The following is a 57,671-nucleotide window of genomic DNA, read 5'->3' as shown; positions in this document are numbered from 1 at the left end:
CCTTGTAGTAATGAAGCAACTGTTTTACTTCCTCATATGATAACTCCCGTTTAGGTTTATGTTGTTTATTTACAGTTGTACTTAGTATCTCAACATGTAGAGGGTCCTGAATATATTGGATTTCATATAGCCATTTCAAATAGGAACGAATAACACCAAGCTTCCTACTAATTGTAGATAGCTTGTATTTATTTTTAGATTGATAGGAGATTGCCTCCTGAGACAGCCATTTTTGATAATTACGGATATGTCGTTTTCTAAGGTTTCTCCAGACTTGATCAACTTTATAATCTTTTACATCTTTCTGTAGAAATTCCGCACTTTGTTTAATAAAGAAATAAAATTGACTTAGATCACGTGCATATAGGGTTCTTGATGCATCCTTGATTCGTTTTTCTTGGTCAAAATGTGTTTGTCGATTCAAGTAGTAATACAATATTTCTTCATCTGAAAACCCCTCATATGTATATGAATCTTCTCTTTCATTATTTTCCTTTTTTAATTCCGCTTCATTTATATAATCGTGGTTCCATAATGCAATTAGGTTTGTAAAATTTTGTTTTTGTTTCTCTACGTTATCTAAAGAAGTCTCACTATGAATAGTATCAAATTCAAATTTCAATGTTATTCAACACCTTATAAATTTCTTTTATATTACATATTATAACTTAATCAATTAAAAAATAAATTACATATTAAGATTAAATTTTATAAAACAATAATTAAATAATAACTATAGAAAATCTCCCATTTTCTATGTTTATTATCTAATTTGAAAAATACTATTTTGTACATATAGTTTAATCGTTAATAAAATTGAATTTTAAAAGAAAATTAAATTAAATATTATTATATTTTGTAATCTAATATACATATCGTGTTATGTTATAATTTATTTAAAATGTAAAAATTATAAATTTCAATTTACATAATATTATTATGTAAATTACGAGGTGTGAGGAGGAATTAGAATGATTAACGTATATGAAATGACTATGACTACAAATGAAGTAAAAGATTATTTAGATATAAGTCACTTTATTTTTAATAATTTAATGAAGCAAGGAAAGCTAACACCAATCAATAAGGATACGTGGCGTTTAGATGGTAGTTTTTTATTTAGTAGAGAAGAAGTAGAAAAAGTAAAAGAAGAACGTAAAATTGAGGGGATTACTTTATACCAAGCAAGTAAAGAGTATCATATTAGTATGAATCAGCTTGAAAAATGGATAGAAGAAGGAAAGTTAGTTTATTCTTTAATAGAACATCGTAATCGACAAACGAAATTTGTGAAGGAGGAGGAGGTTCGTGAACTTGTTCAGCAAGTAGAACAAGCTAATCATATATATACATTTTCGCAGAAATATAATGTAGTATTATTTCAAAAGTTTGTAAAAGGCAATACATTGGCACGTGTTATTTCTATTCCAAAACGTGGTGATATTATAGTTCTTGATGAATTTGGAACTAATATGACACTTAGTGAGGCATTAAAAGCAGGATATGAGTCTGCTTATAAACTGTCGGATAAACCTAGAAGTCATCATCAAAGGTTTGTTAAGTTTCGTTTTCCTAAATCTGCGCAATTACGAAACAATATTTTTGACATAATCGATAATATATTACAGTACGTATCTCCAAGAAATATAAAGATTTTAGAAGAAGAGACATTTTGGTATTTTGAGATTCGTCAATCTTTAATTACATTACCACCAGGAATTCAAATGGAATGGATTGAGGAGTTAATGCCTTATATAATAGAAGGGAAAATTGTTCCAAGAATGAATCATAGCGTATATTTGGATAGTAATACAGTAACGAAGTCTGTCATACTTACAAGTAAGGAATACAAATACTTGAAAGAAATTACAAATGAAACAAATAGCTCTATTGAAGAATTTATAGCTATTGCTATTAGAGACAAGATTAATCAGCACTTACTTAAGTGAAAATGAATTTTTTAATGAATTAAAGCTGAATCTAGGTATTTTCTGTTTTACTTTTATTAAAATGCTTTTGGTGAAACGGAATAAATGTTAACCGTTCTTATTACTAAAATAATAGTTGAGATATAAAACCTGAATGTCTAGTTTGTATATCTTAAATACTTCCTATAAAGTCTGTTATCAGACTTTCGGAAGTATAGAGAAAAAATACAAAAATAGTTGTATGAATAATGTAGCGACAAATTCTCTCTATATGTATTATGTAAAAATATCTATTGTGTATGTGAAATAAATTTATATGTATGTTTTAATCATTAATGTTAGAAAATTACCCTATATTTTTTTGATATTATTTATATTTTTGTTTTAGTCCAAACTGCATTACGGCCTTTTGATATTAGTTTAATTAATTTTTCTTCTTGTAAACAAGCAAATGCTTTATTGATTGTGCTTGGTGAAACATCTGAAAATACCATTCGTATTGCTTCTTTTGTAAAAGGTAGTTCTTGTTTTAATATATACTCTTTAATTTTATAGCTTTTGTTCCCTTTAAGTTGGTAACTAGTAATATGTACGTCTAGTTCTTTGTATGCTTCTAGAATAATATGTAATAGACATTTTAATATAAAGGATACATTGTGTTCTTGAAAATGCCAATTTGCTGAAGATTTATATAAGGCATCATAATAATCTCTCTCGTATTTTTTAATTATTTTATCCAGTGAAATATATTTCACTAGTGAATGTTTACTTTGTAATAGTAATAAAGACATAAGTAGACGTACCATTCTTCCATTTCCAGATTCAAAAGGAAAAATACATATAAAATTAAGTACAAAATTACAAATTAAAAGTAGTGGATCAATATCTTTTTGATTTAATAAATAATTGTATTCCTCACATAATTTTTTTATTGCTTCTGGGATTTCTTTAATCGTTAAAGGACGATAGCAATAAAATGAGAAATTTAGTTGCTCATGTTCTTCAAGTAAGATGTCCTGTTTTCTCCACATGCCACTATCCGAAGTAGCATATTTAAAAAGTTGAAAATGTATTTCTAAGATTGTGTTTGGATCAATAGTAAGCTTTTCATAATTATTATGAATGAGTGATAGCGCATCTACGTAACAAGATATTTCATCTTCAATTATTGTTTTTGGTGACAAATCATAAGTAATTAATTCTTTTAACCTTTTATTTGTTATTTTTAAGTTTTTATACATTGCAACAAAATCTTTGGTATGTTGAAGCTGAGTAGATTTTTGCAACTTTTCTAATGTACATGGAAACTCCTTCTCATAGACCTCCAATCTTCCTTGGTATTGTTTTATTTTTCCGATTAGGCTAGCCACATCTAAATTTATCAATAAATTTGTGAATTTTTCGCCAAAATACGACATATTTTATCCCTCCTATCATATAAAACTATACATTAATTTAATGGATTTAAAGTGTTTTTTGTATAATTTTCTTTAAAAAACTCAAAATATTATTTTTCGTGTGTGAAAATTACAATAATTAGGGTCTTTTTGCCTTATTTTGTGACAACATTTAACATCAGATTAAATAGTTACGTAGTAAAAACTAGGAGTTTTATATTGAAAAATTGTTTTTAACTAATAATTGAGTCATAGCATACAAGAAAGGGGTGAAATCCTTAATAATGAAGACTATTGCTTTTTACTTACCACAATTTCATGAAATACCTGAAAATAACTTGTGGTGGGGGAAAGGTTTTACAGAATGGACCAATATAAAAAAAGCAAAACCCCGTTTTCTAAATCACTATCAGCCTAGGAATCCATTAGGGTCATATTATTACAATTTGTTAGATTTAGATGTTCACAAATGGCAGGTGAACTTAGCAAAACAGTATGGTTTAGATGGTTTTTGCTATTATCACTATTGGTTCAAAGGGAAAAAATTACTAGAAAAACCAATAGAACTGAGAAATCAATGTAAGGAAATTGATTTCCCATATTGCTTATGTTGGGCAAATGAATCTTGGACAAGATCTTGGGATGGGAAAGACCAAGAAGTATTGATGCGACAAGAATATGGGGATGAGTCTGATTGGAAAGAACACTTTAATTATCTTTTGCCATTCTTTAAAAACAAAAACTATTTAAATATTAAAGGTAAACCGATATTTGTAATTTACCGACCAGCTTCTATACCAAACCTAAATAAAATGTTGAGTCTATGGAATGAATGGGCTCAATCTGAAGGGCTTCTAGGGATACACTTTGTAGAAATGTTAACAATTTTTGAAGATAAATCAGATTTTCCTTTTGATGCTGCTATAGAGTTTGAACCTATGTACACTTTAAAAAAACTAATAGGTAATACAAATTCACTACACCAAGAAAAAAAAGATTTTCACTTAAGTTATGATTTTGTATGGAAAAGAATATTAAATCGTCAAATTAAAGAACGTGAAAACATATATAAAGGGGCTTTTGTAGATTGGGATAACTCTCCAAGGAAAAAAGAAAACGCTTTAATTATGATAGGGGCTAATCCCGATAAGTTTAAGAAGTATCTTTTACAACATAGTAAGGACACTGACTTTTTATTTATTAATGCTTGGAATGAGTGGGCAGAAGGCACATATCTAGAACCAGATGAAAAGTATGGATATAAATACCTTGAAGCTTTAATGGAGATAAAGAAGAGTCACTTCTAATAAATTGTAACAGCAAGAAGAAGGGGGAAACATTATGACTGATATAAATACTATGATTTCCATTCGAAACATTAAGAAATCATATGGAGATTATACAGTTATTAAGAATTTGAGCATAGATATCCGTAAAGGTGAAATTATAGGATTACTAGGACCGAATGGAGCTGGGAAGACAACACTTATATCGATTTTATCTACTCTTAATCTGCCAGATGAAGGATATGGTACAGTATGTAACTACGACTTGTATACTGAACGGAATAAGATTAAAAAAAATGTGAGTGTAGTACCTCAAGATTTAGCGCTATACCCGACTTTAACTGCATATGATAACTTATCTTTTTATGCCGATTTGTATGGATTAAAGGGAAATAGGAAAAAAAGACGCATAAAAGAAGCTTTGCAATTCGCACAGCTTGAGGATTGGGCACATAAGAGAATTGATACATTTTCAGGTGGTATGAAAAGAAGAATTAATTTAGTGGTCGGTTTGTTAAATAAGCCAAAAGTTATTTTCTTAGACGAACCAACAGTGGGCATTGATCCACAATCAAGAAACCATATTTTTAATTGTATTCGCCATCTCGTAGAAGAAATAGGAATCACTGTCATATATACAACTCATCATATGGAAGAGGCAGAAATGTTATGCCATCGTGTAGCAATTTATGATAAGGGTGAAATATTAGATGTTGACACCCCAAAAAATTTAATAAAAAAATATGGGGAAAATTATTTAGAGATTGTAATATCAAATATTCCAGAAGAATTTATACATAAAACAAAAATGATTTCAGATGTGAAGTCCTGCACATTGGTAGATAAAAAAATCATCATTCAATGTGTAGATAGCTTTAATGTTACAAGGGAAGTTATGAAATTGATTCAAAAATATAATCTGAAGATCGATTTATTTAATGTTAAAAACTCTAATTTAGAAAATGTATTTTTACATTTAACGGGGAAAAACTTAAGGTCGTAAATGGAAAGGGGTTGGTAAACATGAAAGCTTGGTATATAGCAAAGAAAGATCTGCTTATTCTTTTAAAGGATATTCCTGGTTTAATCTATTTATTTATTACACCCATTATAGTAATAGCAGTTGCTAGTTTTGCATTATCCAATGTATTTGATAGTAAGACAGAAAAATTCAAGATTCCTATAGTAGTAAATGATAATGGAGAACTATCTAAAAGGGTTATTGAAGAGTTAAAAAAAATACCTGCTCTTGAGCTAGAAGAAACTTATGAATTAAATGGTAAAAAGAAAGCCTATACAGAAGAACAAGCGAAAAAGGAAGTTCAAACTAAAAAAGCGGCAATCGTTATCCCTAAGGATTTTACACAAAATGTATATTCAGGGACAGAGGCTAAAGTCATCATCATAGAAGATAAGGTTGATCGTATTATTCCAAGTGTTGTTTCAAATGCTGTAACTCAAATTGTTTCAGAAATACAAAAAGATATGACGAAAGAGATTGTAAAACAAGCCTCTGCCCAAATGGAAGTAAATGTGAAAGTAGAGTTTAAAGAATTAGCATCAGATAATGAACATAAACCAACTCCATTTGAATCTAATGTACCAGGATATGCCGTAATGTTTGTACTCTTAGGTACTGCTGCAGCTGCAGGTGCATTAGTAGAAGAGAGAGAGAATGGAACGTTAAGAAAAATCCTTACTTTACCTATTAATACATTATCAATTATTTTTGGAAAAATGCTCTCATGCTTTATAACAGCAATTGTTCAATGTGCAGTCCTTTTTAGCGTAGGACATTTTGTATTTGGAATGTGGCTTGGAAAAAGTGTATTAGGAATTATGTTATTAGTGATATGTACTGCATTTGCAGCTTCAAGCCTGGCAATTTTACTAGCTTCTATATGTCAAACAAGATCACAAGCAAATGGTATTTCTATTTTAATCGTGTTAACTATGTCTGCTTTAGGTGGGTCTTGGTGGCCACTCTATATAGAGCCGGAATGGATGCAAAACATAGCACATATTACGATTACAGCCTGGGCAATGGGAGGATTTAACGATTTATTAGTATATAACAAGGAGTTCTCCTCTGTGCTTATTCCATCAGCTGCATTAATTGGCATGGGAATTTTATTTTTAACAATCGCCATACAAAAATTTCGACGTTCTTATGAAAAGTAGGTGAAATAAGTGTACATAGTAAAAAATGAGGTGAATGTTCGTTTTGGGGAATGCGATCCCATGGGAATTGCTCACCATTCTCATTATTTTCACTGGTTTGAGCTGGGTAGGTTTAAAATACTGGATATGACTGGAATAAACCGATATTTAAAACAGGAAAAATTATATTTTCCAATAATCGATATAGGATGTACCTATAAAAAATCAGCTCGATTTCAAGATGACTTAATTGTAGAAACCTATCTTAAGAATGAAAGTAAAGTTTATATAGAATTTGTTTATAAATTATTCCGCAAGAGATGCCGAGTTTTGTTAGCGGAAGGATTTTCGAAACATGTTTTAACACGGCCGAATAATCAATTAATCAGTAGATTACCAGAAGAAATTTTAGAAAAGATTCAATTTGAAAATAGCGGGGGTGTCATATGATTACATTTATTTTTCCAGGACAAGGGTCTCAATCCGTAGGAATGTGTAAAGGGTATTTAGATAAATACCCAAACATATTTGTCCCATTATTTGAGGAAGCAAATGATACGCTAGGATTTGATTTAAAGCAACTATGTTTATATGGGCCAAGTGAAAAATTAATAGAAACCAGTGTTACACAACCAGCTATTCTTACGGTAAGCACAGGGATATCACGAATTTTACATTTGTACGGTATAAGGCCATCTAAAGTGGCGGGTCATAGCTTAGGACAATTCTCTGCACTGGTAGAAGCAGGATCTTTACGATTTTCGGATGCAGTATCCATTGTACGGAAGCGTGGTCAGCTGATGAGTAATGTAAAGCAAGAGGGGTGTATGTTAGGAATTGTGTCGAACACATATCAAATATTATTTGAAGTTGTAGAGGAATCTAAACAATATGAAATTGATATTGCTGCCTATAATTCCCCTACACAGGTTGTATTTTCTGGCGAGAGTAAGAGCATTCTTAAATTTCAAAAGGTACTAGATCAAAAAAATGGTATAAAAACTAAAATACTCTCAACTAGTCATGCATTTCACTCACGTTTAATGGGAGAAATGGTTCTTGAGTTTAAGGAGTATTTAAATTTATTTTCGTTAAAAAATGCTCAAATACCAATTGTTTTAAACTGTTCAGGAAAACCAACTACAGATAGAATCAATATTTTACAAGATATAGAAAGACAATGCGTAGATCCAGTTATGTGGCAAGACACTATCTACACTTTATTGAATAATGGTACGAAACACTTTATAGAAGTAGGTCCCGGAAATACTTTAACCAAGTTATGTCGCTCCTTTAAGCAGAACATATCTGTATCCTTTACAGAAACACCGATGTATTTAAAAAGAAGCCTTACTACAATAGAGAAAGAATTTAAGGGGGAACAGGTCTATGTTTAATGGAAACGAAGTGGCATTAGTTATCGGAGGATCACGAGGCATTGGTAAATCAATAACAATGGACCTAGCCAAACAGGGCTTAACTGTTTACTTTACGTTTCAAAGTAATCAAAAATCAGCAAATGAAATAGCAAACATTATAGGAGAAAAAGGTGGAAAAGCGTTTCCTATGTATGTAGATATTACAAATGAAGACTCTATTCATAAATTGTTTCAACACATACGCTCAAAGGAAAAAAGAATAGATATTTTAGTAAATAATGCAGGAGTTATAAATGATGGATTTGCTGCAATGATGAGCGAGGAAAAGTGGGATCATGTGGTTGATTTAAATTTAAAAGGAACATTTCTTTGTTGCCGACAAGCATTAAGAATAATGATGAGACAGAAAAGAGGTTCTATTGTAAATATCACGTCGACAAGTGGAATCACGGGTGCAAGAGGTCAATGTAATTACTCTGCCTCAAAGGGTGGGGTTATTTCCTTAACTAAGACTTTAGCATTAGAAGGTGGGGAATACGGGATTAGAGTTAATGCTGTTGCACCTGGTTTTATACAAACAGATATGACAAAAGGAATGGATCAACAGACATTAAAAAGGATGTTAGAGCTAGTGCCGCTTGGCAGAATTGGGGATCCTAAAGAGGTAGCACATTTAACAACATTTTTATCCTCTAACTATGCAAGTTATATCACCGGGAAAGTTTTTACAGTGGATGGTGGATTAGTTAATGGCTAAACATTAGATGATTTAATGGCGAATTTTGAGTTAAACAAGGAAAAGGGGAAAACAGATGTTTACGTATGTAGAAACAAGAATTATTGCTGAAAAAAGAAAACAATTAACTACTAGAATTAAAGAAATTATTACTGAGAGATTAGATTTAGAAATCGAACCGCATTTCATTACTGATGATCAGCCATTATTCGGAAGAGGCTTAGGAGTTGACTCCTTGGATGCATTAGAGCTATTTCTGGCAATTGAAGAGGAATTTGGCGTTGCAGTATATGACGAGAATATGGCAGTACTGGGTTCTATTAATAAAATTGCCGATTTTATTGAAGAAAATAGGGAGGATGATGTGCAGTGAGACCGGTATTAAATGCAGATCAAATCCGAAATATCTTACCGCATAAATGGCCATTCCTTTTCTTAGATAAAGTTATTCAACTTGAGCCAGGAAAGAGTGGAATTGGTATTAAAAATGTAACTGTAAGCGAACCTTTTTTTGAAGGGCACTTTCCAAATGAATCCATAATGCCTGGAGTGTTAATTATTGAAGCTTTGGCACAAATGACGGCTGTTGTTTATGTTACAGGAGAACTAGCAAAAATAGATGCACATGGTGCATGTTCACCTAAAATAGATCCAAGTTCATATGTGGGCTATTTAGTTTCTGTACGTAATATGAAATTTTTAAAACCTGTGGTACCAGGAGACCAACTAGAATTACATGTCCAAATTGGAAGATCACTGGGGGTAATCTCACAAGTGGAAATCACGGCTTATGTAGATAAAAAGAAAGTTGCTACTGGTAGTATTCAAGTTTCTAAAAGAGTTGAGGAAATATGATCCATGGTATAGATGTTCAAGTTCGTGAGTGTACAGAGGCAGACAGTGAGAAGTTAGCGCAGTTTTATAATAAATATCAATATGGCCCCATTAAATATGGGTATCCCTTAAATAAGCAAGACATCAAGCAATTATTTCGAGAGCGGAAGATACAGTTATATTTAATTGCTGAATATGAAAATGAAATTATAGCTAGCTTATTATTTTCTAGTTTATCAGGTCAAAGAGCAGCAATTCCAGATGGAACCTGGGCAGGATTCTTTTTAATCCATCCAGAATTTCGTTCGGGAAATATACCAGATAAATTATTTGCCTATGCAATCAAAAATCTTATTCAACAAGATATTAAGTATATTGATACAGAAGTGAATCCGGAAGATAAAGTAGCCATGGCACTCTATAAAAGAGTAGGGTTATATCAAACAAGTAGGTCGTATATAGACTATGATGGTTACTTAAATTTAAGAAGCTATTTACCTTATGTTATTAATTATCTGTTAGATGCATTTAAACCAATTATTTCAAAAAGTGACCAAGATATATGGCTAGCTAGAGGTTGGAAAACAGTTAGGGGATTGAAATCCCTACGTTCTATTCAGAGTAATGCCATAACAAGAAATGGAATTGAAGTTGTAAAGTATGCTATTAATCTTGGAGCAAAAGATGTGAATTGTTGGGTTGATATAAAAAGTGAAAAAATTACTGAGGTAGAAACAGAACAAGTACGATTCACTAGTTATATTTTAGAAGGAAACAATTTAATAGTTGGAGAGAAGATTCGTATTTGTTATGTATATGAACACCATTTTCCAAATCCTATTGAAACTAGTATTACATCAACGATAGGGGACGATTACTTAATTGATTTCAAGAAAACTTTTTATCCAAATAAAAAGTACGAGTGGGAAGAAGTTATAACAGTAAATAGGAAAATTGAGGGAGAGCTTGTTACTAAGTTAAAAGCAAAAGAACTAGAACTAATTGTTCATTTTGGAGTAACCATAGCAAATCCGTTAGAAGTAAATGTCGCTAATTATCCTAAGTTAATTAATGGAAAAGAATCTGCATGTATCGTTAATGTAAAAAATAATACTTTAGATAGATTAATTTACAAACTACTTATTCAACAAGGAAACTCTAAAATACTAGATTTCAAACCGCTAGTAAAGCACCAAATTTGCATCTTAGAGCCGGGTGAAATTAAGCAACATCCTATTTTATTGAATCCTAAAAAAATTGGTATTACTAATATGACAATTTCGGCTGTTAGTCATCAAAATAAAAGTATTGGGGATTTAAAGACAATAATTCCGATTCATGCGCATGGGAAAAATCATGTTTATGAAACAGAAGAACACTTGGTGCTAGAAAATATGTATATAACTGTACAAATAAGTAAAAGTACTGGTTGTTTATATATATATGACCTTAGAAGACAGCAATTATTAGTAAAAGAAGCATGGCCAGATTTAGATTACCCATTTTTAAATGCAGTAAAAGAACCGAAAGTAAATGAGCTGTCATGGGCAATAAAATCTGATTCATGTTTTGAGATCATTCATAAGGCCACAAGATTAAAGAGAAGCATTCGTTTTTTGTCAGATAAGATAGTTGAAATAAAAGATTTTGCACAAGAAGGAAAATATATAAAGATATACCCTTGGTGCATGTTATATGATGCGAAGATGACAGTACCATTAAAGAGTGGGTTAGTTTCTAAACCTATGGTATATGGTGAGTATCCATATGCACTACATGACTATGAATTTGTAAACCAATTCGATCTACCTAGTCATCCAAACATGTATGAGCGAAATTATACATTGCTTGAATCGCAAAATATTAATATTGGATTCATATGGAAAGGAAATATAGAGCGTATCCAATTTGGATTAAGATGGATGCCAGCGGTAATATTTACACGGAATGATAAAGAAAAATGTATAACAAAAACGCACTATTATACTTTATGTTCTCGTGATAGCAAAGATGAAGTAGAAGAAATCTATAACGATATTACTAGTCATACATCCAATCTTATATCTAATAAGATTCTGTACTCAATTGAGACTGACCAATTTCATATTATAAATGAAAACGGGGAATTTCATATTCACGGAAGCCTAAAAAACTTATTTCCTTCCATATTAAAGGGGAAATTAACATTGTTTTTCCCTCAGATACCTTACGTACAACATTTGTTTATACAAGACATTGATTCTATAAGCAATTTTGATTTTGAATTTAGTGGAAAGGTTAATTGCTCAAAAGCACATTATGCCATAATTACGTATCAAGATGAATTCAATAGAAGTGCGATAACTAAAAAAATATATCTTTTCCCCAAAGGAAGAAATAAATTAACATATAGTGAAAAAAAGCAAGAATACTTAGTTCAAAATAATGTACTAAATATAAAGATTAAAGCAAGCCAAGATAGTAAAATAATAGAATTTATGTATAAAAATAAAGAGATTTTAAAAGAAAGATCAGTATTAAATTCTTATAATTTTTTACCTGGTTTAATGATACCAACGGTTCAATCTTGTACTCCAGATTGTAGGGAAGATCTGAGTATTAATTCCATACATCTCAAGAACAGTGCCAATTCAGTAGTAGTAAAAGAAAATACATACAGGGAATTCATTCATCAGATCTTCTGTCAATCTAATGAATCGAAAGTTGGATATACAACTGTATTTGATTTACCAATTTTACAAGTACAAATGAAAAATCTACAAAAAGAGAAGATGAAAGCTAGTGTCTTTCATTTATTCTGGGAGAAAAAAGGGAAAACAAAAATTAAAAAGATTTATTATTGGCAAAACGGAGAGCAAAATACATTAATACCAAATGACAAACAAAGAAAAATTTACTTAGATAAGAAGGTAATTCTCGAATTATCTAATGGGTTATATGTATCTATTTTAGCACTATCTCATAATACAAAATGCTTTATATACGAGTGGCCAAAGAAAGGTATACAAATTGGTATATATGATAATCAGAACGAATATTATGATGCAGATATTCGCTTTAATATTGCAGTTGGAGAAACTTTACTTGATAGTGAATACTTTTCGCAAATTTTATTAGAGGGGAATATGACATGAAAGTATTGTTTATTGCACCTAGTCACTTTAGCATTGGTGAGTTGCACAATGCCTTATGTCTAGCGAAACAAATTGAAGAGGATGGGGAAGTATATTTTTTAACAAGTGAAAAATTCTTATGGTATGCCAGTAAATCTGTAGCAAATGTTACATCACTAACAAAGGGGCTAAGACAAAAAGAGGTTATTAAACAAATAATTGATTCTTTTCAGCCTGATGCTATTGTTCTAGCTGATTACCATAATTTATTTTTAGAGTCTCCAATTATTGATCTTGATTATTTATTAAACCTACACATACCTTGTTTCTCTATTGATTCTTTAGCTTGGGGTAGTGAGGATCGATTATTAGAAAATAAACTTTTTAAAAATGCAAATTACAATAGCTTAAAAAAAAGGTCATTGATAGAACTACCTAAAATCCCGTCTCAATTTAAACTAATTAGAACATGTCCAGTGAATAGTTATAAACAAGATAGTGAGAATATTATTTCTGTCAAATTATATAAAGAGGCTTTACAAATAGATGAAGAAATAAGAATGAAAATAAGAGCACAACTAGGTTGTAGAGAACAAGATAAATTAATTATGATTGCGAAATCATCATGGGCCAACCTATTAGTAAAAATGAGGCTCATGGAGAAGAAACAGTACAATGATGCAAGGTTTAGCTATGAATATATACTACAAGAACTATTAAGTCTATATCTTCAAGACTTTCCGAGCGATACATGTATTAAATTAATTGGGGTTTCAGATGAGACCAAATTTGTTTCTATGAAAAATGGAGGGAAAATAGAATTTGTTTCACTACCATTTCTTCACTTGGAAGAATATGAGCAACTAATATTATCGTGTGATTTATTTATCACCGATAATATAACATCCTGCTCAATGGGAAAAGCGGTATTTGGAAAAATACCTGTAATTAGTCTGGTAAACCATATGGAATATGAAGAATTAAAGACTCAAAGAGATAGCCATAATCCTACCTTAAGAAGCATTATAGAAAAATGGAATTATATAATACCTAATGGACTTTATCCATTTCTTGTATTTCCAAATGGATGGCATAAAGAATTAGCACCATTGATAGAGAAAAATGATTATTTTAAATGTGTGCATACTTGTGAAATATTTGATTTAAAAGAAACTAGTCAAACGATATTTAATACGCTGTATAGCAAAACTGAGATTGATAAATTAAAGAAAATACAACAACTGTATATAAATAATGTATGTAATTTACCGACAATAAAAGATGTGATAAAGAGAGAATTGGGGGCACTTAATCATGAATAATCAAATTAATATACAAAAAGAAAAAAATGAAGCATATGATGCGGTACGTAGCGGAATAGGTGTAATAGATTTATCAGAAACAGGAAGAATCGTTGTAAAAGGGGAGGACCATGTAGAGTTCCTAAATCGTTTAGTTACGAAAGATATTATGTTTATGGAAGAAGAAACTACACTCTTTACCTTATTGTTACAAGAAGATGGGACGGTAATCGATTTAATTAATCTATTTAAAAATGAGGATTCTATTACAGTTATTACTACACCGCATAAAAAGGACACTGTACTAGCTTGGTTAGAAAATCAAAAGACAAATGGCATTGAGATTATAGATATAAGTCAAACACATTCTCTCCTTGGATTTGAAGGCCCTTATGCATGGAGATTAGCTCAACAATTTTTAGATTTCGAAATATCATCACTACCATTTCAATCATTTGTGTTAAATCAATTATTTGGAAAAGAAATACTATTGGCAAGAACAGGTGTAACAGCAGAGTATGGTTATCAATTATTGTTTGAAAAATACTTGGAACCAATAGTGATTGAAACCATAAATTCTTTTAAAGATGACGATATTAACCTAAAAAAAGTGGATCGGGAAACATTAGAGACGTTAATGTTAGAAATTCGACATCCATATTTTGAATTTAAACATTTAGAAGAACTAAATATTTTCGAAGCTAGTTTAGAATGGTTTATTGATTTTTATAAAGATGAATTTTATGGAAGAGAAGCCTTAGAACAGCAATCGGAAGCTGGAGTTAATAAAAGAATTGTGGGATTCACGACAGGAATAGAGAGTCAAATTACAGTTAATGATGAGATTTTTATAGAAGAACAATTAATTGGTAAAGTTATTGAACTTAAAGAAAGTCCTGTATTAAACACGAGACTCGGGGTTGCTTTATTAGAGGAACCATTTGCTGTTTCAGGAATTGGATTTTATGTGAAAAATAAAGAAAATGCTTTATATGAGGCACATACTCAGTCCTCACCATATATTCTACCTAAATCATGGTCAATCAAAATACTGTAAAGGTGATGGCATATGAACATGAATAATCAACGAATCGTCGTAACTGGCATGGGAATTATTTGTTCAAACGGAAATAGTGTAAAAGAATTTTGGCACAATATTAAATCTGGGAAATCTGGTATTAAAGTAATCCAAAATATTGATATGGCTGAAATGGTAACAGATTATGGCGGAGAGATTGAAAACCTTCAGGTAGATGATTACTTCTTTAAGGACGAAATAAAGGATATGGATCGATGTGGAAAATTAGGTGTCATGGCGGCAAGAGAAGCGGTAGAAAACGCAAAATTAAAAATAGAAAACTTTAATCCATACCGAATTGGAATATCATTAGGCACATCTTTAGGAGGCATGTTGAGCGGGGAAGAATTTCATAATCAGTGGATTAAAGATGGAATTGAAAAAGCAGATGAAACGTTGCTTTTTAAGTATCCAATCCATACTCCCTGTGACAATATTACGCGAGACTTAAAAATAAAAGGGCCAAAAATGATTATTTCGAATGCATGTGCCGCTGGTACAAATTCAATTGGATTTGCACTGGATACAATTCGAAATAACAAAGCCGATATCATGATAACCGGTGGTGTAGATCCCTTATCTAAATTGTCAATGAGTGGTTTTAATAGTTTACAAGCACTAGCACCAACGCCACCATCACCCTATAGCAAGAGTAATGGCGTGGTAATTGGAGAAGGTGCAGCTATTCTTGTTTTGGAATCATTGGATCATGCGGTTGAAAGAGGGGCAAATATCCTAGCTGAAGTAGTGGATTACGATTTATCTTCAGATGCCTATCATCAGACGGCACCAGATCCGGGCGGGGAAGGTGCTTTGCGATCCATGCGAGGTGCTTTAAAAAAAGCCAAGATAGATGCTAAGGAAGTAAGCTATATCAATGGACATGGTACAGGTACACCAGCAAATGATGTATCAGAGCCAAAAGCAATTCGTACATTAATTACTGAAAATGAGACACCAGTTTCTTCAACTAAATCAATGATAGGACATATGTTAGGAGCCGCAGGGGCGGCAGAAGCAGTAACAAGTATTCTTGCTATTCAACATGGATATTTACCTCCAACTATAAACTTTGAAGTTGAAAGTCAAAAGTTTAATCTAGATTTTGTACCTAACATAGGTAGGGTAAGTGATTTGAGTTATGTACTATCAAATTCATTTGCTTTCGGTGGAAACAATGCAAGTATCTTATTCTGTAAGTACAATGAGAACCTTGAGTTATCAGCGGCAAAGGAAAAGCTAATTAAAGAAAAAAAAGTCGTAATTACTGGTGTAGGGGGCCTTGCTGGGAATTCTTCAAACCTTCAAGAAATTAAAGATTGTATGTTTAAGGGAAAGAGTGGTACCTCAAAGATTAAACAGTGGAACGACAATCCTAGGTGCATACAAGCCGGGAAAATACCAGAACAAAACTATCGAAGGCTAATACATCCTAATTTATTAAGGAAGATGGATTCAATTAGCAAACATGCAGTATTGTCAGTGAAAATGGCTATAGAAAACGGGAACTTAAAGATAGATAAAAATAATAGGGACAAGATAGGAATTATTTTTGCAACTGGTACAGGGCCAGTTGGAACGGTAGAATCATTTAACCGAATTATTATCCAAGAGGGTGTTAAGGCCGCCAATGCTAAATTATTTCCAAACACAGTTATGAACGCAGCAGCTGGACATATTTCATTAAACTTTAAAATAAAAGGGCCTACTTCAACTATTTCATGTGGCGGGGTTTCTGGTATTAGTGCACTATACTATGCCTATGCCATGATTCAATCTAGTGATTATGACACATTCATTGTGGTAACGGCAGATGAAGTAAATAATCCAATAATAGAGGGACACTCAAAAATAAAAAGATACTTAACAACTGAGAATATAAGTCCTTTTGATTGTAATAATAGCGGTACCATACTTGGTGAAGGGAGCATTGCCTTTATTGTAGAAAGTGAGGAGGCAGCGTTAAAAAGAAATGGTAATATTTTAGCTGAAATTAAAGGTTTTGGGTTAACATCTGATGATAGTAAAATAGGGGACTTAAATCATCTAGGAAAGGCATGGGAGGAATCTATGCGTTTAGCAATGAAAGAGGCGATGATTTCTCCAGGGGAGATAGAATATATTTGTGCAGCCGCCAATGGTCATACATATTTTGATCGTATTGAAGAGAGAGTTATAGAACGTACATTTGGTAATAAAACTCCTGTTAGTGCCACTAAATCTATCTTTGGGGAAACCCATGCAACTGCAGGCCTTCTTTCTCTCATTAGTGTAATATGTGCATTTGATGGTGAAATACCAGCTACGCAAAATGTAAAAAGTCATAGAGGAAGAATCAATCTTGTCACAGAAAATGCTCGTAAGGCTCCGGTGAGCAATGCCTTAATTAGTACATATTCCTATGGTGGTAATTATAATTCTGTTGTAATAGGAAAATATTTAAATTAATTATTTATGTAGGAGGCCACTTTTATCAAGTAAGTATCGGTCTCCTGCATAATAAGCTATATAGTTTTTAAAGCTTAAGCTTTTAATTGAGCATATCAGAAAAACTATGAAGGAGCACAATGCCATGAAAGGTATCATTCTTGCAGGTGGGAGCGGTACTAGATTGTACCCCCTTACCCAAATTGTATCAAAGCAATTATTACCTATCTATGATAAACCCATGATTTATTATCCTTTATCAGTACTAATGTTGGCGGGTATAAGAGAGATACTAATTATTTCAACGCCACAAGATATTAATAAATTTGAGCAAATGTTAGGTGATGGTTCAAAATATGGAATTACCCTTTCATATACTGTTCAGCCTTATCCAGAAGGTATAGCACAAGCATTTATTATAGCTGAGGAGTTTATTGGAAATGATAATGTAGCTTTAATTCTTGGCGATAATATCTTTTATGGTCATGGACTAACAGAATTACTAGAAAAAGCTGTTAAGAAGACTAGGGGAGCTACAGTTTTTGGTTATTATGTCAATGATCCAGAGCGCTTTGGGGTAGTAGAGTTTGATTCTAAAAAGCATGTAATTGATATCATAGAAAAGCCAAAGGAACCAAAATCAAACTATGCAGTAACTGGCCTGTATTTTTATGATAAACGTGTGATAGAAATGGCAAAAAATATTAAACCATCTAATCGTGGGGAATTAGAAATAACAGATATAAACAAAGAATATCTTGAAATGGGAGAATTAGAAGTTGAATTATTGGGAAGAGGCTACGCATGGCTGGATACAGGTACACACGAATCATTATTAGAAGCAGCACAATTTATAGAAACAATTGAAAAAAGACAGAGCTTAAAAGTAGCTTGTTTAGAAGAAATTGCATTTAAAAAGAAATATATAACCAAGCAACAACTATTAAAAATGGCAAATTCGGTAAAGGAAAATCAATACAGCCGATATTTATTAAGTGTTGCCCATCAATAGCATTTAAATGAATGGAGAGAGAAGAATGCGTAAAATTCATACAGCATTAGATGGTGTTTTTATTATAGAGCTTGATAAATGCAGTGACAAACGCGGTTACTTCATAGAAACATGTAATAAGAAAAAATTTGAACTTTTAGATTTACATGGAGACTTTGTACAAGATAATCAATCATTATCTGTTCACACAGGCACGATACGTGGGCTGCATTATCAGTTGAATCCTAAAGCACAAATGAAGGTAGTAAGCTGCATTTCTGGCTCTATTTATGATGTAGTGGTAGATATCCGAAAGGGCTCTCCAACGTATGGGCAATGGTTCGGAACAATTTTAAGTGAGTATAATAACCGTCTACTTACCGTTCCTAAAGGGTTTGCACATGGTTTTTGTACTACAGAACCTAATACTATTGTCCAGTATAAAGTAGATGAGTATTATTCACCTAACCATGAAGGCGGAATTCTATGGAATGATGAAACGATAGGGATTTTTTGGCCAACTAATCAACCAGTTTTATCAGAGAAAGATAGAAAACTACCTAGATTAAAAGATACTAATATCAACTTTGTTTATGGAGATGATTTTAATTGAAATTATTAATAACGGGTGGGGCAGGATTTATTGGTAGTAATTTTATTCGGTATATGTTAAAGAAATATCCTCAATACCAAATTGTAAATGTAGATTTATTAACATATGCAGGAAATTTATCTAATTTAAAGGAAATATCACTAAATCAAAATTATAAATTCATCAAAGGGGATATTTCAAATGAGATATTCATAGATAAGTTATTTAAAAAAGAGAAATTTGATTATGTATTAAATTTCGCAGCAGAATCTCACGTTGATAGAAGTATTAAAACTCCTCATATCTTTGCCCAAACTAACATATTAGGTACACAAGCCTTATTACACTCAGCATATAAAACAAAAGTGAAAAAGTTTGTACAAATTTCTACAGATGAAGTATATGGGACATTATCTCAAGCGGGTGCGTTTACAGAACATACAATATTAGCTCCTAATAGTCCTTATAGTGCAAGTAAAGCTAGTGCAGATTTAATGGTACGAGCGTATCATGAGACGTTCGGTTTACCTATGAATATAACTCGTTGTTCCAATAATTATGGTCCCTATCAGTTCACGGAAAAATTAATACCATTAACAATAACTCATGCGTTAAATAATAAAGATATTCCACTCTACGGTGATGGATTGCATATAAGAGATTGGCTTCATGTAGAGGATCACTGTGTAGCTATTGACTTAGTTCTTCATGGTGGAGCAGATGGGCACATTTATAATATCGGAGGAGATAATGAATATACAAATCTAGATATTGTACAAAAAATACTCAAATTCCTAAATAAAGATCAATCGCAAATTACATTTATCTCAGATCGCTTAGGACATGATAGACGTTACGCCATCGATGCTACTAAGTTGAAAGAAGAATTAGGTTGGACACCACACTATCTATTTGATGATGGACTCACTCAAACAATTAAGTGGTATATAGATAACCGTACGTGGTGGGAATGAATTTTATTAGCTAAAAATTACATAAGTTAAACGAGGAATTTTAAAATGAAGATACTGATAACGGGAGTAGATGGGCAACTAGGACAAACTTTAATACAAGTACTCAGCAGGACACATCATGAGCTATATGGTGTGAATCGAACCACGTTAGATATTACAAATAAAATAAGAGTTAGCTCTTATCTTGATAGGTTAAAGCCAGATGTAATTGTACACTGTGCAGCATTTACAAATGTAGATGGGGCAGAGAAAAATAAAGGGCTGGCATATGAAGTAAATGTATTAGGTACCAAGTATATTGCTCAGGCTGCAGGGAGAATAAAGTGTAAACTTGTATATATTAGTACGGATTATGTATTTGATGGCGAAAAGCATACACCATACAATCTTGAAGATCGTCCTAATCCATTAAATATATATGGAGAAACGAAATTGGCTGGAGAACATTTAGTAAAAAAATACACGAAGAATCATTTTATTATTAGAACGTCCTGGATATTTGGAAAGGGCGATGGTCACTTTATTGCTAAGATAGGAAAAATAGCAAGTCTATATGATGAAGTCCGCGTGGTATCTGACCAGTTTGGTTCACCTACCTATGCACTAGATTTAGCAAATTTTATTGCAGAGTTAATAGAGACGGATCAATACGGATTATATCATGTGACAAACGAGGGAATATGTTCATGGTATGAGTTTGCAGTGGAATTTTTTAAAGACTTCAATAGAGACATCAATATAATTCCCTTAACGACAGAAGAATTCCTGCAAATAGCCAATAGACCTAAATATTCAGTGTTAAGCAAAGATTGCATTATCCTGAATGGATTAAAACCATTAAGACATTGGAAAGAAGCATTAAAAGAGTATAAGGAACAATTTAATAGTAGATAATCATTTTAATTTATATAAAATTAACCAGTTAATATAGCTTTATTTTTTAGTAAGTTGCAGTGGAATTTTTTAGAAATTTGTCGTTTATAAAGTATTAACTGTAAAATAAAAAACCAATACTTTAAGTAGTGGTTTTTTATTTTACAACTATACATTAAATCGTAACAAAAGCCATTATACATTCGCTGAAAGATTAACGGTACATTTACTATTTTAGCATAGTTGCATTCAAATAAATGTTCCAATCTAGTGAACTTTCAAGTTTGAATAGATTTAGATAATACCTATTATGTAATCATCTTTGGATAATTAGCTCTTGATTTCCTTTCCCCTGACGTCCCATCACTTCTATTTCATACTTCTCTAACCAGAATTTAGAAGTTTTTAAAACTTTAAATCTGCACCAAAAGCTCAATACAATTCGTAAATAATTTTAAAATCTCAGATAATTAAATTTTAGCAGCCAGTATCTTGACTGCTAAAATTTGATTATAGAACTATTTTTCTGTGGCAAAATAAAGCAGGGCCATGGTAGGAAAAGCGATTCCTATCCATAATGTTAGACTCCATCCGCCTAAGGCGTATGCCCATCCACCAATAAAGGATCCAACAGCACCTCCTAAAAAGAAAATAGCCATAAATAGCCCATTTAATCGACTACGAATTTCTGGACTCAACGAGAAAATTAAACGTTGGCTAAGCACAAGGTTTGCAGATACTCCCATATCCAACAGAATTGCAGCAATTACTAAAACAGCTATTCCTATGGGCGAACTACTTTGAATAATAAGTGGTAGTAATAAAGAAATAATAACAACAGTGAGAGCTATCCCAGTGGCGGGTCGTGTCCAGCCAAGATCAGCTAGACGACCACCTATTGGAGCGGCTATTGCACCTGTAATTCCGACAAGTGCATATAATGCTATGACAGTCTGGGAAAAATGAAAAGCAGGACTAGACAATAATAATGGAACAGTGGTCCAGAATAAGCTGAAAGCCCCAAATACACAAGCATGATAAATTGCACGACGGCGTAAAATTGGAGTAGTTCGTAGTAGTTGCCACATTGAACTAAGTAAGGCGGTATAATTTGTTTTTTCCGTTGGTTTTCTAGTAGGGAGTACCTTCGATAATACAAACGACAAGACAATGATTACAGTAGCAGATAAAGCAAATATTGCATTCCATCCCCAGATATCAGCTACTAGACTAGATATCGGGCGAGCAAGCATAATACCTAATAACAGTCCACTCATGACATTACCAACTACACGCCCTCGTGCATCTTCCGATGAAAGGTATGACACAAAAGGTACGAGCACTTGCGCTGCGACCGATCCCAGTCCGATAAAGAATGAAGCTACTAATAACATGATTGCGCTCTTTACAAAAACTGTGGCAGTTAGAGCAACTGCACTTAGTAATAACAATATAATTATCAACTTTTTATTCTCAACAATATCCCCCAAGGGTACAAAAAATAGTAAGCCAACAACATATCCAATCTGGGTTAGCGTTACAATTAATCCAGCACCACTGTTAGAAAGACCAATTACATTACTAATTAACCCAATTAAAGGCTGTGCATAATAAAGATTAGCCACGATGATACCACATGCGGTTGCCAGAAGAATCATTAAACCCGATGAAATTTCCTTATCACTTGCTTTATTTTTAAAATTAGACATAACTATTTCCCCCCATACTTTTATTTCAGAATTACCTTGGTGTATTTTGAAACTTAGACAAAGCCATGACCATTACAAGATTCCTTAACAATTAATAAACTAAACGTTCAGTTTATTAATTAAATAAAATATATACTAAACGTTCAGTTTTGTAAATAGGCTATTTTATATTTTGTTCATATTAAGTATACTAAACGTATAGTTTATGTTCTTGAAAGGAATGATTAATGTGCAAGGTAAAAGAGGTAGACCGCGTAATATCGAAACCCAAAAAGCTATTCTTTCTGCATCTTATGAGTTATTACTGGAAAGTGGCTTTAAAGCAGTCACAGTCGATAAAATTGCAGAACATGCTAAAGTTAGTAAAGCTACGATTTATAAATGGTGGCCTAATAAGGCTGCTGTAGTAATGGATGGTTTTCTTTTTGCTGCCGCATCTAGATTGCCTATACCTGACACAGGCTCAGCATTGAATGATATTTTAATTCATGCTACAAGTTTAACCAAATTTTTGATAAGTCGGGAAGGGACTATTATTACTGAGTTAGTTGGGGAAGGACAATTTGACTCAAAGCTGGCAGAGGAATATCGTACTCGATATTTCCAGCCACGTCGCCTGCAAGCAAAGCAACTCCTGGAGAAGGGAATTAAAAGAGGCGAATTAAAAGAAAATCTCGATGTTGACTTAAGTATCGATCTCATTTACGGACCAATTTTTTATCGGTTGCTAGTAACCGGTGAAAAGTTGGATGATTCCTATGTGCATGACTTGGTAATAAATGCATTCGAAGGAATACGCTTGAATTAATTCATATTAAAATAAAGATTTAGAAATTCTACTGTCTCTTATTCGGAGGCAAATTATATTAACTTGGTAAATAAAGTATTTAATTTTTGAAAACTGATGTATATGGAGTGGTCTCCCAATACATCAGTTTAAGAAGTAAGGGGATGTTAAAAATAATCAAGATAATTACTCTAAATATAACGTCATGCAAATAATTTTCGTTATGGGGTAATTCTGAATTCTTAAGTTGATGGGCATGGGATAGAACCAACATTTCGTGGATTCTGTACGTTAAGACTACATGTTAACGAAAATATACGCTAAGGAATTAAATTTACGAATATCGTAGATGGGTATCAATTCGCCCTAGATTTATATGTAACGATTGGAAACGTGGAGAAAATACAGGAGAAAATACTTCGGAAACAAATCGAGAACGATCTTTATAAAGAAACACTCCCGAAGGAGTGTTCATCGTTTCAGTTCAAAAAGGTAAAATCCATAGTCTGTGGCAATACCTTCATAATCCATTTGTCTAAGCATTGCAGTAATGTTACCACGATGATATGTGCCGTGATTAACCACGTGCCTAATGAGATCGTTGTAATTAGCCCGCATCACACCGAATTTAAGCGGATACTCAGATATTGTCTCTAAATCAGATTGATGGTTCAAAATAAACTCTTCATATCGAGCCGCTATTTTATCATAGTAAGCCTCAAATGCATCGAGCGTGGCATCGGTTACCTCTTCACGCGAGCTCGTCATTGCAGCGTAAATGTCCTCAGGACTTTCATGGGACATTATGCTTATCCAAGTATTATCCACAGAATAGATATGTGCTAATGCGTCGCTGATGGTAGGAAATACACTTTTTAATGGTCTACGGTACAGATCTTCAGGAAGTTTCTTTAAATGATCAAAAACTCTTTTATTAGCCCAAACATGGTAACGAAATAGATCAAGCGTATCGTTCATTATATCCCTCCTAGATTCTGATGTTATTTCGAATAGTATAGTGTTCTATACATTGAAATGGATTCTTCAACTATTATACACGATTTTTTTTGGATGAAATCTCTTGACCATCTTTCTGTCGCTAAGGAGTATCTTTACCCTAATAAAAAATAATAAGCCTAAAATGTGCACGTTTATGTATATTTTAGGTTTTTTTAACTATCAAATACAAATAGAAAGCATAAGGAAGTCTCAAAAACGCGTAGGTATTTGAGACGAATGAACTTCAACCTAAAATATGCTGAAAATATCTTGAATAGTGTCTCAAAACTCATCTTTAAATCAAAATCTCAATTCAAATTGTGTTATTAAGTTTTGAGAATCCCTTAGAGTAAAAAAACGTTAAAATGTGCGTGCTACCCTATTAAGAAATGGCCAAGAAAAATCAATAAAGGTAGAGTCCTGGCGTTCATTTATAGAAGAAATGAATGTGTTAGGAATTCAGGATTCGGGTGTGTTTCAAATTCAGTTAGTGGAATATGGTAAAGAAAGAACGAAAAAGAGTCCTCCTAAAAATAATAGAAGAAAATAGTTTACTTACGTATAAATATCATAATTAAGCACATGTTATATACAAATATAGTGGAGGTGCAATTATGAATATTCAAAGACATGAAAGTAATACAAATGAAATTCTTATTTCTGCTGCAGCAAGTGCTATTGAGCAAATGAAGTATGAAATTGCCCGTGAATTAGGAGTCACACTTGGACCAGATACATCATCACGTGCAAACGGCTCTGTCGGTGGAGAAATTACAAAACGCTTAGTTCGAATGGCTGAAGAGCAATTATCAGGACAACACAGATTACATTAAGTTAAAATGATAAAAGAAAAAAGGGCCCATAAAACGGACCCTTTTTCTTTTTATTTACAAAGAATCTGAAAATTAGTTTTTATAACTTAAAAACGACCTTTCAGATTCTTTTATAAGAGGTTTTATTCAATAAGGTAATACGATAAGGGCTAAATAAAAAATAATCCATTACAAGTAGATTAAGAGCTATTTAACATATTCTTTTTATATTTTATTATTTTTATACTAATTTATTAAAAACCTATAAGTAGTGAGGTCATCGCTTTAATTAACCATTGATATTGATCGATAAATAGGGGGCACCATTTCCTACACAGTAGCCTTTAGAAAAAAGAAGCAACCTCTACTATGATTGATGTTGTATGAGCTTAGCTTGATAGTGATGTATGGTGACCCCTATAAGCAAATTTAATAGTTTTGCATATAAAATTTATAAGTATAAGTAGGGTAATATGTACTTCATTTACTATTTTGGGGTATTTAAAAATTTTGCAAAAAACCACTAATTTAATTTTTTATAGCTTTGCAAGACTTTTGTTATATTTACGTTAGCGTTTTGTAAGACTTAACGGATATGATGAGGTCAAGTTAAAAAATACCCTTTTAAAAATATTTTATTTCTAATTGGTATTTAAATTATATAAAGGCAATTTGGAGGAAAACAAAGATGAAGAAATTAAAACCCACGCTTAGTGTAGTAGGGAGTTTAACAATGGCTTTAACACTAGCTTCACCTACATTAGCAGAAACAAGTCTTCCAACGGAAGGAAGCAAAGTTGAAATATTTAAAGAAGATGCAAATGCAAAAGAAGGAAAAAATCCTGTTTATGATACTAATGATAAAATAGGAAAGTTGATGACAGAAAACATTGATGTTCAAAATAATGATTGGGATAACGATGGTATCTCAAACGATTTGGAGAAGAATGGTTATAAAATTGAGTTTAATCGAAAAACCGGAAAAAATGAAGCACTAGCATGGGATCCCGAGAAGGATAAAGGAAAGCTCAAATTTATTTCAAATCCTATGAGTGCAAATTCAGATGGAGATCCTTTTACAGACATGTATGAAGTTGAGAATTATAACAGTAATTCTGATACGGACTTTAACCCTATAGTTGCTAATATACCCAATCTACAAATTGGTTTGAAACGAATCGAAGTAATCCCTATTGCAACCATTACGGATAATAACGGTGGATCGATTAGCAGAGGATGGGAAAAAAGTGTAGCTACACAACATTCATTTAATGTAGGCCTAACTGGTACCGGTGGTGTAGAAGGCTCAGCAGCCGGTCCTGTTCCTTCCGGAAGTGTTTCAGTAAACGTGGGATACGGATATTCAAAAACAACTACTGAAACGGAGAGTTATACAAATAATTTTGATTGGTCTACCGCAACAACTGTGGATACAGCGAAAGCAGCAAAAGTACGCGTACACCTGGAATATAAAAATGTAGGTACCTCATCTGCTGAAAATGTATCACCGCATTTTAATATTCGTTTAGGAAATAAAATTATTAATACTGTAAAAGCAACACAAGATCGTTATAAGGCAAACTACCTAAGTACTGAAAAAGGTGGACGAAATAAAACAGAAGTAGTCATCGACAGTTTAGAGGGACAAGCAGATGTGAATATTTTCTTATCGTTAGATGAATTAAAAGCCGTTGAACAAGGGGAGCTTCTTGCGATTGAAGTGTTACCTACAAGTACAATGGATGTATCTATCGAGAAAGATGGAGAATTCATGAATTTAGGAGATTCAGGAAAATATGAATCTAGAGTAAATGCAACTACAGAGGAATTAGAAACAGACATTGGAAATAAGCCTAAGTTTAGAGTATATACTCCAAAGGGATCTCGCGGTGAGTATCCAGCTTTATCATATAACGAAGTGTTTAAACATGTAAATATAGATACAAGTAAAGTAAATAATATTGTGAGCAAGTCTACAAGAAATAATTCTATAGAAGTTGTTTCATCTTCCAACGCAGCTAGTTATGGTACTACATTGGAAAATTATAAAAATAATGAGAATGTGGGTTTATATACTAACGCTAAACACGGGGCTTTCGAAAACTTACAGCCACCAAAATTAGAAGAAAGTAGTTATGATCCTATTACAAAAAAGATTCGTGCAACAATCTCACCTGGTTTATTTGGAGCAAAAAATGAAATCTCCGCTTCCTATGAAACTAGACAAGGTTCTACGAAAAAAGTAACATTAGTTAGAAGTGGGAATGGACACATATATGAGTCTAGAGAAAATGTACCATTTGGTGAATTTTTACCGTCAAATAAAGTTACATTTGAAGTCCAGGATTCACAAAATAAATTACCTACAAACAAGATTTCTACCGTTGTTAAATATAATGCCGAATTTGATAATTATGTAGTAGATAATTCAGGTGAATTTGTTGTAGAGGGGGCTTCTTATACTATAGCAGATAATAATCCAGACACATATAAAAGATATTGGGGAAGTCATCATGCCAGCAATAAATGGGAATACCTTCAGAGTGAACTTTCTAGCTCTGAAAAAGTGAATCTAGTTATCGAAAGAGTAGGTCAACCTAAACCTGGACAACCGATCAAAAAAGATGAAGAGGTATTAATTAAATTCGCAAATCCTATTTATTCAGATTATGCCTATTTAAAACTTCAGGATGGTTATATTCATTTAGACCAAAAACGAAATGCAAGTACTTTTAAATTTAATTCTGTATCCGATAGTCCAACATTCTATAAACTGTTCAAAATACAATCTAATGGTAACTATATACAGCGGGAATATGACAATAATTATATGAAATACGGTACTGGTAATGGGAATAATATATGGAATCTAACTAGAGCTCAGTAAAAGAGAGCAATTCTTTTGCAGATAAAGGACTAGCTCCAATTGTTGCAAATAAAGAAAAGCTTTGGATAAGAACAGACAACGCCATCTAATATCAACTATACATGGCTGTTAGAACGTATGAAACAAAGGGTAATAGGGGATAAGGTAATCTCGCCATTAAACTAAAAAAACGTGATGCCCCAAGACTAAAAAAGGGGGATCACGTTTTTTTATATGGGCAAACAATCGTAAGAACTTGTATAATGTTTTATGCTGATTTCAAGGGAGATATGATTCAGATTGAATACATTTGTTAGTTATCATCATTGTATATAACTTTTAAAAATTTATGAGAGGTAATTTTATCAGAGAATTATCTTTTTCATTAGTAGTGAAAAGCAAAGGAGTTGTACGGGTGAAAAACAGAATTTTAATTATAGAGGATGAAGCAAATATCCTGGAAGTATGTAAGAGGTACTTAGATAGGGAAGGGTATGAAGTCTATACAGCTATAAATGGAGAAGAGGGATGGAATAGATTCAATCAATATCAACCTGACTTAATTATTTTAGATTTGATGATACCAAAAATGGATGGTTGGGAATTATGTGAGAAAATTCGTCAACAATCCAATGTCCCTATTATAATGTTGACTGCTAGGGGAGAAGAAAGGGATAGAATTTTAGGCTTAACAATGGGGGCAGATGATTACGTGACAAAACCTTTTTCACCCCGTGAATTAGTATTAAGGGTTCAAATTATATTGAGAAGAGGTAATCAGATAGCACTCCCAGAGAAAGAGCCTGTATCACAAGTGATAGAATTTCTAGGTTTAGAAATTTATCTAAATACACGATGCGTATTTGTTTACGGAAATAAAGTGGAGTTAACAGTTAAAGAGTTTGAAGTGCTATGTATCATGGCTAAGCACCCAAAGCAGGTTTTTTCTCGATCACAACTTTTGGATCTCATTTGGGATTTTGAATATGAAGGAAATACGAATACAGTTACTGTATTAATAGGGCGTTTACGAGAAAAATTGGAGAAGCATGCAAAACAAACACGTTGGATTCATACGGTTTGGGGCATTGGTTATCGTTTTGAGCCAAATGGAGGAAATGAAACATGAAATTACGATATCAATTATTACTCATGAATCTATTTAGCACCAGTATCATGTTGATTGCTATTTGGTATAGTGATAAGAGAATGTTACTTGCACCTGAACAAACAAAATTATTAACAGGAATTGCTATTTTAGCAACGATTGGTTCAACAATTATTTTTTGGCTAATGACACGCCCAATTATGAGGTCTATCCAAAACTTAATGGAATTAACAAAACAATTTGGTGATAGGCAGTTCAAGACAACTTACATAATTGGAAAAGAACCACGAGAGTTTAAAGAATTGGCAACTGCTTTTCAGCAGATGGCTCAAAATTTAGAAGAGGGATTTACCAAATTAGAAGAAGCAGAAAAAGCACGTAATGAGCTAGTTACGAATATTTCACATGATTTACGAACACCTATGTCTAGCATGCAATTAATGATTGAGGCTTTGCAAGATAATCTAATTGAAGATCCTGCAATGAAAAAGAAGTACTTAGCCACAATTCTAAAAGAAATTCAACGATTAAGTGGGCTAATTAACAACCTATTCGATCTTTCCAAGTTAGAGAGTGGACAAGATGATTTTCACCCAAGTTTATCTCATGTGGACAACGTTCTATTAGAGGTACTGGAGTCTCATTCGGTTTTATTGTCAGAAAAACAGATTGAATTAAAAATACACGTCTCTGATACACTACCTCAACTTTGGATTATGCCATGTAAAATCGTACGTGTTATGAGTAATCTATTACATAATGCTATTCGATATTCCCCAGTGTCGGGAGAAATCGTATTAATTGTAGAAGAAGATAAGCAAACTCAACAAGTAGAATTTATTATACGTGATGAGGGGAAAGGTATTTCTTCAAGTGACCAATTACGTATATTTGAACGTTTCTATAGAACAGATCAATCGAGAAGTTCACAGTCAGGAGGTTCGGGCCTCGGGCTAGCTATTGCAAAATCATTGATTGAACTACATAATGGAAAAATCGGCATGCGAAATCGTTTAGATGGTAAACAAGGAAGTGAATTTTGGTTTACTCTTCCCATAACATTAGAAAAAAATAAGACTATTGAAAGATATTTATAATATTTAGGGTGTTTTATCAAATATGAAATTCTTGAAAATAAAGAGAGAAGAAGGATATAACTTCTTCTCTCTTTATAGGAGGTGGGAATATCAATTGATATTCCCAAAAGTAAAGTTTTGGATTGGTAATTTACTTTTTTAATATTATAACGAGGAATTTATGTTTATCCTATATTTTTAAGTGGAGAAAACTTCTGCAACAGAATACTATATTTCCTATTAATATAGTTAATCCAATCGAGCAAGCCGAAAAAAACTTTTGAAATATGCATACTCCTTTTCTAATTAGATTAATATAAAAGGAATAGATATAATATTTTTTAGTTTGGAAGAGCGTAGAATTTCACTTTAAATGTACCGTTAGAAGTATATCCACTAGGAGGGCCTGCGATATACAAATTCTTTCTATCATCTCCTGAAGGAATCGTTAGAATAGAACCATCTCTAACATTTGACCAAATCCCACGGTCTGAACCATTACGTATATCTTTTGCAACACTAAATGACAAAGAGGTAGCACCTTCTCCTTCCAAAACAACTCGTACTTTGGTACCTGCCGCAAGATGATCAAGTGAAAAATTATCACTTGATCTGCTGCTTTGACCAGGCTGCGCACGATAAAGTGAATCTATCTCTCTTGTTAAATTTCCTGTTACATTAGACAATTTGAATTTTTGATTATTACCACCATGGAAATTATATACTGTAACATTTGTTCCATTTGCAGTACCAGAACCACTTACATCTAACACTTTGCTTGGATCCTTCTTATTCCTTACATAATAATATCCATTTCCTGCTTCTGTTGGTATCCAATATTGCTCTTCCTTATTTTGATTAGATGTAGCAACTACATTATTGGAACCATTAGAATCATTCCAGGTTAATATAAAATTTTCATTTGTGACACTTTTAAATTGATATGCATTTTTATTTGAATCATATACTAGCTTCCACTTTTGATTATTAGCGTTGCCATTTTGCCACAACAGAACATTTCCATCTGCTTGATTTAAGTCAACGACACTACTATTATTTAAAGTAGAAACTATTTGGTAAGTACCACCATCTTCCAGTTCCGGTGCGTAAGGGTCAAAGCTAATAGGTGGCTTTGCTTCCTCAAGGGATTTTTCAAAATTTCCATCTTTGATTTCAATTGTTGCAGATCCAAAGTTCGTAGTCATTAATTTTTCTCGGATAGCTAGGCTTGGATAGCCATTCCAACCAACCATTGGTAGATGGAGCCACTGGTGATAATGGTTTTCTGGCGGCTCGTCATTGCTATTAGCCAGGCGAAAAGCATGTGTCCCCCAGCCGTCCTTATGGTATACAATTTTCGGGTGTTTTCCATCGAATCTGACGCTTGAGCGAGGATTAGTGTACCAGTTACCATGTGCTGAATAAGTTACATATTGAACCTGACCATCTTTAACCCAAACTATTGTGTGTTCCCAGTCATGTCGATGTCCACCCACAGCAGCGTTGGGAGTCATTTGATCTTTCTCAAAGTAACTCGCATACATAATTGCAGTCCAACCATTATTTGATTTGGCCCGAGAATAAGTGTTTGAATTTTCCAGTTGGCGAAGATCTCTACAGTTACCGCTCAGCGAACCGCCCAAACTTAGACCAGGGTTAGTCGTGCCATCTGGAGAAATTGCTGCAGTCGCATAACACCCGTCTGTGTCGTAGTCATACACAGGAGCATACTCTAACTCTATATTTGACGCATTTTGTGGGAGTGCCTTGATTACATCCGCATATGCTTTTGAGCTAGAAAGATAATCCTTATCAAATTGTCCACCTAAGTTGAATGCAAATGTACTTAATACAATTAACGCAATCATTACTATCTTTGATATTAATTTCATATTACCCCTCCTAAATGAAATGAATTTAATAGATAGTTACAACAGAACTTAGCTGAGTTTATCCAGAATTAATATTACTTATATATAAATCTCTCCTTTCTATATAACTCCTCTTTAAAAAATCATCATGATAAATTTTTCCGAATATACGATACATAGACAATTGCATCATTTCCAACATCTTCTTTTCCAATAAAAGCGCTAACATCATTTACTAGTAATAAAGTAAAAACAATCAATCTACTCTAATCACTGAATTTAATTAGAAGCCACTGTCTAAAATCCTTCTGAATCATTCGAAACAGTTGATGTAATGCATATTCATAATAGTTAATCATTCTTATACCTTTTTACATTTCCTTCTCTCTAGTTGAATATAGAGCTACTTCACAAACAGCATCAAGATTAGATAAATTTCAAACAAATATTATAGTTAATACCAAATTAGTTTGAAGATTCTAACCATTTGATGCTTGGGTAAAATATAGCATATATTGTCGAAATTTGTCTACAATATATCAGAATTATTAAAAAACAAAAGATGACATCGATGATTTCCGAAGGTTAACAGGTTCTGCTAAAAAGTTTTAATAACGAAAACCCTATCTTTTTACAGTTATTAATGAGAATTTGACTTATATTTTTTATTTTTGGGACAATTAATTTCTTAAGCTACTAGATGTGTAATGATATCTACAATGTAACGAAGATAGAACGATGGTTAAAGATTGGAAAATATCAATGGAAAATGGTACTACTCTTATGAAAAAGGTCCCAAGGCTACAAAATTTAATACTATGAATGGAAAAATGTATTAATTTGATAATAACGGCGCTATGTCTACTGTATGGTTGAAAGAAAATAAAAATTGGTACTACTTAAATGCAAATGGATCAATGAAAACAAATTGGTTACAAAAAATAGAAGTTGGTACTATTTACAATCTAACGGTGCAATGGCAATAGGGAAGGATGGCGTTTTTGTATGTCTATTTCTGTATCTGATGAATTACAACTATTTGCTCAAGAGATTCAAAGTCTTTTATCTCCAGCATTAGAACCCAAAAGATAAATAACTTGAAAATTTTATTTCTTTTTACAGATAACTCACAAAAATAACATATTTCAATCTTATTGTTATATGTAATGATTATTTTATATAGCTAGTCTTTTTCAAAATAATTATTACATATACAGGAGGTTTTGAAATGGATATGGATTCCTATTACTGGGAAATGGTAAAAAAGAATATTGGTGTTTATTCAAAAGCGGAACAAGAATGTCTTAGGAATAAAAGAGTAATTATCTTTGGGTTAGGGGGAGTAGGAGGTTACGAAGCAATCCTCTTTTCTAGGATGGGGATTGGGCATATTACAGGGGTCGATCCAGATGAATTTGAAATATCTAATATAAACAGACAAATGTTAGCCCTTTCTAGTGTGGTGGGAACACCAAAAGCAAAAGTTGCAGAACAGGTAGTAAAAGATATACATCCCTATATTTCAACAAACTTCTTACAAGCAAAAGTAGATGAAGACAATGTAATGGAACTGATAAAAGGACACGATATTGTGGTAGAAGCTGTCGATGATATGCCTTCCAGGGTAATTATACATAGAACAGCTAGGGAATTAGGTATACCGAGTGTAGGGATGTCAGGTAGTCCACCTACAAGAGGATTTGTTTCTACATTCTATCCAACTGGAATTCCTTATGAGGAGGCATTGAATGTGTCGATTGTAGGTTCAAAATTAACAGATCCTAAACTAAGGCAACAAATTGCTGATGTCAAGAAAAAAAGAGCATGGTATTCAGTCGAAAAAGGAGCACCAGAAGATTGGGCACAAGATTTTTGCGATGGAAAAGTAGGGTGGATTATTACCCCTATGCGTGCTCATCTTTTATCACTTTTTAGTTTTCATGAAGCAATTCAAGTGCTAACAGGTCGTGAACCTTTAGCTAGAGCACCAAAGGGCATAGTTATAGATGTAGATAGTCTTACTCCTGTCCAGGTAAAAGAAGCACCAGAAAACGGTTGGGATTATGCAACATTATAAGGGGGAAGCAAATTTGTTCACTGAAAATTTAAATACACAAAATATATATGAAGAGAGCTTTACACGAAATATTGGTGTAATTTCTATAGAAGAACAGAAGAAATTAAAGAATGCTCGTGTTACTGTAGTGGGTGCTGGAGGAGTAGGGGGGATTACACTTATCCAGTTGGCACGAATGGGGATAGGAAATCTTCATGTGATTGATCAGGATGTTTTTGAAGCGAGTAATATTAATCGACAAATGCTTAGCTCTATAAGTAATTTAGGGAAGTCAAAGGCACTTGTGGCTCTAGAAACCTTAAAAGACATTAATCCTTTACTACAAGTAAAGATCACACAAGAGTTTGTTACAGAAAATAACGCAAAAGATCTGCTAGCAAATACAGATATCATTATAGATGCTACTGATAATTTGGTCGCAAGAGTTATTATTCACCGTACGGCTCAAGCTTTAGGAATTCCTTCTATCTGGATTGCTGTTACTCCTCCTTTTAGAGGTGGGGTAATGTCATTAACTCCTGAATCTGTCCCTTATGAAATTGCATTAGGATATCCGTCTTATCAACAAGAACTGACGCCTGAAATGCAAAATAGAATTCATAGTTTAAAAGATGGACGTGCTCTGTATTCTATCAAACATGGTGCAGATGAACAGTGGGCGAATAGCTATGTGAAAAAAGATCGCCCATGGGCTGTACTATCTCCTGTTGCAAATATTGTTGGGATTCTAGCAAGCTTTGAAGCATTCAAGTTTATTGTAAATCGAGAAGATTTACAACCTATAACCAGTCCAAATATTATACAAATTAACCTTTCAGATCCAAATATGATACAGGTATGTGAACCTGAAAACGGCAGTTGGAATTATACAACTTTATAGAAGAGGGAAAATATATGGTTTCTTTTATACTGCTAGGAATTATTTTTATACTCGCTTTGGTTGTTAAAGATTATGCATTAGCTAGTGCCGCAAGTTTACTAGGTGTGTTGCTTGCTATTGGGCAAAAAGCGATATTGCATTATATTCAACAATATGCCTTTCCGATTGGAATTTTCTTTCTCATGTTATTTCTTTTAGTGCCCATCACATCTGGGAAGATTACCATTGAAAACATAATAAAATGTATTACCTCTCCTATTGGTTTGGGATCAATTTTAGCGGGTTTTATGGTGTCGTTTATAGGAGGAAAAGGGGTAGGGGTTCTACCTATGAATCCTACCATATTATTAGGCGTTTTAATTGGTACTCTGATTGCCGTATTGTTTACAAAGGGGTTACCAGCTGGATTAATTATTGCAGCTGGAATTATAGCCATCATTTCTATGAAATGAAAGGGAATTTAAAAATGAAGAAAAATTGGAGATATATAAGTTTAATAGGAGTATTCTTTATTCTTTTACTGTCTAGCTGTTCTAATCACCAAGAGGTTCCAAAGAAGAGCAAAGAATCTAAAATAGCAAAAGAAGAATATAAAATTTCACAAGAAGACGAAACATTATTTTTACTTCATAAAAGTATAAATACCAAAAAACAGTATACATCTGACGAAATCATTTTGTTTTTAGAACCGTTTAGCGTTCCTACTGCAGAAGCTTTTGATGTATCAAAATACTCATGGATGGATGCGTATGCTAAAAAAGGATATGACACGTGGGCAATGGATTTTAGAGGATTTGGGCAATCTTCAAGACCGAAAGAAATGTCAGAACCGCCTAACCAAAATAAACCAATCATTCATTTGGACGATGCAACAAAAGATTTAGAAACGGTTGTGAATTGGATTAAAAGTAAAAGGAATGTAAAAAAAATTCATCTTGTTGGCTGGTCATATGGGGGAGTGGTAGCTGGAAATTATGCAATATCACATTCTAATGATGTTAATACACTTGTTTTATATGGATACATGCATGGATTTACGCTTCCAATGATGACAGAGCCCTTTGACAATCCGTTACAGCGAGGGGAATTTAATCCTCATGCACCCTCTTATCAAGCTGTAGACTTTGATAAAGGAATGCATCACTGGCATATGATGATGGGCGAGAAAAAAATTGTAACAAATGAAGCTATGGATTCTGTAAAAGAAGTATTTCTTCGCTCAGATCCAATTAGCGAGAAAAATAATGGCATAATTCGTCGACCGATGGGGCCTCTTCAAGATTTATATTCTATTTGGAATAACCGTCCTTTATATGATGCATCTCAGATTACTTCTCCTGTGCTGGTTATTTATGGAGAAGATGATTTATTTGCCGATAGAGATATGTTGTCAAAATTAACAGGTGCCAAACACAAAAAGGAAGTTGTGATTCCTGATGCTACGCACTGGGCTGTTTATGAAAAAAATCACCCTATACTATTTGAACAAGTATTGAACTTTATAGAAATGAAAGAAGGAAAAGAGTAATGAGCCAGAATATAACAATATTAGATGCCACTTTACGCGAAGGCGAACAACAATGTGGCGTCCGTTTTTCAAAAGAAGATAAAATTAACCTGCTTCATACGCTGGAGGATTTTGGAATCACCTTAATTGAGGTTGGACATCCTGGGGTTTCTCGTGAAGAAGAGGAGATCTGCCAAGAGGTTGCTGCCTCTGCAGAACATGCTGATATTTTAATGCATGCTCGAGCAAAAAAAGAAGAAGTTCATGCTGCTTATCGAGCAGGTGCCGATTGGGTAGGAATTTGGGCGTCTATTAATCCAATTTCTTTGCAAACAAAGTATACCAATCGATCAAAAGATTATGTGGTAAGCCAAGTGAAGGAAGCAATTGAAGAAGCTAACACTTTAGGAATGAAAACCAGATTTACAATTGAAGATGCTTCCAGAACTACCTGGGAAGATATCGCTTACCTTGGACACATTGCATCTGAAGCTGGAGCAAATCGAATTAGCTTAGCTGATACGGTGGGAATTTGGGAACCTAATGAGTGTGCAACCATAGTCAAGAAAGCGGTTGAAACATTCCCCTGTGAAATTGAAGTACACCTACATAATGATTTAGGACTAGCACTAGCGAATGCTCTTGCGGCTATTGATGCTGGGGCTTCTGTCATTGATGCAACTTTATGCGGGATAGGTGAACGGGCTGGGATTGTTGATTTACTAAATTTATCTGTTCTGTTATCACAAAAATATAATCAATACTTTCAATTAAAAATGATTCCAGAATTAACACAATCTCTTCAATTGGCTACAGGTTGTAAAGTTGATCATTGGAGACCTATCATTGGAAAAAATGTTTTTACACATATAGCACCTTATCACATAAAAGCTGTGAATCATAATGTTTTAGCATATGAAGGAATTCAACCTGAAATGATAGGAAGAGTGAGGAAGATACAACAAAAACGGGTAGAAAGAAAAGGCCCTCGCCTTTCAAAGAATTTACGCGTTAGCAAACCATTTGTAAAAGGGGCGTCTGAACTTTTGTATCATAGGGATGGACCAGGGGAACGATGGGTACAAATGGATCATAGAACAGATGAGCGTGCATCATTTTATGTAATACAACGTATATTCTGTAATCAACATATGGACGAAAACTTGGAAGGGCATGTGGATTATCATGCACATCATTGTGATAGTGCTTTTATTTTTTGGGGTAATAACATAGATGGGACAGGGCTTATATGTGAAGTGGAAATCGAAGGAGACGTGGAAATCATTGAAAGCCCTGCATCTGTTTTTATTCCATCCGGTTTTAAACATAAATACAAGTACCTTTCAGGTGTAGGAACATACACAAACATTGTACTAGCCCCTAATTATAATTCCAGTTTGTTAGAAGAAGATCTTTCGAAATTATATATATATTAACAAAGATTAGAAACAGATGGGATCCAATTGATTTTTTGAATCCTATCTGTTTCTTTGAATGGCCCCAAAAAGAAGGAATTTTTGCTGCGTCCCTATAGCGCCCTATCTCAAAATATATGGGTATAGGATTAATTAATCCTCTTTTTTCATAAATACTTGTATTTACAAAATGGCTGTGAAAATATTAATGAAATTGGAGGGTTTATGCTCTTAATATTGAGTTTATATTATATAAACAAACTTAAATATATTAGGGAGTTAATAGTAATATGAAAGAAATTGAAATTATAAAATCAAAAGAAACAATGACTATTATATGGCAAAGTGCAATGATAAGTATTCCCTTAGAGGACATACTTAAAGTTTATAAAAATAATAATAATATTACAGACACTACTAAAGTGGTTAATATCGGAAAATGCTTTCAGCATTCAGAACATATCTTTATTAGAACAAAGAAATTAGATTACTTATTATTTACAACTAATAAGTTAGCACTTCTAAATAAAATTAACCTTTAATTATTTTAAAAGATACTTAAAAAGACCCTGGTACAAAATTGATCTTTATATGAGTAGTAAATAAGCTGTGAAAACTCCCAAGCTTTTTCTAAAAAATTCGTGGTTTCTTAGGTTCTGTTGCGAAGTTGTGTAATTGAATTTACATTCTTGAAAAAAGGAGTAAAGAGAATCACAAATGCAATACTTTAAAGAGAAACAGTTCAAAAAGAATATTATCTTGGAAGCTAGATGCAACTTATATAAAAAGGAAGACTTTCAAAATGAGAAAGTCTTCCTTAGCTTTTTCCTAATCCCAATTAATATCCCCAGTAGTTATAGCTCCTTTAGCTTTGCAATAACCTTGACCTATACTTTCTAGTTTTAGACTATATTTACCTCGACCTAGTTGTTCGTTTCTTTCAAACATATCACCTGGTTGCAATGTCTTTTCATACTTGACTTCATGATTTTTATATAATGTTACCTTTATGGGTACCTTACTTTCTGAATAATTTGATACATGAAAGAAAGGACTGTATTTTTTCGTGGTTAATTCTCTTGTTTGTTGGGATTTTATATCTACTAAGTTTGCCATGCTGATTCGTAAATCTTTTTGCTCTTCATATTGTTGTAGTTGGTTCCAAATCGCTTCATGCCCCTCTGGTATATGTGTAGTAAATAAAAACGTATCAATTTCTTCAAAATGGATTGGATTTTTATCAGTTTGTTTATAAACCTTATCTTGGAAAATTGAAATAAACCCCTTATTGATGAGGAAAAGTCCTAGTCCCCCTAATACTAAAAAAATAACTATACCTAAAATGGAAAGTTTAATGGACTTTCGTTTGAATGCATGCATTTTATATATCCTCCTCGTGCCGACGGGTCAAGTCTATAAATAATATAATAATTATCAAATAGGGGTACGGAAACGATTCGGGAGATGAGGGGTCACTCTGGGATTTAATTACAAATATAAAAAAGAACTTTATTCAAGTTCTTTTAATCTACGATATAGAGCGGCCTGACTCACTCCTGTAATCTGACATATTTCTTTTACTGTTTTATTGGTATGTTTTCGTAATTCAATTGCATGGTTCATGCCAGGATGTTTATCTGTGTATTTCTTCATTCTTCCTCTATATACTCCTTTTTGTTTTGCTAGCTTTATTCCCGCATGTTGTTTTTCTTTAATCATTTCACGATCTAATTCACTAAAGGCAGCCATGACAGTTAAAAAGAATTTTCCTGTTGGAGTTCTAGTATCTATTCCTAAATTTAAAATTGCAAAGTGAACATCCTTTTCCCGAAGTTGTTCTACTAACTGTAGTAGCTGAATGGTATTTCTATCTAAACGATCCATTCTAGTTACGACCAAAGTATCCCCAGGAGTTAGTTTTGACAGTATAATGTCTAACTCTGGCTTTTGATTTGTTACTCCACTTATTTTCTCTTTAACAATTTCATCTACTCCATATTTCATGAGCTTTTCAATTTGTGTATCTAGATTTTGATCTTGTGCACTTACACGAGCGTATCCATAGACCATTTTTATCCCTCTTTTTGCATATGTTTTTGATAAGTGTTATTGAGAGTCTCTGAGGTTAATAATATCAAGGAAAAGATATATTCTCAATAGGGTACACTCTATTGAGAATATAAATATGCAATTATGCATAATTTATATTTTTTTATTTAAATAAAAATACAACCTAATATATAATTAAAAAGTTTTTAACAAATTGATAAGGAGATGCGAGTATGAAGAAAATCATAGGACTTATATTATCATTATTTTAATTATTTTCTACCTATGCACCAATGTTTACAGAGGAAGTCGAAGTTTTAAATCAAATATGTCGCGTCAAAGAGAAAGGAGACTGGTATTATTATGGATCTCGTCAACATAATGCGAATTTTACACTAAGAGATTTTCAAATTAAAAAATCGGTTTTACTGTATATTAAGAAGGCCCTATAAACGGACTACTACATTTAAAAAATGAAACATCTTATGAATTAATTATTGTTTAGACAGAATGACTTAGTTTGTCCTTATGCGAAATATCAGTATGAATAGAAATTTGATAATCATATAAAATGCCGTAAATGAGGGATAAAATAAGTGCTGATTTTGCAATTATATTTTTAACAATTGAATAGGAGCTATTATGAACACAATTAAGAAATTATTTTTAAGTTTTATGGTATGTATTTTATTATTCAGTACAGTAGGAACAGCGTATGCAGAACAAAATGATCAAGTGAATTCATCATCTTTTATTGACGTTCCTAAAACCCACTGGGCGTATAAAGAAATGATGTATATGGCGGAGAATAAGATTATAACAGGATACGGAAATGGGTATTTCGGTGCAGCTGATCCTATTATTCGCGAACATCTTGCTGCTTTCTTGTACCGATATTTAAAACCGCAAGATAGTACTAATAATCCATTTGTTGATATTGGTGACAGCAATTTTAAAAAGGAAATTTTGGCACTTACTGCACGGGGCATATTTAGCGTAAATGTAGAGAAACAATTTAATCCGAAAAATAATATGACGCGTGCTGAAATGGCTGCAGTGCTTGTCAGAACATTCGATTTAAAACCGCAAGGGAATTTTGACTTTACGGATATGAAAGGTCATTGGGCTAACGAATATGTCAAAATATTAGCTGGAAATAAAATCACAAATGGTACTGGTGATGGCAATTTTAATCCAAATGGACTTGTCACAAGAGAGCAATTTTCTGTGTTCTTATATAGGACAATCATGGCAACATCAGGTATAAAAAACAATGAATCGGTTGGCTGGGTGAAGGAAAAGGAGAATTGGTATTATTACGACAAAGATGGGAGTAAGCAAAGAGATAACATTACGTTAGATGGAATAGAGTACTCCTTTTTTAAAGATGGAAGGCTATTTGAAGGAAGAAAGCAGGTAGGGAAAGATACTTTATATTATAGTGAACCTGATAAACTAAAGACCGGATGGAGTTTTTCTGCAACTTCATGGAGTTATTTAAAAGATGGGAAGTATGTGACAGGAACATTTAACTATCAAGGAAAACCATTTGAAATAAATAAATACGGGGATATGGAAAAAGGATGGATTACTCTTCGTTCTACTGTTAAAAGAATCTATCCAAAGCCAGAAACAAAATTTCTATTTAAATCTAAGACTGTAAAGGATGGAGATGTTTTAGAGGTCATATCCAAGCAAGGTTTATGGTATCAGGTAAAATACCAAGGAGAAATTGGATATGTTCGAGTACTGGAGTCTGTTGTAATTGGTGAATCACCAGTTCGTTCATGGGATGTAGCAAAAGAAGCAACGAATTTGTCTCATTTTATGATAACGGAGTATCATAAAGATCCTGAAAAGTACTTTCCTCCTAATATTCACAAGAAATTTGATAAACAATTAGATAGTGATTTAACTCTTCTTGCGAATGGATTACAATGGATTGATCAATTAAAAGAAGCACTCTATTTAGATAATAAACAAGGATGGGTACAAGAAGAAGGAAAATGGACGTATTATAAAAAAGATGGGCAAAGAATAACAGGTTTTCAATCAATTGATGGAAAACGTTATTATTTTGGTACCGATGGTTTTATGCAAACTGGATGGGTACATACAAATGGATACGATTATTATTTGGGAACCGATGGCGTGGTACAAACTGGAATCCAACATATTGACGGAAAAATCTATTACTTTGGCCCGTTAGGTCCTGTACAATCAGGATTTACACATGTTGATGGGAAACCGTATTATTTTGATGCTTCTCATGAATCAAGAAATGGTTGGATGAAACAAGAGTTTAATTGGTATTTACTACAGCCTTCAGGTGCATTACAAACAGGAGATTTTACATATAAAGACAAGAAATTCTCCTTTAATCAAGACGGAGAAATGATTAAAGGGTGGGTTACATTAGAATCCCTTGTTAAAAAAGTATATCCTGAGCCAGACTTGAAAAAAGCATTACGTGCAAAAAGTGTGAATAAGGGTGAAGTGATAGAAGTAGTGGGGAAAGTCGGTTCTTGGTATGAGGTTAATTACCAAGGTGAAAAAGGATATGTGCGTATTCATGATGCCATTATTTTCGATCAGGAGGCTAAAAGTCCACTTACTTTACTTGATGGAAAAGTAAAGATATTTGAAGGTGTATTAGATTACTTAAAAAGTGACGAAACATACATAAATAACACGATCAAAATTTTAGAAGAAGAAGAACAACGTTGGGTAGATGATGCAGAAAACTTAGAGAATCTTTCCAGAGGCATTAATGATGCAAAGCAAGATGTACAGTATAAAAGGCAAGTCATTAAAGAAGCGCATGATAAGTTAGAAGAATTAGTGAATGCCATGAAAGGTGACATAAAAAACTTAACGGTTACACAAAGGAAAGAGCTAGTAAAATTGCTTGGAGCCGATGGGAAAGAATTACTAGATTTTAGTATGGATACATATGTTTTTATACTTCAACAATATGTATCTATGGCTCAAGCGTATGAGAAAACTTATCAAGAATTAGATGTGGTTGCGGGTAAAGTTCTTGAATTGCAAAAAGATATTAACGCACTTACTCATCAAATCACATTGGATATGCAAGAGTTATCGAAGGGATTATCTGGCGCCATTAAAGACTTAGGACCAGTCATAAATAGTTCTATTCGCTTGAAACATTCAATAGAAGAGGCGAAGCCTGGAATGGAGGAACTTGTTCAAGTAACAAGGAAAAACGTTCCAGTCATTGCACAAGATTTACAAGCGTTAGATGCGAAAGTCCCAGGATTCTTCACAGATTTCAATATGGGAATAGATCTTGCAAATACATTTATGGACTCAGCTAATAAAATAGCAAGCCATAAAATTGATATACCTGCTGCTGCCATCAACGTTGGCAATATTGATTTAACTAATGCTTTCCGTGATTTTGGTGTTACACCAGAAAAAATGAAAGAGCTTGAACAAGCTGATCGAGATACGACTAAATTCATGAATGTCACATTGGATGCTTGGCCAATTATTAATGTGCCAAAAGAAATTATTCAATTGGTACAAGGCCATGAAATGGGCGAAAAAGACAAATACAAACCATCTGATTACGCGTTTGGTGTTGCATCAGTACTTACTGGTGGAACTATAAAAACTGTAAAAACTATCGGAAAGGTAGTTGGCACTGTTGAGGATATTGAAAAGAAAGCGAAAAATCTTGAGAAGGCTGCGAAGAATACAAACCATGAAGTAAAAATATTAGGAAGAGGTTCTACTGGTAGAACAACAGCTAATTCATTAGAAGAGCAACTTGCAATGAAAGAAGTTAGATCAAATCCACAAGGTAAGGAAATAAGGGTACCTATGACAGATCCTAGATGGCCTAAGGAAGACGGGTGGGTCAAAATGGCCCATAATGTAAATGGGGTGGAAATACATTATGTTAAAAATACAAAAACTGGTGAATTTGATGATTTTAAATTTAAAGATAAAAAATAAATAAGGGGCGTTTATTATGAAAGTAACTTGTTTGTACAATACTGGAGATTATCTAACAAAGGCAACCGAGGAAATATTCAGTTTAGTTATTAAAAAGGAGTATATTGTTTATGGCATATGCAAGTTACAAAGTGGTGAGTTGACATATTTAATTTTAGGAGAACGTGAAAATATGCCATCATGGTATCCAGCAGAATTATTTAAAATATCCGATGCCCTACAACCTTTAGAATGGTACTGTGCAGATCACAGACATGTTAAAAATACATATATAGATTATATATGGGGATATAAAGAGTTAGCTTTGGATGATACACATGCTCTTGGATTAATAGAAAGAGAAAATAAAGATATGGAACTATTTTTAAAGCGTAAAGCTGAAATTGATGAATTTGATGAATTGTAATAGTAAATGAATGAATTCATTTACTTATAAAAAACGTAGGAATTAAATATTCCTACGTTTTTTTGTACATAACATTTAAATAAACACCTTGTTTTTTGAAAAAGTTGAAGGATCAAATGGAAGATTTTCTGGTATTCGATTTGAATCAATATGATACTTTCCAAATCGATTTACGTGCGCTGTCATGTAAGGACTCAAATAACAAATCAATTCTTTATTAAATCCCTCTTTTTGTTTTTCATACTCATGAATTAGTTTAGATATAGAAAACACATTATAAAAGATAAGACAATTGGCAACCAGGTGATTATACTTAATAATTTTCTTCTGTTTTTCACGATCATTCTCAGAAATAATGCCTTCCCCACCAAAAAAGAGCCACTTTGTAAATCCATTAAATGCTTCAGATTTATTTGTTGCAGATTGAATGGTACGTCGTAATTTTTCATTAGACATGAATTGTAACAAAAATATCGTCCTAATAGCTCTGCCTAATTCACAAAATGCCTGATATATTTTATTTCTCTTACTATATGTGCCTAGTGTATTCAATATAGTAGAGGGAGTAATTTTACCAGCTTTGATGGACATCGCAATTCTAAGCATATCTGGGTAGTGATTTTCAATCATACTCCAATTGATTTCTCCTGAAAATAGTTCATCAATATGTTCATAATTGTCTTGTGTATTGGGGCGAAATAATTTTAATTGTTTCCAATTGCGAATGCGAGGCATTAACTGAATACCCAATAAAGTAGCTAAACCAAAGACTGTGGTGCTTTGTCCTTGTGTATCCGAATGTAGAATTTCCGGTTGAATATCTACCTGTTCATTCATCAAAATATCTAATATATGTATTCCTTCCCAAACGCCACAAGGAATAAAATTACTAAATAAAGCAATATATGTGTCGGAAACATGATAATATCCAATGCCTCCATAACCTCCATATCGAATATGATTTTCAGATAAAAGATTTTGTTCATAGACATCCCATATCGTTCCATCTGCTGATGCACTTTTTCCATCTCCCCAATATTTTGGAAGCTCAAAACGATTATAAGCATTAATAATATATCGAATTGCTTTGTCTAAATCTGCAACTGTTACATGTCTTTGATTAATCCAAGCAATTTGCTTTCGATCTATTTCTTGTATTGAACGAGCTGTTTGAGTAGGACCTAAGTTACATCCGTAGCAGAATGTATTTGTTACATAACGTTCAACATGATTTTCTAATTTGCCCTCATATCCGGAAATAGGTCCAAAGAAACGAGTCCAATTGAGCCAGTACTCTGTATCTGCTAACATATCTAGAACGTTAATCGGTTCTAAATTATACATAATATAATTTTCAAGCTCTTTTAATTCAGGAGGAACCTTCTTCTTTTTTAGTTTTCCAATTACTACTTCCCCTTTTTCAAATCGAATTTGTTGATTATGCGGGAAAGATTTGTTGGTATTATAGCAAGCTTGTTGAAGGTCATCATGCATCTTTTTTGTGAAATCTGAACCTAAACTAGGTAAGTTTAATTGATTACAAAATTCTTCAAGGTTCTCTTCATATTCTTCCCATGAAATCAGTTGTTTTCGATAATCTGCATATTTTTCACTTCCTTCAATATATAAATCTCCAGATTTCAAACCCCACATAATTTGTGAAAATACACATACTTCAAAATGCCGACGATTCAGTTCCTCTGGAACAACGTCTCTTTTCTTTTTAGGGCTTAACCATCTCCACCAACCATCAGGTATCCAGGACAAGTTCAGAAGAGGTGTCACTTCCCTTTTCCGCAGTCCAATCTTCTTTATATGAGCGACTGATATCCATTCTTTTCTGGTATGTTGATGAGATAATAGAAATCGAATGGCTTCTACTATAGATGAATCCTGATTTGTTGACCGTAAAGGAACTACCTCTAAAATTTTGAATAGTGTAGAGCGATGACTTTTAAAGAATTTTTGTAAAAACAAATAGTAATTATCTCCACTAAGCGCTAGATGATCTTCGCAATCTTGTAATACTTAATCTTCTTTATCTCCAAGTATTTGTTGGATGGCTTGTAAACGTTCTTCAGGCATTCCTTCCGTTTGATAGGCCATCAGTACATGCTGTAAAGTGGCTACTAAAGAATCCGTTCGTTTTTGTGTCTGTTTTTTATAATTCTGTAAAAATTCACGTCCTTTTTTATGGATACTCATCATACGTTTTATCAGCATTTCACCAATATTATCTAATATCCTTGATGTTTGTACAGAAATCAAAGAGATGGCTAACGTATATCTTTTCTTCTTTTCTATTTCTGACATACGATAAGCATCTAATGTTTTAGCTTCAGCAGCCATTTGTTGTATTTTGGTTGAAGAAAAGCTTTCAAGAAGGTAAACAGGTATTTTTTGATGTATTAACCAATCGTAATGCAGAATTAACTCTTTTAAATGAAATAAGGAGGCACGTTTGGCGTCTTCTTTGAGACGATTCCAAGGGCTATAAAAGGTGTCAGGTTCTGTTTGGAATAAACAATCTATTTGTCTTATTTGTTGCTCTTGTAATGTTTCGTATACTTGCTCATAAATGAAACGATAAGATTTATGTCTTATTTCGTTAGCCGATTCTTTAAAAGTGTTATAAACGGGTAATTCATATCTTTGATGTATTAACTCTTCAATAGCTGCATTAATTAAGTCAGCTGGATCATCTTTACTTCCAGCTACATGTTTCATTGTATCAAGCATAATTTGACGAGCATTATGATCAAATTGTTGAATTTTTAGATACTGTCTTACAAAGTAATACTGTCTTTTTACAGTACGTGTTTTACTGTATGCTTCCCATTCAGTTTCAATGGGGATAGGTAATTGAGCTGACTGAGCAATGTGTTTAATTATAATTGGAGGTATATCTGAAATACGTGTGAAAAAGCCAAGATTTTGTACAGTTTTTAGCAAAATTAGTAGCGCTAGCTGTTGTAATGTTCCTTTTGTTTTCAAACTTGTCCATTCTATTTCGCTTCTTGTTGGCGTATATACACTACTTAGTTCTTCCGTACTTAAATTATGTTTGATTCTTGGATATATCGTATCTTGAATACTAGGCATAACTAATCCCCCTAGAATTTATATATGTTTCTATATTCAACCATCTTCATTGTAAAATAAAAACCTATCCGCAGATAGGTTTCTTGTTTATATTTATAGTATTCATTTGAATATTTTTCCAGAGTGGCCCCTCATACCCAGAATCGTTTCCGTACCCCAAATAGTACTATATTTAATATACTCATATTTGTCAATGTGACTTATTGTAAACAATAAGATTAGCTCTTGAAAAAATTTTGCCGACATTTCTCTGAAATATGTACGATATCGGTGTCCCATACTCATTCAGCTAATACCTTCGGTATTGTTTTGAATGTTCACTAATGCTTATTGCATGATTTCGTTCCATGGCTAAACAGACCCCTAAGTTATTGCAATTCATCTTTTTTATAAACGATTAAACTTTTTCAAACCGGCACTTTTCCACTTCTCTAAGAATCACATTATATCTTAGGTTTTCAAAGAGCAATCTGTACAAATATATGGTAGCAAACATGTTGGCTTATGCCAACCGACATTCATCTCCCACCCAAAATTAGTGTTTCACACCTTCACATTTTTGAGGAAGGAGTCTTCTGTCGGAAAACGATAGAAATTGTTACAAATAACTCAAAAAAAGAACCTAATTAATAGGCTCTTTTTTGTTGTTGATTATTTTTGTGCTAAAATACGTTCAACCTCATCTATGCCTAATTTACTGGCTTTAGCAATCGTTTCAAGTGGTACACTAAGTTCATGCATACCTTTAATCATCTGTATTTTCCCTTGCTGAACCCCTTCTTGAATTCCTTCTTTTTTCCCCTCATTACGAGCATGAGCAAACTTTGCAGCCCCATCCATTAAGGCCTTTTCTCTTGCTTCATATGCTTGACGAAAAGAAGAATCTTGACTCATACGTTCCCACTTATTCATTGCTTTTTGTAAAATCGGATCTTGATTCATGGCAATGTCCTCCAATGTTTGTGTGAGATACTCATCTTCATTCGCTGGTAACAATAATAACCAACGAACAAACGAATCTTCCCACGGATTAACTTTTTCTTCACGCCATTGCTGTAGTAACTTTGGAATCTCTACAATATGAACTTCTATATCATCACTTAATAACTTTTGTTGTTGTTGATTCCAAAGGATTTCTGTTGTATGAAACGCTTCATATTCTGGAAACATCACAAAGTTTAATAAGTTTATGGTAATCGTTTTATGAAGTGAGCTATAAGGCATTCCTTTTTGCGATTGAGAGGTGTATAACCTTCCCCAATAATACAAGCTTCGTTTAACCATATCGTGATTATTATTCAATTGTATTTCTACATTTACCTTTGTACCTGTATTTAATGTAGCCGAAATATCTAAAATCGATAATTTATCTTCTTCATATTCTCGATGCAAATGTGGATCTTCTAATTGTAAGGCAACAATAGGTGATTCTAAAGAATCTTTTAATATGGCATTTAAAAAAGCAACTAAAATATCTTCATTCCCATTTGTGCCAAATAACTGCTATCGATACGTAAATTTACTAATGAATTGGACATGGTTTTCCTCTTCCTGTTTCAGACTATATCTTTACCTTTATTGTACATAAAACTAAAGTCAATATGCAAACAATCTCCTATGATTTATATAGGGATAAATCTTTCTCTTAAAGGAAGGGTTCTATTTTACAATAGGAAACTGTTTGTTAAGAAAATCTTAAGAAGCTCCTCCACTTTTTATTAAGAAATGCTCTTTATACTTGGAAATGCGTTAAAGATTCTTCTTATTTAAACTTGAAAAATGAATGAAATCACACTTAATCATATAAGAAAAAGAAAGGTGGAAATGAAAGATGAAAAAAGCTTGGATTGCAGTGTCAGGATTAGTTGTTGTAGGGGGTGGATTATTAACTTATATGGGAGGAGAAACAATAGATAGATTTAATCCATTAGTGAGAGAAAAAGATGTGTACGTCCTTACAAAAGGGGAAGCAAAACCTGATGGTAAGAGATATTTTTACATGTTAAACGGAGTTGATGAATCAGGCGATGAAAATACCATTAAAGTAGGGGTTTCTGGTAAGGATGATTATCCAGATTCTTATTTAAAGGTTCATGTAAAAGGAAAGTATGTTTACAAATTTGAGAAAGTGCAGGAAAAAGAAGTTCCTGAGAAAGCAAAAGAAAAACTTGAAAAATAAATAATGAATTTATGAAGTTAAAAACAAAGGTAGGAGAATATTATGAACCACTCAGTTGTAAATGTCAAAAATGTTCAAAAAGTGTACGGTAAAAAAGGTGAAAATCATTCACACGCTTTAAGAGATGTATCTTTCTCGATTCGAGAGGGAGAATTTGTTGGAATCATGGGACCGTCTGGTTCAGGAAAAACAACTTTATTAAATGTAATTTCAACATTAGATGTAGTAACGGGCGGCATTGTTGAAATTGCTGGTATCGATATAACTAAAATGAAGCAAGGAGAGCTTTCAGATTTTCGTTCTCAAAAATTAGGATTTATCTTTCAAGATTTCAATTTATTAGAGAATCTATCTATTTATGAAAATATTGCACTGCCCCTTTCACTTCAAGGAGTCCCATCGCGTAAGATTGGTCCAAAAGTAAAGAAGGTAGCCAATATGTTGGGGATTTCGGAAATACTTCAAAAATACCCATCCGAGGTATCTGGCGGACAAAAACAACGTTCTGCAGCAGCACGCGCGCTTGTACATGAACCAGCAATTATTTTAGGGGACGAGCCAACAGGGGCACTAGATTCAAAAAATGCAAAAAGCCTTTTAGAAGCAATGAAAAATCTAAATGAAAAACAAGATGTTTCGATTATGATGGTTACGCATGATCCATATAGTGCAAGTTACTGCCAACGCATTTTGTTCATTCAAGATGGTGAGTTATATAAAGAAATACATCGTATTGGTACACGTGAGGCGTTCTATAAAGAAATTTTAGATGTACTTGCGGATTTAGGTACACAAAAAGGATAAGAAAGGACGTCCACCATGATATTTAAACTTTCTATGTCAGGGCTAAAAAGTAAGCTAAAAGATTATATTGTCTTACTAGTTGGTCTTGTTATGTCAATTTCAATTTTTTACATGTTTCAAACGCTAGCATTAAATAAAACATTTGTTGAAGCAAATACTACTATTCGTTCAATTGCGCCTGTTTTTCAAACAGGTTCAGCTCTATTAGCAATCATTACATTCTTCTATGTTCTATATGCAAATTCTTTTTTAATGTCTCTTCGCCAAAAAGAATTTGGGATGTATATGATGTTAGGTGCAAAAAAACATAAGGTTACATTACTTATGTTTCTAGAAACGATTATTATTGGGGCAGTATCCTTAGTAATTGGAATTACAGTAGGAATAGGGCTTTCACAAGGGATTGGTAAACTCCTCATGAAGCAACTGGATTTTACTGCGAGTGGTTACCAAGGGGTTTATGTACCATCTATGTTAGTTACTTGTATGTTCTTTTTGGTATTATTTGTGTTATCTGCCATTATGAATAGTGTGAAATTATCACGCATCTCCGTTCTGCAACTTGTACATGCAGATGCTTCAGCAGAACGTACAATGATTAAAGGTAAGTGGACTGGGATTGTTTCATTTTTAGCCATTATCTTATTAGGAATTGGATATGCTTCGATGATTTATATGGATGAGTTAAAAGAACAGGGTCCTATGATTGCGATGCTTACAACTACAGCGGGAACGTATTTGTTATTTACTTCTGTCCTTCCGCTTATTATTAAAAAATTAAAGAGTAATAAAAAGCGTAGTGAGAAAGATCTTAATGCTTTTACATTTGCTCAATTAAACTTTCGTATTAATAGTTTAACAAAGGTACTCGCAACAGTAGCAATGTTAGTAGCACTTGGTGCGGGGGCGATTTCAGGTGGGATGGCCTTCAAAAATAACGTAATTCAATCGACGGATCAACTTGAAATATACGATACAGTCATTCATAATCCAACAGCTGAAGAAAAGAATATTCTAGATGGTATTACATTTAAAGAAAAGAATGAATATCACTATAAAGTAGATGAAAAATATGTTTACTACTTAAAAGAAGATTTAGAGAGAAACCGTCCACTTGTGCAATCTGGAACGGAAAAAAAAGATAGAAAGAAAATAAAACGAGTTTCTGAAAATCTTCCTGTAGGAGCCATTTCAAAATATGGTGAGGAGAATACCAATATTATCCCAGAAGAGTGGGATGACGCTTTACGCTCTCTTCAACCAACCTATTTAAATTACATGGAAAAAGTAAAAAAAATAGTAGATCAAAAAATGTACGATGGCATACAAGAAAAAGAAAACATTGTTGTAATTGGAAAAACTGAGGATTTTGTAACATATTTAGATAAATGGAAAAAAATTGACGAGTTGCAGCTAGTTAAATATAAAAGTATCACAGTTGAAGATATCTTCAGCAAATATCAAATATACACTATGATTTACGCCAGTGCCAGCGGAACAGTATTTATGGGGTTCTTCTTAGGTATTGCTTTCCTTGCGATGATGGCAAGCTGCCTAATGTTTAAGATTCTTTCGGGTGCATCAAAAGATATTGTACGCTATGAAATGCTTCGTAAAATTGGAGTCCGTCATGAATTATTAGCAAAATCCATTTATAAAGAGTTATTTTTAGTATTTTTATTTCCAGGGATAGTAGGTATGATTCATGTATTATTGGGTATGAAGATTTTTGGTTTCATCTTAATTGACCCATATTTCCGTATTTGGTTACCAATCTTGATTTTCGTGGTTATCTATTCAATCTATTATCTTATTACAGTTCAATTATATAAAGGAATTGTTCTTCCTGAAAAAAAGTAATGAGAATGTGATGTTTTACTGTATATGCTTTATACTTAATTAGGATATCCAATATTTATTAGCATTATAGTTAAATTTCTTTTAGTTAACAAGGTAGCTAGGTTTGATTTAAGCGAATATTTCCTATATGAATAAGAGAGAAAGAGAATATAATTTAAATTTATGTTCTCTTTTTTTATCTAGATAAAATGAATGATTTTCCCCTTAACGTAGAAAAGTCGGTTTTCATCTTCCATAAAATGTATTATTGTGGGTTTTATATCATTTGGTTGGCGGGACTCCATATAAAAAGGTAACCTGCCTTTTACCGTACAGGTTACCTTTTTTAATCATTTTTCAAGAAATTTTTTCATACGAAATAATCTCTATTCTTTATTTACCTTTTATTTTCTCTTTCACTTTCTCAGGTAGTTCGGTTTCTTTTACTGTTTCGTAATCCTTAACGAAATGATTTTCATCAGGATCTTTTGATTTTAATACATGAATACGAAGAAACACAGGGGCCTTTAGTTCTTCTGACACAGTAAAAGTAACTTTAGCCTTTTCTCCGTCCTCATTATAAGCGTCTAATTTATATTCTTTTGTGGTTGGATGCTGTTGCTTATCTTCATTACCTTGAATTTGGACATAATATTCTTTTGCTGTTGCTTTTTCATACAAACCATTTACTTGTCTACACCCAGACATTAAAGTAGTCAAAATTGTTACCAATGCAAGTATAATTATATATTTTTTCATATTCTATAGAATTTATTATAGTTCTTTTGGAAATACAATTCTTTTATACAGTTGCACAGTAATCCAATAATATATTGTATAGATAATGAGAAAAATAGAAATTGGGACCCAAATATTAATATAGGGATCTGTAATTTTGTTTTGTTAGCTTGATAGCGATGTGGCGTGCCCCTAAATGCTTTGAAAATCCGTATTGAATTAACACTAAAAAGAATCCATTTTGAATAAAGATTAATCAAAATGGATTCCCATGTTAAAGTCTGAATGTAGGTTTTATAAAAACGCTTGATCAAAACTTATGAAAATATCAATTATAAAAGTTAACTTATTTGTACTAGAATTATTCTATTCTTCAAACCAAAACAGAGTCTCGATAGGCGCTTCTAAAACCTTTGCAATATCATAAGTAAGTTTGAATGAAGGGTTATATTTTCCGTTTTCGAGATTGCCAATTGTTTCTCTTCTAACCCCAACCTTATTAGCTAAATCTTCCTGAGACATATTTAACCTTACTCTATATTCTTTCATTCGAGTCTTAAGTGGCATCTTGCATTCCTTTCTTTTCTCTACGCTCAAATATTTCTAAATTAATTAAGAAGGTACCTAATGGTGCAAAAACTGCAATAATAACAATTAAACGAATTATATGTAGATTTTCAAAAATAAAAATACTCAAAACTAGTATGATACCTAGTACCAATGCTACGAAAAAAGCTCTTGTAGCAGAGATGCGAACATGTAGTATAAAAAGCTCATCTGGTACCACTTTTGCATATGCAAAGAAGAAAAAGAAATTGAATAGGAGACCTGCCCACGTAATATCACCTAAAAATGAGAAAGGTGCCAAAAACCCTAAAAAACGATAAATCCTAAATAAGCCATTTTATTTTTCATACAATCCTCCTACGTGATATATTTCGCTCTATATGTTAAAAATATATCACATAGTTTTGCAAATAGAAAGGACTTACAACATTACAAATTTGTTTTAAATTGACAGTAAAAGCACAAAAAAGATACGTGAAATTGCCGCTAACAGCACCCTTCAAAAGAATCGTTATAACAAAAAACACACATTATTGATACAATATACTTATGAATTGAAATACAGAGAAAATAAAATATAAATTTAGGAGGAGAAATACTTTGGAAATAGTTCAAATAAAGAATATCCTAAGAAAAAAAGCAACTCTCTTTCAAACAGGAGGAAAAAGACCTGATTTCTCTATAAATGAAAGTTGGATTGGAAAGATTCCCTATTCATTACCAAATGAAACTTACCCAATCGACCGCTATCAAGAAAAGATGTATGCGATCATGATGCTTAATTTAACTCAAATACCTTTTGTTCCTGAAACAGTAAAAGATTTGAAAGCCATCGCAGTATTTCTCTCTCCAAACTTTGCTAAAGATTTGTCCAACTTATCAGGGAATTTTTGTATTAGAGAATATGATTCTTTAGAGGAACTAGTACCCAATGAGATGTCACTTACGTTTCCAAATCTAAAACCTTTTCCCTTAATCCCTAGATTAGTAACTGATGAGTTTCCACAATGGGATACGGAAGATTTTCCAAACAACATGCAAGATAGAATTTTAGAACTTGAAAACACAATTGATATTGAATACTACGAGGATATTTTTGAAGAAAATTATTACATACATAAATTAGGTGGCTATGCTTGTTTTGCCCAATCAGGCATCCAATGGCCCGCGGATTATAAATTTGTTTTTCAAATAACAGACGATCCAAAAGCACATTTAAAGATTATTCATGGCGGCGGAATTTATTTTGCTAAAAATAGTAAAACAAATGATTGGATTGCACACTGTGATTTCTTATAGGAATAAGAAATAAAGTAATATTTTCTTATGTGAAATCTTGCTTAGCTTATATTCTCGTTAAAATGTTGGCGGTATGCCTATAACTACACACTTTAATGGATAAAAGGAAAAAGAGAATTTACAATGAAGAAATATGCCAAATTAGAGGTGTGAGCTAGACCACTTAGTCTCATTGATTAAAAGAACTTGAATAAAGTTCTTTTTTTATTTTTAATTAATGCCAATGGTGACACCTCATACCTAAAATCGTTTCCGTATCCCTATAATGGTTCTTTCATTAATAATACTATAGTTAATAAATATCTTGAAAATAAATTGTTGAATTTATCAATTTGATAACCTAATCCCACAGAGTAGTAAAGGATGAACAATTAGACATGCCTATAATACGATCTACGTGAAAAGGCAAAAAGCCTATCTCTTGTGTTGATAAAGCTGTAGAAATATAAAACAGAATATTCTATTTTATATTTCTACAACTTCAAGATATTTACATAATTAGGAAACAAAGTTATGTTTGTGATGATATACAATAAATGGAGGGAAGGGATCTTATTATGTTTAAAAAAGTAGCATTAGGGATTTCGTCGTTAGCAATCACTACATTTGTAGGTTTAGGAATGGCAACAGAGGCATCTGCTGGTCCTGCAGCACCATTGTCTTCCTTAAATGTTGTACAAGTAGAGTCTGAGCAAGGTGGGGTAGAGACAATCAATACTAATAGCTTTAGTACAACAAGAAATCATGGGGGAAGTTACCTATATATTTACACAAAAGAAATTGGATATGGACAAAATCCGATTGCAAAAATGAATGGTTCAGCAGTAAAGAGTATTGGATCAACTGTAATTGGCGGCAACCCAATTGTTGGTTGGTATTATAAGTGGGATGCATCTGGACATCAACAGGGGACATTTGAATATCAAAAAACCTCTATTAATTTCCCATTCAATACAATGCGCACTTCACTTTATATACAATAAATAACCAGGGGTAAATTATAGGAATAACTATTAAGGTACGAGTTCTAATGGGTTAGTTTATTCTTTGAATTGAATACTATTTCTATAATAATACTTTTCTATTGTTTTATGACTATGTTACCCATTTGTAAAAGTTCATAGTCATGATAGCTCTACAGATCTATATAAACATAGTTTTGGAGAATGGAAACCTTTAATTTTTAAAAAATAAAGAATAAGAGGAGTTTTAGTATGAAAAAACAAAGTCTAGCTATAGCTACTATTCTATCATTAGGTTTAACTGTATTTGGTGGTACTACATCTACATTTGCGATGAGTGAGCCAAACGATAATGTGACGGTTCAATCTACATCAAAATATATAGGAAATATACCGTCAAAACTCAAGGACTGTAATAATGTAGACAAATATAAGCTGTGTACAAACAAAGAAGAAGCTGATGCTTGGGGGAAAAAACAATTTAATAAGTGGAGTAAAGAAGAGAAATCTGCCATAAGAGATTATACAAAAAATGCAAGACCGTATAATGAATTTTTAAGAACGCATGCGGGTAAATTAGATTCTGATCCTACAATGAAGAAAAAAATTGAATCCTTAGATAAAGCATTAAATAGAAAAGAGGCAAAAGTGAATGACAATATAAAAGTGTATCGAGGGGATGATGCATGGATTTTTGGAAAGGAGTATGATAATTCCATAATAAAAAACGGCAAGGTTGATAGGGAGAAATTCAAGGAAATACAAAAAAAATTCCAAGGAAAAACAACAACAGAATTTGGGTATATAAGCACTTCTATACTTATTGATGCCGGATATGCCAAAACAAGACCAGTTATGACAGAATTTAAGGTAGGCTCTGGGACTCATGGTGCTTATATGAATTCAGATGACTTGACTGCGTATCCAGGGCAATACGAATTATTATTGCCAAGAAATACCGTCTATAAAATTGAAAAAATATATATAGCTATAGATAACAATACCCAAAAAGAACAAATAAAAGTGGAGGCTACAATTAAATAAATCTAATGAAGTTAAATTTTTAAAAATAAAGTGATTCAGAATAACTATATAGATCCGAATACGCAACGCATGTAAATAATCCAAATAAAAACCGTAAGGATTTCTAATCTTTACGGTTTCTATCATTTTAGCCAAGAAGACTCCTTCCTCAAGGAGCGTGAAGGGTTACAGCCCAGTGAGTAGGCGGGAGATGAATTGGCTTCGAACAAGGGATAGCAGGGATCCATCTTAATTGTTCGATATATATAAAATGTTACTTTGCTATCTATCGAATATATTTTAGATAAGTTTAATTTGATATTCTTGAAGCTGCTCAGAATGCCGATTGGTTAATTGGTGACAAGATAATCCCACTAAGGCTAGTCGTCCATTTGATGAAAATCGAGATGGATTTGTCATGTCAGAAGGAGCCGGAATTTTAATTTTAGAATCTTTATCTCACGCTTTACGTAGTGAGGCAAAGATTTATGCAGAAGTCATTGGATATGGTGCAAGTTCAGACGCATACCATATCGTAGCTACACA

The 57,671-nt window shown here is 32.8% G+C and carries 48 protein-coding genes and 3 pseudogenes (1 of these 51 running past the window's edge); 38 read left to right on the top strand and 13 right to left on the bottom strand.

Translation table 11 applies throughout. From position 1 onward, the window contains the following. Nucleotides 1-622, bottom strand: the 5' portion of a protein-coding gene (locus QO049_RS24430) for a tyrosine-type recombinase/integrase (RefSeq protein ID WP_214632417.1). 539 nt of this gene lie to the left of the window's left edge; 622 of the gene's 1,161 nt are visible here — the first part of the coding sequence; the start codon lies at nucleotides 620-622; its stop codon lies off the left edge, out of view. Between the two features lie 349 nt (nucleotides 623-971). Here QO049_RS24430 and QO049_RS24425 point away from each other — a divergent pair, with 349 nt between their 5' ends. Then, nucleotides 972-1,949, top strand: a complete 978-nt coding sequence (locus QO049_RS24425) for a DNA-binding protein (RefSeq protein WP_246963671.1) — start codon at nucleotides 972-974, stop codon at nucleotides 1,947-1,949. Between the two features lie 350 nt (nucleotides 1,950-2,299). Here the strand turns inward: QO049_RS24425 and QO049_RS24420 are convergent, their stop codons facing one another. Beyond that, nucleotides 2,300-3,346 (bottom strand): Fic family protein, encoded by a 1,047-nt coding sequence (locus QO049_RS24420; RefSeq protein WP_246963672.1) that lies wholly within the window; start codon nucleotides 3,344-3,346, stop codon nucleotides 2,300-2,302. 263 nt (nucleotides 3,347-3,609) lie between these two features. Here QO049_RS24420 and QO049_RS24415 point away from each other — a divergent pair, with 263 nt between their 5' ends. From QO049_RS24415 to rfbD, 16 genes are all read left to right on the top strand, one after another. After that, a complete protein-coding gene (locus tag QO049_RS24415) occupies nucleotides 3,610-4,632 on the top strand; it encodes a glycosyltransferase WbsX family protein (RefSeq protein ID WP_065705792.1) in 1,023 nt (340 codons plus the stop codon). A gap of 34 nt (nucleotides 4,633-4,666) precedes the next feature. Then, nucleotides 4,667-5,614 (top strand): ABC transporter ATP-binding protein, encoded by a 948-nt coding sequence (locus tag QO049_RS24410; protein ID WP_081306205.1) that lies wholly within the window; start codon nucleotides 4,667-4,669, stop codon nucleotides 5,612-5,614. A gap of 20 nt (nucleotides 5,615-5,634) precedes the next feature. Continuing rightward, complete coding sequence (locus QO049_RS24405; protein WP_214632292.1) at nucleotides 5,635-6,792, top strand: ABC transporter permease; 1,158 nt, start codon at nucleotides 5,635-5,637, stop codon at nucleotides 6,790-6,792. 9 nt (nucleotides 6,793-6,801) lie between these two features. After that, nucleotides 6,802-7,221 carry an acyl-CoA thioesterase gene (locus tag QO049_RS24400; RefSeq protein WP_284489563.1) on the top strand — a complete coding sequence of 140 codons (420 nt, stop codon included), beginning with the start codon at nucleotides 6,802-6,804 and terminating at the stop codon, nucleotides 7,219-7,221. Then, nucleotides 7,218-8,168 carry an ACP S-malonyltransferase gene (locus QO049_RS24395; RefSeq protein ID WP_284489562.1) on the top strand — a complete coding sequence of 317 codons (951 nt, stop codon included), beginning with the start codon at nucleotides 7,218-7,220 and terminating at the stop codon, nucleotides 8,166-8,168. The genes QO049_RS24400 and QO049_RS24395 overlap by 4 nt, the downstream gene beginning before the upstream one ends. After that, the gene (gene fabG, locus QO049_RS24390) at nucleotides 8,161-8,907 is read left to right on the top strand and encodes a 3-oxoacyl-[acyl-carrier-protein] reductase (RefSeq protein ID WP_065705799.1); all 747 of its coding nucleotides are present in this window, start codon (nucleotides 8,161-8,163) and stop codon (nucleotides 8,905-8,907) included. Before QO049_RS24395 ends, fabG begins: the two co-directional genes overlap by 8 nt. A 55-nt stretch (nucleotides 8,908-8,962) precedes the next feature. Continuing rightward, on the top strand, nucleotides 8,963-9,259 hold the full coding sequence (locus QO049_RS24385) for an acyl carrier protein (protein WP_061660225.1): 297 nt from the start codon (nucleotides 8,963-8,965) through the stop codon (nucleotides 9,257-9,259). Then, nucleotides 9,256-9,741, top strand: coding sequence for a 3-hydroxyacyl-ACP dehydratase FabZ (gene fabZ, locus QO049_RS24380; RefSeq protein WP_065705800.1), 486 nt, complete (start codon nucleotides 9,256-9,258; stop codon nucleotides 9,739-9,741). Before QO049_RS24385 ends, fabZ begins: the two co-directional genes overlap by 4 nt. After that, nucleotides 9,738-12,854, top strand: a complete 3,117-nt coding sequence (locus QO049_RS24375; RefSeq protein ID WP_284489561.1) for a GNAT family N-acetyltransferase — start codon at nucleotides 9,738-9,740, stop codon at nucleotides 12,852-12,854. Before fabZ ends, QO049_RS24375 begins: the two co-directional genes overlap by 4 nt. Then, entirely contained in the window at nucleotides 12,851-14,155 is a 1,305-nt protein-coding gene (locus QO049_RS24370; protein ID WP_246963676.1) for a DUF6365 family protein, read from the top strand. The genes QO049_RS24375 and QO049_RS24370 overlap by 4 nt, the downstream gene beginning before the upstream one ends. Beyond that, the gene (locus QO049_RS24365; protein ID WP_214632297.1) at nucleotides 14,148-15,191 is read left to right on the top strand and encodes an aminomethyl transferase family protein; all 1,044 of its coding nucleotides are present in this window, start codon (nucleotides 14,148-14,150) and stop codon (nucleotides 15,189-15,191) included. The genes QO049_RS24370 and QO049_RS24365 overlap by 8 nt, the downstream gene beginning before the upstream one ends. Nucleotides 15,192-15,203: 12 nt before the next feature. Continuing rightward, nucleotides 15,204-17,660 (top strand): beta-ketoacyl-[acyl-carrier-protein] synthase family protein, encoded by a 2,457-nt coding sequence (locus tag QO049_RS24360; protein WP_284489560.1) that lies wholly within the window; start codon nucleotides 15,204-15,206, stop codon nucleotides 17,658-17,660. 124 nt (nucleotides 17,661-17,784) lie between these two features. Further along, nucleotides 17,785-18,651: a glucose-1-phosphate thymidylyltransferase RfbA gene (rfbA, locus tag QO049_RS24355; protein ID WP_246963679.1), complete on the top strand. Its 867-nt coding sequence runs from the start codon at nucleotides 17,785-17,787 to the stop codon at nucleotides 18,649-18,651. Between the two features lie 25 nt (nucleotides 18,652-18,676). Continuing rightward, nucleotides 18,677-19,243, top strand: coding sequence for a dTDP-4-dehydrorhamnose 3,5-epimerase (gene rfbC / locus QO049_RS24350; RefSeq protein WP_095691703.1), 567 nt, complete (start codon nucleotides 18,677-18,679; stop codon nucleotides 19,241-19,243). Further along, on the top strand, nucleotides 19,240-20,196 hold the full coding sequence (gene rfbB / locus QO049_RS24345; RefSeq protein WP_089172167.1) for a dTDP-glucose 4,6-dehydratase: 957 nt from the start codon (nucleotides 19,240-19,242) through the stop codon (nucleotides 20,194-20,196). The genes rfbC and rfbB overlap by 4 nt, the downstream gene beginning before the upstream one ends. A 45-nt stretch (nucleotides 20,197-20,241) precedes the next feature. Next, a complete protein-coding gene (gene rfbD / locus QO049_RS24340; RefSeq protein WP_246963680.1) occupies nucleotides 20,242-21,090 on the top strand; it encodes a dTDP-4-dehydrorhamnose reductase in 849 nt (282 codons plus the stop codon). A gap of 497 nt (nucleotides 21,091-21,587) precedes the next feature. Here the strand turns inward: rfbD and QO049_RS24335 are convergent, their stop codons facing one another. After that, on the bottom strand, nucleotides 21,588-22,778 hold the full coding sequence (locus QO049_RS24335; protein ID WP_095691700.1) for an MFS transporter: 1,191 nt from the start codon (nucleotides 22,776-22,778) through the stop codon (nucleotides 21,588-21,590). A 220-nt stretch (nucleotides 22,779-22,998) separates the two neighbouring features. On the opposite strand from QO049_RS24335, the gene QO049_RS24330 reads away from it, so the two are divergent. Beyond that, a complete protein-coding gene (locus QO049_RS24330) occupies nucleotides 22,999-23,586 on the top strand; it encodes a TetR/AcrR family transcriptional regulator (RefSeq protein ID WP_141241159.1) in 588 nt (195 codons plus the stop codon). A gap of 450 nt (nucleotides 23,587-24,036) precedes the next feature. On the opposite strand, the gene QO049_RS24325 is transcribed toward QO049_RS24330, so the two are convergent. Continuing rightward, nucleotides 24,037-24,543, bottom strand: a complete 507-nt coding sequence (locus QO049_RS24325) for a DinB family protein (protein ID WP_246963681.1) — start codon at nucleotides 24,541-24,543, stop codon at nucleotides 24,037-24,039. Nucleotides 24,544-25,178: 635 nt separating this feature from the next. Here QO049_RS24325 and QO049_RS24315 point away from each other — a divergent pair. The 4 genes from QO049_RS24315 to QO049_RS24300 all read left to right on the top strand — a co-directional run bounded on the left by QO049_RS24315 (nucleotide 25,179) and on the right by QO049_RS24300 (nucleotide 30,447). Beyond that, complete coding sequence (locus tag QO049_RS24315; RefSeq protein ID WP_001025757.1) at nucleotides 25,179-25,397, top strand: alpha/beta-type small acid-soluble spore protein; 219 nt, start codon at nucleotides 25,179-25,181, stop codon at nucleotides 25,395-25,397. A gap of 667 nt (nucleotides 25,398-26,064) precedes the next feature. Then, nucleotides 26,065-28,263 (top strand): binary toxin-like calcium binding domain-containing protein, encoded by a 2,199-nt coding sequence (locus QO049_RS24310; protein WP_284489559.1) that lies wholly within the window; start codon nucleotides 26,065-26,067, stop codon nucleotides 28,261-28,263. Nucleotides 28,264-28,657: 394 nt separating this feature from the next. Then, nucleotides 28,658-29,371: a response regulator transcription factor gene (locus tag QO049_RS24305; RefSeq protein WP_087997531.1), complete on the top strand. Its 714-nt coding sequence runs from the start codon at nucleotides 28,658-28,660 to the stop codon at nucleotides 29,369-29,371. Further along, nucleotides 29,368-30,447: a sensor histidine kinase gene (locus QO049_RS24300; RefSeq protein WP_246963684.1), complete on the top strand. Its 1,080-nt coding sequence runs from the start codon at nucleotides 29,368-29,370 to the stop codon at nucleotides 30,445-30,447. Before QO049_RS24305 ends, QO049_RS24300 begins: the two co-directional genes overlap by 4 nt. A gap of 320 nt (nucleotides 30,448-30,767) precedes the next feature. On the opposite strand, the gene QO049_RS24295 is transcribed toward QO049_RS24300, so the two are convergent. Continuing rightward, nucleotides 30,768-32,318, bottom strand: coding sequence for an NPP1 family protein (locus QO049_RS24295; RefSeq protein ID WP_246963685.1), 1,551 nt, complete (start codon nucleotides 32,316-32,318; stop codon nucleotides 30,768-30,770). A gap of 836 nt (nucleotides 32,319-33,154) precedes the next feature. Between QO049_RS24295 and QO049_RS30795 the strand changes: the two genes are divergently transcribed. The 7 genes from QO049_RS30795 (at nucleotide 33,155) to QO049_RS24265 (ending at nucleotide 38,718) form a co-directional block, all read left to right on the top strand. Further along, nucleotides 33,155-33,283, top strand: a complete 129-nt coding sequence (locus QO049_RS30795) for a hypothetical protein (RefSeq protein WP_180985147.1) — start codon at nucleotides 33,155-33,157, stop codon at nucleotides 33,281-33,283. A 242-nt stretch (nucleotides 33,284-33,525) separates the two neighbouring features. Beyond that, nucleotides 33,526-34,374: a HesA/MoeB/ThiF family protein gene (locus QO049_RS24290; RefSeq protein ID WP_087965507.1), complete on the top strand. Its 849-nt coding sequence runs from the start codon at nucleotides 33,526-33,528 to the stop codon at nucleotides 34,372-34,374. Continuing rightward, nucleotides 34,361-35,254, top strand: coding sequence for a HesA/MoeB/ThiF family protein (locus QO049_RS24285; protein ID WP_423774767.1), 894 nt, complete (start codon nucleotides 34,361-34,363; stop codon nucleotides 35,252-35,254). Before QO049_RS24290 ends, QO049_RS24285 begins: the two co-directional genes overlap by 14 nt. A 14-nt stretch (nucleotides 35,255-35,268) precedes the next feature. Further along, nucleotides 35,269-35,706, top strand: a complete 438-nt coding sequence (locus QO049_RS24280; RefSeq protein ID WP_065705829.1) for a DUF441 family protein — start codon at nucleotides 35,269-35,271, stop codon at nucleotides 35,704-35,706. A gap of 14 nt (nucleotides 35,707-35,720) precedes the next feature. Further along, complete coding sequence (locus tag QO049_RS24275; RefSeq protein WP_246963687.1) at nucleotides 35,721-36,782, top strand: alpha/beta hydrolase; 1,062 nt, start codon at nucleotides 35,721-35,723, stop codon at nucleotides 36,780-36,782. Next, on the top strand, nucleotides 36,782-38,197 hold the full coding sequence (locus tag QO049_RS24270) for a homocitrate synthase/isopropylmalate synthase family protein (protein ID WP_246963688.1): 1,416 nt from the start codon (nucleotides 36,782-36,784) through the stop codon (nucleotides 38,195-38,197). The genes QO049_RS24275 and QO049_RS24270 overlap by 1 nt, the downstream gene beginning before the upstream one ends. A gap of 269 nt (nucleotides 38,198-38,466) precedes the next feature. After that, entirely contained in the window at nucleotides 38,467-38,718 is a 252-nt protein-coding gene (locus QO049_RS24265; RefSeq protein WP_065705835.1) for a SunI/YnzG family protein, read from the top strand. Between the two features lie 286 nt (nucleotides 38,719-39,004). Here the strand turns inward: QO049_RS24265 and QO049_RS24260 are convergent, their stop codons facing one another. Next, a complete protein-coding gene (locus QO049_RS24260; RefSeq protein ID WP_284489558.1) occupies nucleotides 39,005-39,556 on the bottom strand; it encodes a hypothetical protein in 552 nt (183 codons plus the stop codon). Nucleotides 39,557-39,685: 129 nt separating this feature from the next. Next, entirely contained in the window at nucleotides 39,686-40,246 is a 561-nt protein-coding gene (locus QO049_RS24255; RefSeq protein ID WP_284489557.1) for a recombinase family protein, read from the bottom strand. 621 nt (nucleotides 40,247-40,867) lie between these two features. On the opposite strand from QO049_RS24255, the gene QO049_RS24250 reads away from it, so the two are divergent. Further along, a complete protein-coding gene (locus QO049_RS24250; protein ID WP_284489556.1) occupies nucleotides 40,868-44,206 on the top strand; it encodes an S-layer homology domain-containing protein in 3,339 nt (1,112 codons plus the stop codon). A gap of 16 nt (nucleotides 44,207-44,222) precedes the next feature. Then, the gene (locus QO049_RS24245; RefSeq protein ID WP_098213469.1) at nucleotides 44,223-44,612 is read left to right on the top strand and encodes a hypothetical protein; all 390 of its coding nucleotides are present in this window, start codon (nucleotides 44,223-44,225) and stop codon (nucleotides 44,610-44,612) included. Nucleotides 44,613-44,687: 75 nt separating this feature from the next. Here QO049_RS24245 and QO049_RS24240 read toward each other — a convergent pair whose 3' ends face one another. The 3 genes and pseudogenes from QO049_RS24240 to QO049_RS24230 all read right to left on the bottom strand — a co-directional run bounded on the left by QO049_RS24240 (nucleotide 44,688) and on the right by QO049_RS24230 (nucleotide 49,252). Next, nucleotides 44,688-46,589 (bottom strand): Tn3 family transposase, encoded by a 1,902-nt coding sequence (locus tag QO049_RS24240; protein ID WP_284489555.1) that lies wholly within the window; start codon nucleotides 46,587-46,589, stop codon nucleotides 44,688-44,690. A 51-nt stretch (nucleotides 46,590-46,640) separates the two neighbouring features. Beyond that, on the bottom strand, nucleotides 46,641-47,714 hold the full coding sequence (locus QO049_RS24235) for a DUF4158 domain-containing protein (protein WP_284489554.1): 1,074 nt from the start codon (nucleotides 47,712-47,714) through the stop codon (nucleotides 46,641-46,643). 651 nt (nucleotides 47,715-48,365) lie between these two features. Further along, a pseudogene (locus QO049_RS24230) lies at nucleotides 48,366-49,252 on the bottom strand (Rpn family recombination-promoting nuclease/putative transposase). A gap of 293 nt (nucleotides 49,253-49,545) precedes the next feature. On the opposite strand from QO049_RS24230, the gene QO049_RS24225 reads away from it, so the two are divergent. From QO049_RS24225 to QO049_RS24215, 3 genes are read left to right on the top strand one after another with little or no spacing between them, the layout of a single operon-like run. After that, complete coding sequence (locus QO049_RS24225) at nucleotides 49,546-49,893, top strand: YxeA family protein (protein WP_246963690.1); 348 nt, start codon at nucleotides 49,546-49,548, stop codon at nucleotides 49,891-49,893. Nucleotides 49,894-49,935: 42 nt separating this feature from the next. Further along, nucleotides 49,936-50,697, top strand: a complete 762-nt coding sequence (locus QO049_RS24220; RefSeq protein ID WP_065705841.1) for an ABC transporter ATP-binding protein — start codon at nucleotides 49,936-49,938, stop codon at nucleotides 50,695-50,697. Nucleotides 50,698-50,712: 15 nt separating this feature from the next. After that, entirely contained in the window at nucleotides 50,713-52,557 is a 1,845-nt protein-coding gene (locus QO049_RS24215; protein ID WP_284489553.1) for an FtsX-like permease family protein, read from the top strand. A 372-nt stretch (nucleotides 52,558-52,929) separates the two neighbouring features. Here QO049_RS24215 and QO049_RS24210 read toward each other — a convergent pair whose 3' ends face one another. From QO049_RS24210 to QO049_RS24200, 3 genes and pseudogenes are all read right to left on the bottom strand, one after another. Continuing rightward, nucleotides 52,930-53,295 carry a YxeA family protein gene (locus QO049_RS24210; RefSeq protein ID WP_065705842.1) on the bottom strand — a complete coding sequence of 122 codons (366 nt, stop codon included), beginning with the start codon at nucleotides 53,293-53,295 and terminating at the stop codon, nucleotides 52,930-52,932. A gap of 345 nt (nucleotides 53,296-53,640) precedes the next feature. Next, nucleotides 53,641-53,841 (bottom strand): helix-turn-helix transcriptional regulator, encoded by a 201-nt coding sequence (locus QO049_RS24205; RefSeq protein ID WP_001128819.1) that lies wholly within the window; start codon nucleotides 53,839-53,841, stop codon nucleotides 53,641-53,643. Then, nucleotides 53,831-54,189: pseudogene (locus tag QO049_RS24200) on the bottom strand (DUF3796 domain-containing protein). Before QO049_RS24200 ends, QO049_RS24205 begins: the two are co-directional and overlap by 11 nt. Before the next feature lie 252 nt (nucleotides 54,190-54,441). On the opposite strand from QO049_RS24200, the gene QO049_RS24195 reads away from it, so the two are divergent. The 4 genes and pseudogenes from QO049_RS24195 to QO049_RS24180 form a co-directional block, all read left to right on the top strand. Further along, nucleotides 54,442-55,140: a DUF1963 domain-containing protein gene (locus QO049_RS24195; protein WP_284489552.1), complete on the top strand. Its 699-nt coding sequence runs from the start codon at nucleotides 54,442-54,444 to the stop codon at nucleotides 55,138-55,140. A gap of 557 nt (nucleotides 55,141-55,697) precedes the next feature. Beyond that, on the top strand, nucleotides 55,698-56,123 hold the full coding sequence (locus QO049_RS24190; protein ID WP_046960447.1) for a DUF4879 domain-containing protein: 426 nt from the start codon (nucleotides 55,698-55,700) through the stop codon (nucleotides 56,121-56,123). Between the two features lie 231 nt (nucleotides 56,124-56,354). Next, the gene (locus tag QO049_RS24185; RefSeq protein ID WP_284489551.1) at nucleotides 56,355-57,146 is read left to right on the top strand and encodes an ADP-ribosyltransferase; all 792 of its coding nucleotides are present in this window, start codon (nucleotides 56,355-56,357) and stop codon (nucleotides 57,144-57,146) included. Between the two features lie 343 nt (nucleotides 57,147-57,489). Then, nucleotides 57,490-57,671 (top strand): annotated as a pseudogene (locus tag QO049_RS24180) (beta-ketoacyl synthase N-terminal-like domain-containing protein); the annotation flags it as partial.

Origin of the sequence: Bacillus sp. RB3, from assembly GCF_030164735.1 — a bacterium.
Taxonomy (GTDB): Bacteria; Bacillota; Bacilli; order Bacillales; family Bacillaceae_G; genus Bacillus_A; species Bacillus_A cereus.
The sequence above is the reverse complement of the archived record's forward strand: the minus strand, read 5'-3'. Positions and strand labels throughout refer to the sequence as shown.

What these genes read in the sequence shown, in the direction of transcription:
- QO049_RS24370 (WP_246963676.1), top strand. Translation starts at nt 12,851, where the DNA reads ATGAAAGTATTGTTTATTGCACCTAGTCACTTTAGCATTGGTGAGTTG.
- fabG (WP_065705799.1), top strand. Translation starts at nt 8,161, where the DNA reads ATGTTTAATGGAAACGAAGTGGCATTAGTTATCGGAGGATCACGAGGC.
- QO049_RS24420 (WP_246963672.1), bottom strand. Translation starts at nt 3,346, where the DNA reads ATGTCGTATTTTGGCGAAAAATTCACAAATTTATTGATAAATTTAGAT.
- QO049_RS24285 (WP_423774767.1), top strand. Translation starts at nt 34,361, where the DNA reads ATGCAACATTATAAGGGGGAAGCAAATTTGTTCACTGAAAATTTAAAT.
- QO049_RS24375 (WP_284489561.1), top strand. Translation starts at nt 9,738, where the DNA reads ATGATCCATGGTATAGATGTTCAAGTTCGTGAGTGTACAGAGGCAGAC.
- QO049_RS24185 (WP_284489551.1), top strand. Translation starts at nt 56,355, where the DNA reads ATGAAAAAACAAAGTCTAGCTATAGCTACTATTCTATCATTAGGTTTA.
- QO049_RS24295 (WP_246963685.1), bottom strand. Translation starts at nt 32,318, where the DNA reads ATGAAATTAATATCAAAGATAGTAATGATTGCGTTAATTGTATTAAGT.
- QO049_RS24220 (WP_065705841.1), top strand. Translation starts at nt 49,936, where the DNA reads ATGAACCACTCAGTTGTAAATGTCAAAAATGTTCAAAAAGTGTACGGT.
- QO049_RS24215 (WP_284489553.1), top strand. Translation starts at nt 50,713, where the DNA reads ATGATATTTAAACTTTCTATGTCAGGGCTAAAAAGTAAGCTAAAAGAT.
- QO049_RS24330 (WP_141241159.1), top strand. Translation starts at nt 22,999, where the DNA reads ATGATTAATGTGCAAGGTAAAAGAGGTAGACCGCGTAATATCGAAACC.
- QO049_RS24225 (WP_246963690.1), top strand. Translation starts at nt 49,546, where the DNA reads ATGAAAAAAGCTTGGATTGCAGTGTCAGGATTAGTTGTTGTAGGGGGT.
- QO049_RS24255 (WP_284489557.1), bottom strand. Translation starts at nt 40,246, where the DNA reads ATGGTCTATGGATACGCTCGTGTAAGTGCACAAGATCAAAATCTAGAT.
- QO049_RS24260 (WP_284489558.1), bottom strand. Translation starts at nt 39,556, where the DNA reads ATGCATGCATTCAAACGAAAGTCCATTAAACTTTCCATTTTAGGTATA.
- QO049_RS24205 (WP_001128819.1), bottom strand. Translation starts at nt 53,841, where the DNA reads ATGCCACTTAAGACTCGAATGAAAGAATATAGAGTAAGGTTAAATATG.
- QO049_RS24405 (WP_214632292.1), top strand. Translation starts at nt 5,635, where the DNA reads ATGAAAGCTTGGTATATAGCAAAGAAAGATCTGCTTATTCTTTTAAAG.
- QO049_RS24235 (WP_284489554.1), bottom strand. Translation starts at nt 47,714, where the DNA reads ATGCCTAGTATTCAAGATACGATATATCCAAGAATCAAACATAATTTA.
- QO049_RS24245 (WP_098213469.1), top strand. Translation starts at nt 44,223, where the DNA reads ATGAAAGTAACTTGTTTGTACAATACTGGAGATTATCTAACAAAGGCA.
- QO049_RS24270 (WP_246963688.1), top strand. Translation starts at nt 36,782, where the DNA reads ATGAGCCAGAATATAACAATATTAGATGCCACTTTACGCGAAGGCGAA.
- rfbA (WP_246963679.1), top strand. Translation starts at nt 17,785, where the DNA reads ATGAAAGGTATCATTCTTGCAGGTGGGAGCGGTACTAGATTGTACCCC.
- QO049_RS24250 (WP_284489556.1), top strand. Translation starts at nt 40,868, where the DNA reads ATGAACACAATTAAGAAATTATTTTTAAGTTTTATGGTATGTATTTTA.
- rfbC (WP_095691703.1), top strand. Translation starts at nt 18,677, where the DNA reads ATGCGTAAAATTCATACAGCATTAGATGGTGTTTTTATTATAGAGCTT.
- rfbD (WP_246963680.1), top strand. Translation starts at nt 20,242, where the DNA reads ATGAAGATACTGATAACGGGAGTAGATGGGCAACTAGGACAAACTTTA.
- QO049_RS24415 (WP_065705792.1), top strand. Translation starts at nt 3,610, where the DNA reads ATGAAGACTATTGCTTTTTACTTACCACAATTTCATGAAATACCTGAA.
- QO049_RS24385 (WP_061660225.1), top strand. Translation starts at nt 8,963, where the DNA reads ATGTTTACGTATGTAGAAACAAGAATTATTGCTGAAAAAAGAAAACAA.
- QO049_RS30795 (WP_180985147.1), top strand. Translation starts at nt 33,155, where the DNA reads ATGTCTACTGTATGGTTGAAAGAAAATAAAAATTGGTACTACTTAAAT.
- QO049_RS24280 (WP_065705829.1), top strand. Translation starts at nt 35,269, where the DNA reads ATGGTTTCTTTTATACTGCTAGGAATTATTTTTATACTCGCTTTGGTT.
- QO049_RS24425 (WP_246963671.1), top strand. Translation starts at nt 972, where the DNA reads ATGATTAACGTATATGAAATGACTATGACTACAAATGAAGTAAAAGAT.
- QO049_RS24300 (WP_246963684.1), top strand. Translation starts at nt 29,368, where the DNA reads ATGAAATTACGATATCAATTATTACTCATGAATCTATTTAGCACCAGT.
- QO049_RS24210 (WP_065705842.1), bottom strand. Translation starts at nt 53,295, where the DNA reads ATGAAAAAATATATAATTATACTTGCATTGGTAACAATTTTGACTACT.
- QO049_RS24365 (WP_214632297.1), top strand. Translation starts at nt 14,148, where the DNA reads ATGAATAATCAAATTAATATACAAAAAGAAAAAAATGAAGCATATGAT.
- QO049_RS24190 (WP_046960447.1), top strand. Translation starts at nt 55,698, where the DNA reads ATGTTTAAAAAAGTAGCATTAGGGATTTCGTCGTTAGCAATCACTACA.
- QO049_RS24315 (WP_001025757.1), top strand. Translation starts at nt 25,179, where the DNA reads ATGAATATTCAAAGACATGAAAGTAATACAAATGAAATTCTTATTTCT.
- QO049_RS24360 (WP_284489560.1), top strand. Translation starts at nt 15,204, where the DNA reads ATGAACATGAATAATCAACGAATCGTCGTAACTGGCATGGGAATTATT.
- QO049_RS24290 (WP_087965507.1), top strand. Translation starts at nt 33,526, where the DNA reads ATGGATATGGATTCCTATTACTGGGAAATGGTAAAAAAGAATATTGGT.
- QO049_RS24395 (WP_284489562.1), top strand. Translation starts at nt 7,218, where the DNA reads ATGATTACATTTATTTTTCCAGGACAAGGGTCTCAATCCGTAGGAATG.
- QO049_RS24275 (WP_246963687.1), top strand. Translation starts at nt 35,721, where the DNA reads ATGAAGAAAAATTGGAGATATATAAGTTTAATAGGAGTATTCTTTATT.
- QO049_RS24310 (WP_284489559.1), top strand. Translation starts at nt 26,065, where the DNA reads ATGAAGAAATTAAAACCCACGCTTAGTGTAGTAGGGAGTTTAACAATG.
- QO049_RS24335 (WP_095691700.1), bottom strand. Translation starts at nt 22,778, where the DNA reads ATGTCTAATTTTAAAAATAAAGCAAGTGATAAGGAAATTTCATCGGGT.
- QO049_RS24410 (WP_081306205.1), top strand. Translation starts at nt 4,667, where the DNA reads ATGACTGATATAAATACTATGATTTCCATTCGAAACATTAAGAAATCA.
- QO049_RS24325 (WP_246963681.1), bottom strand. Translation starts at nt 24,543, where the DNA reads ATGAACGATACGCTTGATCTATTTCGTTACCATGTTTGGGCTAATAAA.
- QO049_RS24265 (WP_065705835.1), top strand. Translation starts at nt 38,467, where the DNA reads ATGAAAGAAATTGAAATTATAAAATCAAAAGAAACAATGACTATTATA.